This is a genomic window from Amycolatopsis sp. DSM 110486 (assembly GCF_019468465.1).
Lineage (GTDB): Bacteria > Actinomycetota > Actinomycetes > Mycobacteriales > Pseudonocardiaceae > Amycolatopsis.
Window position 1 is genome coordinate 9,963,585 of record NZ_CP080519.1, and the last position, 57,671, is coordinate 10,021,255.

At 68.1% G+C, this 57,671-nt stretch carries 50 protein-coding genes (2 of these 50 cut by a window edge); 20 read left to right on the forward strand and 30 right to left on the reverse strand.

From position 1 onward, the window contains the following. The 4 genes in view from K1T34_RS48065 to K1T34_RS48080 are tightly spaced (at most 60 nt apart) and all read right to left on the reverse strand, a layout consistent with a single transcriptional unit that may run on beyond the window. Window positions 1-901 carry the 5' portion of a VOC family protein gene (locus K1T34_RS48065; RefSeq protein WP_220241453.1) on the reverse strand. 32 nt of this gene lie to the left of the window's left edge, so only the first 901 of its 933 coding nucleotides appear in the window; the start codon lies at window positions 899-901; the stop codon falls past the left edge of the window. Window positions 902-961: 60 nt separating this feature from the next. Continuing rightward, a complete protein-coding gene (locus K1T34_RS48070; protein WP_220241454.1) occupies window positions 962-2,575 on the reverse strand; it encodes an FAD-dependent monooxygenase in 1,614 nt (537 codons plus the stop codon). Window positions 2,576-2,601: 26 nt separating this feature from the next. Next, a complete protein-coding gene (locus K1T34_RS48075) occupies window positions 2,602-3,570 on the reverse strand; it encodes a PDR/VanB family oxidoreductase (protein ID WP_220241455.1) in 969 nt (322 codons plus the stop codon). Beyond that, window positions 3,570-4,634, reverse strand: a complete 1,065-nt coding sequence (locus tag K1T34_RS48080) for an aromatic ring-hydroxylating dioxygenase subunit alpha (RefSeq protein WP_220241456.1) — start codon at window positions 4,632-4,634, stop codon at window positions 3,570-3,572. The genes K1T34_RS48075 and K1T34_RS48080 overlap by 1 nt, the downstream gene beginning before the upstream one ends. A 277-nt stretch (window positions 4,635-4,911) precedes the next feature. On the opposite strand from K1T34_RS48080, the gene K1T34_RS48085 reads away from it, so the two are divergent. Next, window positions 4,912-5,823, forward strand: a complete 912-nt coding sequence (locus tag K1T34_RS48085) for an IclR family transcriptional regulator (protein ID WP_255638093.1) — start codon at window positions 4,912-4,914, stop codon at window positions 5,821-5,823. Between the two features lie 43 nt (window positions 5,824-5,866). On the opposite strand, the gene K1T34_RS48090 is transcribed toward K1T34_RS48085, so the two are convergent. The 3 genes from K1T34_RS48090 to K1T34_RS48100 form a co-directional block, all read right to left on the reverse strand. Beyond that, window positions 5,867-6,715 (reverse strand): IclR family transcriptional regulator, encoded by an 849-nt coding sequence (locus K1T34_RS48090; RefSeq protein WP_255638094.1) that lies wholly within the window; start codon window positions 6,713-6,715, stop codon window positions 5,867-5,869. A 74-nt stretch (window positions 6,716-6,789) separates the two neighbouring features. Then, on the reverse strand, window positions 6,790-7,716 hold the full coding sequence (locus K1T34_RS48095) for a helix-turn-helix transcriptional regulator (protein ID WP_220241457.1): 927 nt from the start codon (window positions 7,714-7,716) through the stop codon (window positions 6,790-6,792). Window positions 7,717-7,744: 28 nt separating this feature from the next. Next, on the reverse strand, window positions 7,745-9,574 hold the full coding sequence (locus tag K1T34_RS48100) for an FUSC family protein (RefSeq protein WP_220241458.1): 1,830 nt from the start codon (window positions 9,572-9,574) through the stop codon (window positions 7,745-7,747). A gap of 197 nt (window positions 9,575-9,771) precedes the next feature. Here K1T34_RS48100 and K1T34_RS48105 point away from each other — a divergent pair, with 197 nt between their 5' ends. Beyond that, on the forward strand, window positions 9,772-10,242 hold the full coding sequence (locus K1T34_RS48105; RefSeq protein ID WP_220241459.1) for a VOC family protein: 471 nt from the start codon (window positions 9,772-9,774) through the stop codon (window positions 10,240-10,242). A gap of 432 nt (window positions 10,243-10,674) precedes the next feature. Here K1T34_RS48105 and K1T34_RS48110 read toward each other — a convergent pair whose 3' ends face one another. The 3 genes from K1T34_RS48110 to K1T34_RS48120 all read right to left on the reverse strand — a co-directional run bounded on the left by K1T34_RS48110 (window position 10,675) and on the right by K1T34_RS48120 (window position 14,616). After that, window positions 10,675-12,159 (reverse strand): aldehyde dehydrogenase family protein, encoded by a 1,485-nt coding sequence (locus K1T34_RS48110; RefSeq protein ID WP_220241460.1) that lies wholly within the window; start codon window positions 12,157-12,159, stop codon window positions 10,675-10,677. Window positions 12,160-12,407: 248 nt separating this feature from the next. Continuing rightward, entirely contained in the window at window positions 12,408-13,355 is a 948-nt protein-coding gene (locus K1T34_RS48115; RefSeq protein WP_220241461.1) for an AraC family transcriptional regulator, read from the reverse strand. Window positions 13,356-13,689: 334 nt separating this feature from the next. Next, window positions 13,690-14,616 (reverse strand): LysR family transcriptional regulator, encoded by a 927-nt coding sequence (locus K1T34_RS48120; protein ID WP_220247798.1) that lies wholly within the window; start codon window positions 14,614-14,616, stop codon window positions 13,690-13,692. A 145-nt stretch (window positions 14,617-14,761) separates the two neighbouring features. On the opposite strand from K1T34_RS48120, the gene K1T34_RS48125 reads away from it, so the two are divergent. Then, window positions 14,762-15,769, forward strand: a complete 1,008-nt coding sequence (locus K1T34_RS48125; protein ID WP_220241462.1) for an amidohydrolase family protein — start codon at window positions 14,762-14,764, stop codon at window positions 15,767-15,769. A gap of 278 nt (window positions 15,770-16,047) precedes the next feature. Here K1T34_RS48125 and K1T34_RS48130 read toward each other — a convergent pair whose 3' ends face one another. From K1T34_RS48130 to K1T34_RS48155, 6 genes are all read right to left on the reverse strand, one after another. Further along, window positions 16,048-16,971, reverse strand: coding sequence for a VOC family protein (locus K1T34_RS48130; protein WP_220241463.1), 924 nt, complete (start codon window positions 16,969-16,971; stop codon window positions 16,048-16,050). Window positions 16,972-16,997: 26 nt separating this feature from the next. Then, on the reverse strand, window positions 16,998-17,843 hold the full coding sequence (locus tag K1T34_RS48135; RefSeq protein ID WP_220241464.1) for a fumarylacetoacetate hydrolase family protein: 846 nt from the start codon (window positions 17,841-17,843) through the stop codon (window positions 16,998-17,000). Then, on the reverse strand, window positions 17,840-18,463 hold the full coding sequence (locus K1T34_RS48140; protein WP_255638856.1) for a 3,4-dihydroxy-2-butanone-4-phosphate synthase: 624 nt from the start codon (window positions 18,461-18,463) through the stop codon (window positions 17,840-17,842). The genes K1T34_RS48135 and K1T34_RS48140 overlap by 4 nt, the downstream gene beginning before the upstream one ends. A 104-nt stretch (window positions 18,464-18,567) precedes the next feature. After that, window positions 18,568-18,966, reverse strand: a complete 399-nt coding sequence (locus K1T34_RS48145; RefSeq protein WP_220241466.1) for a YciI family protein — start codon at window positions 18,964-18,966, stop codon at window positions 18,568-18,570. Between the two features lie 47 nt (window positions 18,967-19,013). Next, entirely contained in the window at window positions 19,014-20,228 is a 1,215-nt protein-coding gene (locus tag K1T34_RS48150) for an acyl-CoA dehydrogenase family protein (protein ID WP_220241467.1), read from the reverse strand. 47 nt (window positions 20,229-20,275) lie between these two features. Then, window positions 20,276-20,773 carry a flavin reductase family protein gene (locus tag K1T34_RS48155; RefSeq protein WP_220241468.1) on the reverse strand — a complete coding sequence of 166 codons (498 nt, stop codon included), beginning with the start codon at window positions 20,771-20,773 and terminating at the stop codon, window positions 20,276-20,278. Window positions 20,774-20,902: 129 nt separating this feature from the next. Between K1T34_RS48155 and K1T34_RS48160 the strand changes: the two genes are divergently transcribed. Next, window positions 20,903-21,598, forward strand: a complete 696-nt coding sequence (locus K1T34_RS48160) for a GntR family transcriptional regulator (protein ID WP_220241469.1) — start codon at window positions 20,903-20,905, stop codon at window positions 21,596-21,598. 167 nt (window positions 21,599-21,765) lie between these two features. Here K1T34_RS48160 and K1T34_RS48165 read toward each other — a convergent pair whose 3' ends face one another. From K1T34_RS48165 to K1T34_RS48205, 9 genes are all read right to left on the reverse strand, one after another. Beyond that, entirely contained in the window at window positions 21,766-22,644 is an 879-nt protein-coding gene (locus tag K1T34_RS48165; protein WP_220241470.1) for an SDR family oxidoreductase, read from the reverse strand. A 235-nt stretch (window positions 22,645-22,879) separates the two neighbouring features. Next, a complete protein-coding gene (locus K1T34_RS48170; RefSeq protein WP_255638095.1) occupies window positions 22,880-23,722 on the reverse strand; it encodes a helix-turn-helix transcriptional regulator in 843 nt (280 codons plus the stop codon). A gap of 4 nt (window positions 23,723-23,726) precedes the next feature. Further along, window positions 23,727-24,722: an aldo/keto reductase gene (locus K1T34_RS48175; protein WP_220247800.1), complete on the reverse strand. Its 996-nt coding sequence runs from the start codon at window positions 24,720-24,722 to the stop codon at window positions 23,727-23,729. Window positions 24,723-24,977: 255 nt separating this feature from the next. Next, a complete protein-coding gene (locus K1T34_RS48180; RefSeq protein ID WP_220241471.1) occupies window positions 24,978-27,881 on the reverse strand; it encodes an FAD-binding and (Fe-S)-binding domain-containing protein in 2,904 nt (967 codons plus the stop codon). Then, complete coding sequence (locus K1T34_RS48185; protein ID WP_220241472.1) at window positions 27,878-29,170, reverse strand: MFS transporter; 1,293 nt, start codon at window positions 29,168-29,170, stop codon at window positions 27,878-27,880. Before K1T34_RS48185 ends, K1T34_RS48180 begins: the two co-directional genes overlap by 4 nt. Before the next feature lie 47 nt (window positions 29,171-29,217). Continuing rightward, the gene (locus K1T34_RS48190; RefSeq protein ID WP_220241473.1) at window positions 29,218-29,880 is read right to left on the reverse strand and encodes a flavin reductase family protein; all 663 of its coding nucleotides are present in this window, start codon (window positions 29,878-29,880) and stop codon (window positions 29,218-29,220) included. Between the two features lie 39 nt (window positions 29,881-29,919). Further along, the gene (locus K1T34_RS48195) at window positions 29,920-31,275 is read right to left on the reverse strand and encodes a RidA family protein (protein WP_220241474.1); all 1,356 of its coding nucleotides are present in this window, start codon (window positions 31,273-31,275) and stop codon (window positions 29,920-29,922) included. Between the two features lie 11 nt (window positions 31,276-31,286). Next, on the reverse strand, window positions 31,287-32,627 hold the full coding sequence (locus K1T34_RS48200; protein WP_255638096.1) for an MFS transporter: 1,341 nt from the start codon (window positions 32,625-32,627) through the stop codon (window positions 31,287-31,289). A gap of 197 nt (window positions 32,628-32,824) precedes the next feature. Continuing rightward, window positions 32,825-33,652: an IclR family transcriptional regulator gene (locus K1T34_RS48205; protein WP_220241476.1), complete on the reverse strand. Its 828-nt coding sequence runs from the start codon at window positions 33,650-33,652 to the stop codon at window positions 32,825-32,827. Between the two features lie 123 nt (window positions 33,653-33,775). Between K1T34_RS48205 and K1T34_RS48210 the strand changes: the two genes are divergently transcribed. The 9 genes from K1T34_RS48210 to K1T34_RS48250 all read left to right on the forward strand — a co-directional run bounded on the left by K1T34_RS48210 (window position 33,776) and on the right by K1T34_RS48250 (window position 43,841). Beyond that, window positions 33,776-35,413: an AMP-binding protein gene (locus K1T34_RS48210; RefSeq protein ID WP_220241477.1), complete on the forward strand. Its 1,638-nt coding sequence runs from the start codon at window positions 33,776-33,778 to the stop codon at window positions 35,411-35,413. Next, the gene (locus K1T34_RS48215) at window positions 35,410-36,411 is read left to right on the forward strand and encodes a cyclase family protein (protein WP_220241478.1); all 1,002 of its coding nucleotides are present in this window, start codon (window positions 35,410-35,412) and stop codon (window positions 36,409-36,411) included. The genes K1T34_RS48210 and K1T34_RS48215 overlap by 4 nt, the downstream gene beginning before the upstream one ends. Window positions 36,412-36,413: 2 nt before the next feature. Then, the gene (locus K1T34_RS48220; protein ID WP_220241479.1) at window positions 36,414-36,836 is read left to right on the forward strand and encodes a Zn-ribbon domain-containing OB-fold protein; all 423 of its coding nucleotides are present in this window, start codon (window positions 36,414-36,416) and stop codon (window positions 36,834-36,836) included. Then, window positions 36,833-37,972 (forward strand): acetyl-CoA acetyltransferase, encoded by a 1,140-nt coding sequence (locus tag K1T34_RS48225; RefSeq protein WP_255638097.1) that lies wholly within the window; start codon window positions 36,833-36,835, stop codon window positions 37,970-37,972. The genes K1T34_RS48220 and K1T34_RS48225 overlap by 4 nt, the downstream gene beginning before the upstream one ends. 124 nt (window positions 37,973-38,096) lie before the next feature. Beyond that, window positions 38,097-39,053, forward strand: coding sequence for an AraC family transcriptional regulator (locus tag K1T34_RS48230; RefSeq protein WP_220241480.1), 957 nt, complete (start codon window positions 38,097-38,099; stop codon window positions 39,051-39,053). Then, window positions 39,035-39,517: a (2Fe-2S)-binding protein gene (locus K1T34_RS48235; RefSeq protein ID WP_220241481.1), complete on the forward strand. Its 483-nt coding sequence runs from the start codon at window positions 39,035-39,037 to the stop codon at window positions 39,515-39,517. Before K1T34_RS48230 ends, K1T34_RS48235 begins: the two co-directional genes overlap by 19 nt. A 4-nt stretch (window positions 39,518-39,521) precedes the next feature. Continuing rightward, on the forward strand, window positions 39,522-40,523 hold the full coding sequence (locus tag K1T34_RS48240; RefSeq protein WP_220241482.1) for a xanthine dehydrogenase family protein subunit M: 1,002 nt from the start codon (window positions 39,522-39,524) through the stop codon (window positions 40,521-40,523). A 35-nt stretch (window positions 40,524-40,558) separates the two neighbouring features. Further along, window positions 40,559-42,730, forward strand: coding sequence for a xanthine dehydrogenase family protein molybdopterin-binding subunit (locus K1T34_RS48245; protein ID WP_255638098.1), 2,172 nt, complete (start codon window positions 40,559-40,561; stop codon window positions 42,728-42,730). Window positions 42,731-42,866: 136 nt separating this feature from the next. Beyond that, complete coding sequence (locus K1T34_RS48250; protein WP_255638099.1) at window positions 42,867-43,841, forward strand: hypothetical protein; 975 nt, start codon at window positions 42,867-42,869, stop codon at window positions 43,839-43,841. Window positions 43,842-43,903: 62 nt separating this feature from the next. On the opposite strand, the gene K1T34_RS48255 is transcribed toward K1T34_RS48250, so the two are convergent. Further along, window positions 43,904-45,181, reverse strand: a complete 1,278-nt coding sequence (locus tag K1T34_RS48255) for an MFS transporter (protein WP_220241485.1) — start codon at window positions 45,179-45,181, stop codon at window positions 43,904-43,906. A 164-nt stretch (window positions 45,182-45,345) separates the two neighbouring features. On the opposite strand from K1T34_RS48255, the gene K1T34_RS48260 reads away from it, so the two are divergent. From K1T34_RS48260 to K1T34_RS48270, 3 genes are all read left to right on the forward strand, one after another. Next, window positions 45,346-46,281: a helix-turn-helix domain-containing protein gene (locus K1T34_RS48260; protein WP_220241486.1), complete on the forward strand. Its 936-nt coding sequence runs from the start codon at window positions 45,346-45,348 to the stop codon at window positions 46,279-46,281. 344 nt (window positions 46,282-46,625) lie between these two features. After that, the gene (locus K1T34_RS48265; protein ID WP_220241487.1) at window positions 46,626-48,002 is read left to right on the forward strand and encodes an NAD-dependent succinate-semialdehyde dehydrogenase; all 1,377 of its coding nucleotides are present in this window, start codon (window positions 46,626-46,628) and stop codon (window positions 48,000-48,002) included. Between the two features lie 26 nt (window positions 48,003-48,028). Next, entirely contained in the window at window positions 48,029-48,517 is a 489-nt protein-coding gene (locus K1T34_RS48270; protein WP_220241488.1) for a GFA family protein, read from the forward strand. Between the two features lie 546 nt (window positions 48,518-49,063). Here the strand turns inward: K1T34_RS48270 and K1T34_RS48275 are convergent. Beyond that, window positions 49,064-49,768 (reverse strand): metalloregulator ArsR/SmtB family transcription factor, encoded by a 705-nt coding sequence (locus K1T34_RS48275; RefSeq protein WP_220241489.1) that lies wholly within the window; start codon window positions 49,766-49,768, stop codon window positions 49,064-49,066. Between the two features lie 108 nt (window positions 49,769-49,876). Here K1T34_RS48275 and K1T34_RS48280 point away from each other — a divergent pair, with 108 nt between their 5' ends. From K1T34_RS48280 to K1T34_RS48295, 4 genes are all read left to right on the forward strand, one after another. Beyond that, entirely contained in the window at window positions 49,877-51,250 is a 1,374-nt protein-coding gene (locus K1T34_RS48280; protein WP_220241490.1) for a rhodanese-like domain-containing protein, read from the forward strand. A gap of 8 nt (window positions 51,251-51,258) precedes the next feature. Then, window positions 51,259-52,563: an MFS transporter gene (locus K1T34_RS48285; RefSeq protein ID WP_370643560.1), complete on the forward strand. Its 1,305-nt coding sequence runs from the start codon at window positions 51,259-51,261 to the stop codon at window positions 52,561-52,563. A gap of 369 nt (window positions 52,564-52,932) precedes the next feature. Then, on the forward strand, window positions 52,933-53,283 hold the full coding sequence (locus tag K1T34_RS48290; protein ID WP_220241492.1) for a hypothetical protein: 351 nt from the start codon (window positions 52,933-52,935) through the stop codon (window positions 53,281-53,283). After that, on the forward strand, window positions 53,262-53,636 hold the full coding sequence (locus tag K1T34_RS48295) for a hypothetical protein (protein WP_220241493.1): 375 nt from the start codon (window positions 53,262-53,264) through the stop codon (window positions 53,634-53,636). Before K1T34_RS48290 ends, K1T34_RS48295 begins: the two co-directional genes overlap by 22 nt. A 334-nt stretch (window positions 53,637-53,970) precedes the next feature. On the opposite strand, the gene K1T34_RS48300 is transcribed toward K1T34_RS48295, so the two are convergent. From K1T34_RS48300 to K1T34_RS48310, 3 genes are all read right to left on the reverse strand, one after another. Further along, entirely contained in the window at window positions 53,971-54,876 is a 906-nt protein-coding gene (locus K1T34_RS48300) for a universal stress protein (protein WP_220241494.1), read from the reverse strand. A 1,095-nt stretch (window positions 54,877-55,971) separates the two neighbouring features. Continuing rightward, window positions 55,972-57,279 carry a multicopper oxidase family protein gene (locus K1T34_RS48305; RefSeq protein ID WP_255638100.1) on the reverse strand — a complete coding sequence of 436 codons (1,308 nt, stop codon included), beginning with the start codon at window positions 57,277-57,279 and terminating at the stop codon, window positions 55,972-55,974. A 158-nt stretch (window positions 57,280-57,437) separates the two neighbouring features. Continuing rightward, window positions 57,438-57,671, reverse strand: partial view of an SHOCT domain-containing protein gene (locus tag K1T34_RS48310; protein ID WP_255638101.1) — the 3' portion only. The gene runs 60 nt beyond the window's last position; the window shows 234 of its 294 coding nt (coding positions 61-294); the start codon falls outside the window, past its right edge — the gene reads right to left on this strand; the stop codon is at window positions 57,438-57,440.

Consider the following 57,671-nt stretch of genomic DNA (forward strand, 5'->3'; position numbering starts at 1 on the left):
TGGCGAGCTGCCCGCCCCACAGGTTCACGCTCACCGGGATCGGCTCCCAGCGGCGCGGGACATACTCGACACGGTCGTCGTGGAACTTCTCCATCTCGGCGGAGAGCTCCACGTGGTTGCCGGCCGGGTCGTCGAAGAAGATGAAGAGGTTGTTGCCCGGTCCGTGGCGACCTGGCCCCCAGGTGACGGCCACGTCCTCCTCGGTCAACCGATCGCACCAGGACTTGAAGTCCTCCCACTCGGCCAGGTCGAAAGAGTAGTGGTCGATCCCGCCTGCGCGGCCGGTGGCGACCACAGCCAGGGTGTGATGGTCGCGGTCGCTGCGCAGCCACGCGAAACTGCCGTCGGCCAACTGGTCCGAGAGCCGGAACCCGGCCACCCCGGTGTAGAACGCGACCATCGCCGGCACGTCTTTCGTGGACAGCGTGACGTGCTGGTATTTGACCGGGCGTCGTCCGGTGTCCGCGCCATGCTCGCCATCGCGGCGCACGGGGCCGTGGAAATGCACGGTATTGCCGTCCGGATCCGTCGCCACGAGGCCGTTGACCTCGGGTCCGGCGCCGTCGAGGTACGACCGGTCAAGCTCGGCAACGGCGTGACCGCCACCGCGAAGCCGCTTTTCCAGGTCCGCTACACCGCCCTCGTCCCGGATCTCGAACCCGATGTGGTCCAGACCTTCCTCGCCCGGCACGAGGTCGAGGACGTGGTGACCCGAGCCCCAGCCGAGCCGTTGCCCACCACCGTCCAGTCCGGAGTGGACTCTCAGACCAAGGATCTTGCCGTAGAACTCGACGGCGGCGGCCACGTCCGGTACCCGGAGACCGATGTGGGAGGTCGCGGTCCGGCGCAACGCCCCGGCGGCGCCGGGTTCAGGCAAGGTGACGCGATGGCGAGGTGGCATCTGCTGGTTCTCCTTTCAAAGCCGGCGGTTGAGCGCCGGCAGCACGGTGTGGTCGCTAGGTCACCCGGCGACGAGCGCGGGGCGCCGATCGTCGAACGCGGTGACGTGGAGGGCGTCGAGAGCGGGAGGCTGCCGTCGTGTCCACACCGCAGCGACGAAGTGGTCCGGGCGGACGAGGACGAACTGTCCTCGGTACGGCGCGAACTCGGCGTCGAGCCCCCCGTCCACGTCGACGAGGCACTCGGTGCCACCGGAGGGCAGCCGGTCGTCGATGGAGACGAGGACGGCGGTCGGCTCCACCGCATCGACAAGGTGAGCGGCCTCGGCGAGGTCCTCCGGGCTGACACCGATACCCAGAAGCGCCCAGCCGGTCCCCACGACCTCGTCGAGGAGCATCGTCCGTCCGCGCGAGGTGTCGAACGTCCTCGGTTGCCCGAGCATCACGCCAGTTGGCCCTACGGTGTCGTCGCACCGGGGTGCGATGAGGCCGGACTCGTAGACGTGCGGCGGCCGGTAACGCATCTCCTCGTAAAACGAGCGCGCATCGGCGTCGCGTAGAGCAGCGGCCAGGTACGCGTCGCGGCGCAGCGCGAACCGCCTGTTGGTCGACATCACCACCCGGCCGAGCCGCTCCGAGAGCCGTACAGTCGCCTCAGCGTGACCGCGCCTTTCCCTCTCGTACGTGTCGAGCGCGACGGGATCGAGCCGGCCGCCCAGGACGTCCGCCAGCTTCCAGCAGAGGTTCGCGGCATCCCTGATGCCCGAGTTGAGACCCTGCCCGGCGAAGGGCGGCATCATGTGCGCCGCGTCGCCCAACAGAAACGCCCTGTCCTGGTGCCACTGGTCGGCGACGAGCGCGTTGAAACGGTAGATGATCGCCCGCTCGATCTGCTCCGGAGTGATGGTGCGGAACGGCTCCAGGAGTCGGCGCACGAGCTCGAAGTCGGGTCCAGACTCGGGCGTGCCCTCCCCCGGGTGCAACAGGAACTCGTACCGGCACCGGCCACCGCGACCGGGGATGATCACATGCGGACGCGCCGGGTCCGCGTGGTGCATGCCGTATCGCTCGTTGTGGTGGTCGTCGAGGACGTCGACCACCAACCACGGCTCCGGGTGGCTCCGTCCCGTCATGCCGACTCCCAGCGTGCGGCGCACGATAGACTTACCGCCGTCGCATCCCAGGACGTACGGCGTATGAACCGCCCGCACGCCGTCGTCGGGCTCAGCGGCGGACGCGTAGCTCACCACCACGCCGTCCGGCACCAGGCCGATATCACGCACTTCGGTCGCCATGCGCATGGTCACCAGGGGGTGCGCCGCCAGGTGGGCGAAGAGTTCGCGCTCCAGGTCCTGTTGCGCGAACGGGTTCTTGAAGGGATACCCGAGCCGAAAAGGGCGTGGGGATCTTGCCTGGAAAACCGGAGCACCGGACGCGTCGTAGTACCGCGTCCCCGTGCCCGGCACGATCACTCGCAGGATCCGATCCGCGAGGCCCGCGGACTGGTACACCCTCAGCGACTCGTCGTCGAGCGAGATGGCTTTCGGTTCATCGCTGGTGGTGGTGTTGCGCTCGAACACCGTCACCGGCACGCCGCGTGCGGCCAGCAGCGCCGCGGCCGTCATCCCGACCGGCCCGGCCCCCACCACGACGACCTGGCTCTCAGTCCGATCCATGCGATTCCTTTCCCCGTAACGACCGGTCACGGGAGATCGAGGACAAGCGAGCCGCCGCTCAGCCGGGACACGCACAGGCACATCTGGTCCCCCTGTGCCTTCTGGCGTCCGCTGAGAAACACGTCGCGGTGGTCAAGCACCCCGTCCGCGACGCGGACCGGCAGGACGCAGAGCCCGCACTCCCCGCGCAGGCAGTCACTCATGACCTCGCAGCCGGCCTCACCCAGAGCATCCAGCGCGGACTTGTCCGGAGGCACAGTGACCGTGAGGCCGAGCTTGGGGACGACGACCTCGAAGGTTTCGTTGGGCAGGCGCCCGCTGCTCCCGAACGTCTCGAACCGGAGCAGGTGGGACGGGTGTCCCGTGGCCTCCCATGCCTTCTGGGCGGCTTCGAGCATGCCGACCGGACCGCACACGTAGAGTTCGGTCTCCGGCGTCAACCCGCCGAAGACTTCCAAGAGATCGAATCGGCCGTCCTCGTCCTCGTAGCGGACCCTCACCCGCTCCCCGTGGTCTTCGCGAAGCTCCTCGACGAACGCCATGTCCACGCGATTGCGTCCGGCGTAGAAGATTTCGTAGTCCGTCTTGTCGGCCTTGAGTTTCCGCGCCATGCCGATCATCGGAGTGATCCCGATCCCGCCTGCGAGGAGCACGTACCTCGACTGCCGCGGGGTGAGACCGAACGTCTGGATGGGCGCGGTGATCGTGACCTCGTCACCCGGGCACAGCCGGTGCATGAAGGCGGATCCGCCCCTGCTGTGCGGGTCGAGCCGGACACCGAGGCTCAGCGCCGCGAACCGTCCGTCGTCGACGACGGAGTACGAACGGACCAGATGCCCGCCGCCGGCGGCGGGCACCAGCACGTCGACGTGGCTGCCCGGTTGCGGCGCCGGCCCGGCGGGCGGGTCCAGCACGATCCGCCGGATCTGATCTGCGACCGCGAAACTTTCCCGCACCTTGACGCGATGCCAGCTGGCCGTCTGACGTGGCGGCATCAGCCACGCTCCGCGAGCGCGCGCTCGCCGACGAGATCGGCCTCCGCGGCGACCAGGCGGTCGATGAGCCGCCGAACCCACATGCCGCCGGCATCGATGTTCAGGTTGTAGAAGTCGTAGCCGGGGTGGGCCTCGATGGCCTTCTGCTGCGCGTTCAGCATTTCGGCGTCCTCGTTGAAGATCCCGTGGACCGCCCGGACCATGGCGGCCGTGTAGTCCTCGTCGTCGAGGTTGTAGTCGCGCATGCGCAACCAGAAGTAGTGACAAGACCGGTCCGTCTCGGGTGTGATCATGTCGAGCACCTGCCCCGTGACACCTTGACTTCGATCCCCTTGCGGCGCACCGGTTCCGGCCTTCGCGACCCCCACGTCGATGGTGATCGTCGACGGCGCCTGCCAGGTGATGATCTGCCAGCGGTCCACCGGGCCGTCGTAATCCGGGAAACGCCACTTGAGCTCGGCGTCCCACGCGGGCGGCGGCTCGATGCCGAGCATCCACCGGGTCAGCACCACCTTGTCGTCGGTGTGGCTGACCGAAAACGGGGTCTCCGCCACGGCGTCGTTGCCGATGCTGTTGGAATGGAGGTACGTCTCGTGGGTCAGGTCCATCAGGTTGTCGAGCACGAGGCGGTAGTCGCAGTCGACGTGGAGGGTCTCACCGCCTCCGGCCCACGCCGGGTCCGACGCCCAATGGAGGTCGGGCAGCTTGGCCGGATCCGCCAGGTTCGGATCGCCGAGCCAGACCCACACCAGCCGGTACCTGCTCACCGTCGGGAACGACTGCACCGAGGCGCTCGGGTTGATGGTCTCTTGGGACGGCATGAACGCGCACCGGCCTCGCGGGTCGTAAGCGATCCCGTGGTAGCCGCATACCACGTTGTCGCCGTCGAGACGGCCCATCGAAAGCGGAACCAAGCGGTGCCAGCACGCATCCGCGAGTGCGGCGACCTCGCCGCCTTCCGTGCGATAGAGCACCACCTGCCGGCCGCAGATCGTCCTCGCGGTCAGCGTGCGCCCGACCTCCTGCTCCCAGGCCGCGGCATACCAAGCGTTCAGAGGAAACACGGCGACTCCCTTGTCGTGCAGACTCCCAGCGCAACCACATCGATCACGGGCCCACCCGGAGCATGTCCTATTAAACGAGACGTTCCATCCGTCATACAGGACACTACCTACCCGGGTCTGCCGCGGTCAACACACGCACGAGCCCGGCAAGGAGTCGCCGCACCTCCATCTACGCACTGAACAGCGAAGATCCGCCCGGACACATTTCCGACAGACCGTGGCCCGAGACCCCGGGGTCCGCCGCTTGCCCGCGTTTCGTTGGCAACAATCACGATTGGTGATCGCCCCGCGCGGATCGACAGGCCGCAGCGGTGGGCCGACAGTCCACGGCTGCTCGAGCTCGGCCTCCGAGTGCCGCGACCGGTTCGATTCGCTCGTGATCACCGCCGGTAGGGTGCCCTGCATGCCAGGACAGGAATCCAGCAGCTATCGCGAGCGCAACTCGACGGCCGATCGAACCCTCGACGTCCTGTCGCTGTTCAACGACGACCACCCGGTCGTCGGCGGGGTCGAAGTGGCCAAGCAGTTGCAGGTAGCGCGCTCGACCGCTTACCGCTACTTGCAAAGCCTCGTGAGTGCGCGCTTCCTGGAAGAGGAACCGACGGGCGGGTATCGGCTGGGCATGCGGTTCGTCGAACTGGGCCGGCTGGCGAGGCGAGCGCACGACCTCTCGGACATCGCTGCGCCTGTCATCGTCGACCTGGCGGCACGAGCGGGCGAGACCGCCCTCATCACCCGGCGAGCGGGCAACCTTGTCGTCTGCCTCGACCGCGCGGAGTCAGAGACCCACCGGCTGCGGATCTCCTACGAGCGGGGGGCGGTGCTACCGATCAACGCCGGCGCCTCCGCCCTCGTCCTGCTGGCGTGGGACGAACCCGATTCGATCCGGCAGACCTTCGCCCAATCCCACCTGCAGCAGTTCACTCCGGCGACACTGATCGACGTGGACCAGCTGATGGACCGGCTGGAGCGGATCAAGCGCGACGGCTACGCCGTCACCCGCGCCGAGGTCGACGACGACGTCGTCGGCATCGCCGCACCGATCTTCACGGGCGAGAAAGTCACAGCGGCAGTCACGGTGGCAGCTCTGGCCTCGCGTGTTCCCAAGGCCCTGGAACGCCGGATCCTCACACAGGTACGAGAGGCGGCCGAAACGATCAGCCGACAGCTCACGATTGTGGCCGGCTGACCAGCGCGGACTGGTTTCCCGCGTCGGCCGGGCCGGGGGAGACCTACCGCCCGGCCCGGGCCACGGCCAGTTGCTCGCTGATCCGCGCGGCCGCCGAGCGCACCTTCGCGACGATCATCCGCTCTGCTTTCCGCGGAATGCGGGACACGACACCTGCGACGCTCACGGCAGCGACCACCTCGCCCTCCTGTGGCCCCCAGATCGGCGCAGCGATCCCGATTACCTCGACGTCCAGCTCGGACCGGGCAATGGCGTATCCGTCGGACCGGATGTTGTCCAGCCGGGCGACGAGCGCGTCCACATCGGTCAGCGTCGCGTCGGTGAACCGCTGCAGCGTCGCGCGGTTCAGAAGCTCCCGGACCTCCTCCTGGTCACTCCACGCGAGGAGGACCGTCGCGGACGCCCCGGCGTTGATCGGCAGCACCGCCCCGCGCTCGTAGGAAATCCGCACTCGACGCTCGCGGGACTCTGCGCGATCCAGGCAGACGACGAGGTCACCTGTCCGCCGGGTGAGAAGGACGACCTCCCCCACTTCCTCCGCCAGCTCCTCCATCACGGGTGTCGCCACTTCGGACAGCCCGACCGTCCGCCGGGCGAGCTGGGCGAGCTCGAGCACGCGCATCCCGAGCCTGAAGCCACCGTTGGGCGCCTCTTCGAGAAACCGTGCCGTCACGAGGGACTGCACGTAACGGTAAGCCGTGGATCGGGAAGCACCGAGCCGTTCCGCGACCATCGGACCCGTCACCGTCGCCTGGTCATCCGCGAACATCGTCAAGATGTCGAGAGCACGATCCGACGTCGCGTTACGCCCGCGATAGCCGGTTTCAGCGCGTTGTCCTGGCACGCACGACAGTCTAGGGCAGGCCGGCCGCCTGACGGCGAGCCAGCCCACATCCCTGGTCCGTAGTCGTCGCGGGTGCGGCGGGCCGGCGTCGACGACTTGGCGGGCGTCGCTGAGTTCCGGGTTCAGTCCCGCACGCCAGCCGTCAGTTCGCGGGACAGCGTCAGCGAACGCAACGCTTCCTCCGACGACGTCCCGGCCTCGGCGTGGTAGATCGCCAGCGACTGGTCCTCGTCGCCGGGAAGCGTGAAAGTCTCGTAGCAGACGGTCAGTTCGCCGACGGCTGGGTGGTTGATCCGCATGCGGCCGTGCGTCTTTCGCTTGACCTGGTGGGCGTCCCACATGCGCCGGAAGTCCGCGCTGACCGACAGGTCCGCGAGAAGTTCTCCCAGCTGCGGGTCGTTCGGATGGCGGCCGGCGTACCAGCGCAGGTGACCGACGACGTCGGCCGCCTTGGCCTCCCAGTCAGCGAAACGCTGCCGGGCCCGGGGTTCGAGGAAGGCGACCCGCCCCCAGTTGCGGTCGCGCGGGGCTCGCGCGTTCCAGTCGCCGAAGAGGACGCACGCCAGGCGGTTCCACGCAAGCACGTCGCTGCGGCGTCCCCACACGTAGGCGGGAACGCTGTCCAACGCCGACAGCATCTCGAGCAGCTCGGGCCGTACTTGCTGGCGCCGCAGCTCGACACCCTGCTTGCGCCGCGGCGGCCTGGCGAGGTGCACCAAGTGCGCGTGCTCGGCCTCGGAAAGGCCGAGCGCCGAGGAGATCGCGTCGAGGACCTCGTTCGAGACGTTCTGGCCGTTGCCCTGCTCGAGGCGCGTGTAGTACGCAGCCGACACTCCCGCGACCTGGGCCAGCTCTTCGCGGCGCAGACCGGGCACGCGTCGGCGGCGGTTGTACTCCCGCAGCCCGACGTCGGCCGGTTTGAGCCGGGCCCGCCGGCTGCGCAGGAATTCGCCGAGTTCTGTGCGCTGGTCGAAGTGCAGCTCCGGGCACACGGGGGCGGGGCTCGCTGCGGTCGTCGTGCCGGTGCGGATGCCGGGGTCGGTCGCCATGCCGTTCAGTATTGCGCCGAATGCCCGATCAGACCCCCCGGGAATCACCCGACGCCTGAGCCCCCGGCGCTGCCCCGAGGATGTTGCTGAGCAGGTGGTTTGCCGCACTGATACGCGGATAGCCGCGGATCGGGGTGGGTTCGGCGTCATGCGTGAGAGTCCCCCGTTCGAGTGCGTCGGCGAACCTGTCGAGCCCGCGGAGAAACGCCTCCGCGGCCTCCGCAGGCGGGGTGGGGCGGTCGTACGGGATCGCGAACGCGAGCAGCGCCAGCTCGTCAACGGCGTAGGTGACCTGGTCCGCGCGTTCGGCCCGCCGGTCCGGCAGGCGGTCCGCACGCGCGTCTTCGGCGACGCTGCGCAGGTCCAGAACTGTTTCGCGCAGCCGCCGCCGTGGCTCCTCGGTGTCGCCGAAGTCGAGCCAGCGTCGGCGGAACACGTCAGCGGCCGCGCGGATGGAGCGGGCCTGCACCTGCGGCAACCGGGCGGTGGTGGCGCGCGGCCACAACACGACGCGCAGCACCACGGCGAGGACGGCGCCGATCACGGTATCCAGCAACCGGGCACCGAGCGCGCTGCCGAACTCGATGCCCGGCACGGCGAGCGCGTACTGGAACAGCGGGACGAGGGTCACAAACGCGACTCCGACGCCGTAGACCACCGGCAGGAACACCTCGGCCACGAACTGCGCCACCATCGCGACCACTGCGATCACCAGCGACGACGGTCCGCCCGCGAACACCGCGGCCGCGAGCGCGACCCCGGCTGCGGTGCCCACGGTGCGGTGCGCGGATCGGCGCAGCAGCAGCGTCACGTTCGACGCTTGTAGCACTGCCGCAACGGTGAGCCCCACCCAGTAGGCGTGAGCCAAGCCCAGCAGCCGGCCGACGAGCACCCCGGCAGCGACCGCGACACCGATGCGCGCAGCCGCGGGCAGCACGACCGCGCGCGGGGTCAGGGCTTGCCGAAGCTTCTCACCGACACGCGGTTCGGTCGCCTCCGTGTCGCCGACGCCGTGGCCGGCGAGCACCAGGTTCGCGTCGCGGAACGCCCGCCTGAGGCCGCAGTGGGCGGGCGGGGCTGCCGGGTGCCCACTGCGAAGGTCGTCGAGCTCCGGCTGCCACGCCTCCGCGGCGAGCGGCTCGGTGGCGTCGAACGAAACTGACAACGCGGAAGCGAGCACGAGGTCAGCCACCGCAAGCGACCGCAGTGCCGCGGCCGACCGGCCGACCCGGGTCTGCCTTGATGTTTCAAGCCCGCGGCTCAGCGCGCCGACCGCTTTCCGTCTCGTGTCGGCTGCGGCGGAGGTCCCAGCTGTCCGAAGCACGTCCCCGACCGCGTCCCACACCTGGCCTGTCACGCGGTCCAATCCGTCGCCCGGCCCGATCACGCTGGACACCACGAACCCGGTCAGCGCCCCGGCTGCGACGAAGGCACCGTGCACAAGCGCGTCGGCCGGCCCCACCGGCTCCCCGGACGCGACCAGCACGGCCAGCACGATCAAGTACTCCCTCGGTGGCGGCACCCGCGTCGCGAGGCACGCGAAACTCGTGCCCGCCGCGGCCAGGCCGACGAAGACGATCGACAGCCACGGCGCCCACGCCGCGAGCCCGCTCAGTGGCACCAGCACCGTCAACGCGAGCCCCACCGCAGCGACCACTCGCAGCCGATGCCGCCGCGGCGCGTCTCCCGCGTAAACACCCGCCAGCCCGCCCAGAGACGCGATTGCCCCCAGGTCCGCCCGCCCGGCGAGCACCCCGACCAGCAAAGGCACCCCGACACTCGCCGCCCCGCGCGCCCCGAGCGGCCACCGCGCCACGAACGCCGCCGACAACGCGTGCAACGGCGGCAGCGCAGGCATGGCCGGTCCTCTCGTCGGGACAACCGTAATCGGGTGCCTCACCGCATATCCCACCTCGCGGCGGGTCAGCCAGTCCCTGGCAGTCATAGTCCCGGGAAACGTAGGCGACGCAAGGTCTGGGTGGCTTCACGCGTTCGGCGTAGTTGTGGACCTCAGAGCCTCCGGTGTGGAGGCCCGTATTCCCGAGGAGTACTTACATGCCGCCGACGGCCACCCTGCCGCAGAATCCCGCGTCGCCGTTCGCGTCGATGCGCGGACACCACATCGCGATTCGCTACCCGGACTTCGAAGAGGCGCGCGCGTTCTGGGTCGACACCCTGGGCTGGCGCCTGGCGCAGACCTGGCCCTATGGCGACCTGACTCTCGGTTTCCTCCTGCCACCCACTCAGGACGACTTCCACCTGGAGATCCTCGGAGGACCGGGCGCCGTGGCCCAGCCCCGATTCGCGAACATCGACGACAGCATGTCCGTCAACGGCTACAACCACGTGTGCCTGTCCGTGGACAGCGTCGACACGGTCCTCGCCGAGCTCCGCAGCCGCGGGGTGGAGATCGTCAACGAGCCCTTCGAAATCCTCGAAATCAGCGCACGGCTCGCGTTCTTCCGCGATCCGTGGGGCAACATCTTCGAGATCTCCGAAAGCACCGGCGGCGATCACACGCACTGACCCCGCCTGCCGGGCGGGCGCGACGGATACGCCGCCGCGCCTGCCAGCGGGGTGGCCGGCTCGCGGCGAACGTCGTCGTCAGCAACCACCGGGTCGTCGCTCTTCGCGACGGTCAACCTGCCGTGGCGCGTTTCATCTCCGGATGCTCGCGTAGGCGGCAGTCACCGCGGATCCGGGACCGCCACCGGGGTACAGAGCGCGCGAGGTGTTATCGAGTGGACGCCGCCCAGGCCACCGAGCTGATTGGGGTCCGCGAACAGCTGTGACCACGTCGCGCGGTGCGCCAGACTTGCCGACACGGCGGGCGCGGCGGCTGCCGTTGCGTTCTGCGTGGCGGGACAGGCAATTGCCGCCACCGAGGCGGTATCGGTAAAAGGGCCTTGCGGGGCACCCGGCCGGTTGACGACGTCGGCCCGATGCCCCCGCAAGACCTCAGAGTGGGAGCTCTCGCGTACCCATGTCGACAGTGACCCAACGGATCTCGGTGAAGTCGTCGAGCGCATCAACGCCGGACCTACCCCAGCCACTGTCCTTCATCCCGCCATTGGGCGCGTGGGCCTCATCGTTGATCGTCGGCGTGTTGACGTGAACGGCGCCGCAGTCGATGCGCTGCGCGACAGCGATTCCACGGCCAGTGTCGCCGGTCAACACCGAGAAGGACAGACCGTAGCGGCTGGCGTTGACCAATCCCACGGCCTCTTCTTCGTCTTGGACCGGGCGGACGACTACCACCGGTCCGAAGGTCTCCTCGCAGGAGATGTCATGATCGTCTGGCACGTTCGTCAGCACGGTCGGGCGGTACAACCGACCGTCAGACGTCCCACCGGTGACCACATTCGCGCCGGCGGCCACGACCGAGGCCACCCGAGTGGTCACCTGGTCCAGCGCCCGCTCGGTGATCAAGGGGCCGACGATCGTGGCAGGATCACTCGGATCCCCCACAGCCAACGACTCGGCTACCGCGGCGAGTCGCGCCACAAACGCGTCATGCACGGAACTCTGCACGAGCACCCGCCTGGCGTTCATACAGATCTGGCCCTGGTGGAAGAACGCGCTGAAGGCAACGATACGCGCGGCCCGGTCCAGGTCGGCGTCGTCGAGAACCACGATGTTGTTGTATCCGCCGAGTTCCAGCACGCTTCGTTTGAGTGCTCCACCGGCCCGGCTCCCGATGGTACGGGCGGTGCCGGCAGAGCCGGTGAAGTACAGGCAACGCACGGCCGGGTTGACGTAAAATTCCTCGGCGACCTCGGCCGCAGCCGGTCCGGCGTGAGTTACGACGTTGACCGTCCCCGCAGGGAACCCAGCGTCCCGCATGATCTCCGCGACAAGCAGTCCCGCTGTAACGGGCGCTTCTTCGGACGGCTTGAGAACCACCGTGTTACCGGCGGCCAGTGGAGCGATGACGGCGCGCCAGGCCAGCACATGCGCGCCGTTCCAGGGGGTGAAGCTGGCGACCACTCCGAGCGGTCGACGTTCGGCCGTGGACATGGTGTGGGGGTGTTCGGTTCGCAACATCTCGCCTGAAGGCCGGTACACCCAACCCGAAGCGTGCCGCAGCTGCGAGACCGACCAGCCAATCTGATACAGCGCGAATGCCCGTCCCGCCCCGGTTTCCAGAGCCAGCGCCTCGGCGACGTCATCGGCACGCTCCTCCAGCAGGTCAGCTGCACGAAGAAACAACCGCTGCTTGACCCCTGGCGCCGTCGCCGCCCACTCCGGCTGGGCCGCGGCCGCGGCAGCAATAGCAGCGGCCGCGTCCGGCCGCCCGCCCGCCGGCACTTCTGCGAAGACACTCCCGTCAAAAGGATTACGACTCTCGATAGTCTCACCACCGACGGCGTCGACCCAGGCGTCGCCGACAAGCATTCGGTGGCGCCGCACGGCACCAGGAGCATTCGCGGTCGTCATGGTCATGCAGCACTCCACGTCGTCATCTTGAAGCCAATTCACAGACACCGCGATTGTGACCAAACTCAACGAACCTGACAATCCGCTTCACGTCGAACTATCCGCATCACGAGCACGGCGCAGTCGGCGGGTACGGCGGGGCTGACACCATCCTCGTCGAGCCGGCAAACGTGGCGGCGTTTGTTGCCAAGCGCAGCGGCGCCTGGCGCGACGAAGCAAGAAGCGACCACTGCCGACCAAACCGACAATCCTCTTTACACGCGAGTATCCGCATCACGCGCACGGCGAGCAGTCGCCAACGTCATTGACGGGAGAACACCGAATCGACGACGGTAGGCAATGCCAAACCTGCCGAGGTGAGTGAACCCAGCCCGATAGGCGACCTCGGCCACCGTGTCGCCCGCATCCCGCGACAAGTCGCCGTGAACCCGATCCAACCGCAGGTCCCGGAGGTAGACAGAAGGTGGCACACCGAGGACACGGCGGAATCCATCTTGCAGCGCACGTGTGCTCAATCCGTGCCGATGAGCAAGCTCCGGAATGCTCGGCCGGGCCGGGAGCGCGTGCAACTCCTCGGCTACACGAAGGATCAGGGCTCGGTCGTCGTCGGGCCCACGATACAGCTCAGCAGCGAGGTCGTGGGGCTGCGACAACAGGAGCGTCGAGACCAGCGCGTCCTCGATCAGTCGTCCAGTTTCGGCAGGAACAGTGCCGCGAGCGCATCGATCCACTGTGGCCGAAGCAAACGCCAGGGCGCGCATCCACTCGGCAGGGCCGGGTGTCGTGAGCGCGAACCGCACCCGCAGGTTGGCACCGCGCCCGCGACCAAGCCCACGCATGTGCCGTTGCATCGCTCCCAAGGGGATCTTCGCAACGAGTTCCGCGCTATCCCCAGCGAAGCGCATGTTCAGCCCGTCTCCGGGTCCGACAACCGCCCCCGAACCAGGCGGGACGCCGACAGCAGCACCGTCTTTGGCGATGTCGAGGCGTCCCCGCAACGGCATCAGCAGCATGTAGTAGTCCAGCGGTGCAGTGGACTCGATCACGACTTCTCCGGCGTACTCCTTGTAACCAACGGTCACCGCGCCGACGTCGACAGCATGCAGCCGGGTCGCGAACGGGATCGCGCCAACCGGCCGAAGCCGGTGCGGCGACAGAGCTCGTGTCCCATCGCGTGCGGCGCTGCAAGGGTCGCTGGTCACGAAGACCGGGTACCTGCACAACGGCGCCAGCTGACTTCGGCGACTTGCTGCAGCGCAACCGCCGCCGCTGCCGTTCATAATTCCTCCGATTCCGCCAACCGGGCCTGCCTGTCAGGACCAAGGTCAGCACCACGGGCTACCGGGCCAGCCGGTTCCTTCGAGCTACGAGACACCTGTGGCCGGATCGAGGCGTGCTGCGAACCGAGCCGCGAAGTCGGTTCGGTGTTCCGTTCGAGTCTACCGATCATCGGCACGCAGAGTGCTCCCACAACTACCGGTAACGGCAAAGGGCACCGCCGGTCTCTGTTCACGAGCGCGCTCCTGAATTCGGACGTCAACGAGGTGCGAAGGGGATTTCCGGATGCCGCTGGACCGTCGCTTTCGGACCTCGGGCGGTCTCGAGGAAGGCGACGACGGCCGGGTTCGTCTCGTCGGTGCGGTGGACGAGCGAGAATTCGGCCTTCGCCCCGAATCCGGACAGCGCGCGGTAGACGACGCTCGGTACCGCGATCCGGTCGACCCCGTCCGGAACCAGCGCGATGCCGACCCCCGCAGCGACGAGCTCGAGCACGCTGAGCGTGCTGCCGGCGCGGTGGCGCGTCGGTTCGACATCGAGGCCGAGACGCGCCCTCAGAGCGTCGGGGATCGGATCTTCGTGCGTGCCGGTCGCGTACCCGATCAACTCGGGACCGCGCAACGCCTCAGCAGGAACGACATCGTGCACGGCGAGGGGATGGTGGCTGGGCAAGGCGAGGAGGAAATCTGCCGAATACACCGGTTCGGCCCTCAGCCCCGTCCCGCCGCCGTGCTCTGGTGACGCGCTGTACCCAACGTCCAGCTCGTTGGCGCGGATCGAGTCATGCTGCTGCGTCGGGCTCGCCTCCTGTAGCTCGATCCGGACCCGCGGGTAGGTCTCGTGGTAACTGCGCAGGCAGTCGGTCAACACACCGCCAAACACCGTGGCACCCGAAAAGCCGATCCGCACGCTTCCGGTCTCGCCGCCCAGGACGAGCCGCGCGGTGGCCTTCGCACGCTCGCTCAGAGCGAGGACGCGACGCGCCTCGGAGAGAAAAGCCACGCCCGCCGCAGTGAGCTGAACGCTTCGGGGACCCCGGTCGAACAACGGACCGCCCAGTTCGTCTTCCAGCGCCTTGATCTGCATGCTGAGCGTCGGCTGGACCACGTGCAACCGCCGGGCGGCGCTGCTGAAGCCACCTTCCTCGGCGACGGCCACGAAGTACCGGAGATGCCGAAGTTCCATTCCGCCTCCACACCAGCAGCCGCCATCAGCGGCACCGATCGAGTGATCAGATCCAACTGTTTGACCTTGTGCCCCGCCACGTCGAGTCTGGAGTGGAGGATCCGGCAAAGTTCACCGTCCACGTCGCGCGAGTCAGAGGTTTCCCATGCGCATCATCACACTCGAAGAGCATTTCGCCGACCCCGCGATCGCCTCGGCGTCGGCGAAGACAACCCTCGAGCTGAGCCCCGGCTTCGCAGCCGCATACGCAGCCGACAGCGGCCTACCCTACTCACCCTCCCCCGAAATCCTCATGGACATCGGCGCGGCACGGGTGGCAGATATGGACCGCGCCGGCATCACGATGCAGGTGCTGTCGTGCCTGGCCCAGTTCCTGCCGGCTGACGTCGCCGAGGGGCTGACCCGCGCTGCCAACGACCGCGCCGCCGCGGCGATGCGGAATTTCCCTGGCCGGTTCTCCGCGTTCGCGGCATTGCCCACGGCTGTGCCCGAGATCGCCGGCGACGAGCTGCGGCGATGTGTGTCCGAGCTGGGTTTCGTCGGCACAATGATCATGGGGCGCACCGACGGCGAGTTCCTCGACCAGCCACGGTTCGATCCCATCTTGCGCGCCGCATCGGATCTCGGTGTCCCGATCTACCTGCACCCGACCCCGCCGCCGCGCGCGACGAGCGCGGAAAACTACGACGGCCTCGCGCTCCCGGTCACGACTCGGCTGCAGACCGCGGCCTGGGGCTGGCACCAGGAAACCGCCGTCCACTTCCTGCACCTGGCCTTCGCTGGCGTCCTCGACCGCTTCCCCGACCTGCAGTTCATCCTCGGGCACTGGGGTGAGATGATCCCCTTCTACCTCGACCGGATCGACGAAGCCCTCCCCCAGTCGGCAACGGGGCTCAACCGGACCTTCCGCGACTACTTTCTCGGCAACGTCTTCATCACCCCGAGCGGCATGTTCAGCCAAGCCCAGCTGCGGTACTGCATCGACACCGTCGGAGTCGACCGGATCCTCTACGCCGTCGACTATCCGTTCATCGGCAACGAGGGCGCAGTTGCATTCCTCCAGGACGCGCCGATCTCAGATGAGGACAAGGAGAAGATCGCGCACCGCAACACCGAGCGCCTGCTCGGGCTCGACTGCGCTACTGCGAGCTGACACCAGGATCTTGCGCGAAGCCTGCATTGCGGCCGGCGAATGAAAGTTCCGGACCGACCGGCGATAGACCACGCTGCCGTGCCGTTCGCCAATCCCCGTGCGGACAAGGCGAGCAACCGCATTGTTGTCCCCGATGGGCGGCGCGATGCGCTCCGGTAGCCGCCTGGGCAAGCTGCACATCGCCGGCCCCGCGGCTACCGGAGCGCATCGATTCTCCGCTCGCTGACGACGGTCGGCGATCATCGCGCCGGCCCGTCGTCACTACGCTGCGCGAGGTGTCAGCCGGGTGCGTGTGCTCCGGTCATCAGCGCAGCAAGGTCGTCCGGGTGCAGGAACGACGGGGGTGGCGGTGGGCCCCAGTTGAACAAGCCTTTCGCACCTTCGAAGGCCTCTGGCTTCCACAGCTGGTCTTCGAGGATGCAGTCGAGGTCGCTGTAGTACTCCGAGAAATTGCCCGCGGGGTCCTTGAGGTACCAGAAGAAGTTGGACCCGGCGTGGTGGCGGCCCAGGCCCCAGATGTGCCGTTCGGGATGGTCCTCCAGCATGCGGGTGGCGCCACGGCCGACCTCGTCGACGTCGTCGACTTGCCAGGAGGTGTGGTGCAGAAAGCTCACGGGCGCCTTGAGCAGCAGCAGGTTGTGGTGGTCGGTCGAGCAGCGCAGAAACGCCCCGGTGTCCTTGATCAGGTCGCTTACTTTGAAGCCGACGCCCTCGACGAAGAACCGGTGCGACATCACGAAGTCAGTCGTGCCGATCACGACGTGGCCGAGCTTGCGCGGTTTGATCGGGTTCGTGCGCAGCACCCCGTTGGCCCGGGCGCCGGCCCTCTCGATGCGGCCCGGGCCGTTGTACACCGTGGCCGGAGTCTCGGGCTGGCGCAGGCGGGGCAGGACTTCGAGCGTGACCTCGACTCCGCCGACCGGGTCGATCGCCGTCAGCCGCCCGGCGCCACGCGTGACAACAGCCTCCACCGCGCGCAGCGTGGCTTCGGCGCGGTCGAGGTCATCGGGGTCGTCGACGCCCACGGTGAACGACACCAGCCGCCGCATCGGCGAGTCGACCAGCCGCAGCTGGTTCCCGCCGTCCACAGTGGAGAACCAGCCGTTGCCGCCGGGTGTGAGCCCGAATTCCGTGTAGTAGGCCGCGGTCTCGGCGACGTTCGGGACGCCGATCACGACCGCCGCCATCTTGTGCAATGCCACAGTTTCTGCTCCTTCGCCGTCCGGTGTCAGGCGTCCGCGCCGACGAGCACGTGCCGCATTTCGCCGATCCCGCGCACGTAGCTGGTCAGCACGTCGCCGGGCTTGAGGAACCACTTCGGGGTGCGGGCCATCCCCACCCCAGCCGGCGTACCGGTGAAGATCACGTCGCCCGGATACAGTGTCACGACCTCGGACAGCCGCGCGATGAGCTCGGGGATCGGGAACACCAGGTCCCGGGTCCGGCCCTTTTGCACCTGCTCGCCGTTGACCGAGCAGCCCAGCTCGAGGTCGTCAGGGTCGGCCAGTTCGTCCGGGGTGACCAGCCACGGACCGATGGGCGAGAACCCGGGGAACGACTTCCCGAGTCCGAACTGCGGCGCCGGGCCGCTCATCTGCACGGTCCGGTCCGACAAGTCCTGGCCGACCGAGAGGCCGGCCACGTGCGACCAGGCATCGGCCACCGGGATCCGGTGCCCGCCCATGCCGATCACCGCGACGAGTTCAACCTCCCAGTCGACCGTGTCGCTGTTGAGCGTCACTTCGCCGTGGGCTCCGGTGAAGCTCGAGACGTATTTGGGGAACACCGTCGGCGAGTCCGGTACCGCGAACGAGGCTTCGGACGCGTGGTCGCGGTAGTTGAGCCCGATGGCGAACACCTGCCGCGGGGCCGGGCACGGTGGGCCCAGCCGGGCTTCGTCCACAGTGAACACGGCGTCGGCGGCATGGTGCTGCGCGAGCGCACGCAGTTCGTCCCAGACACCGAACAGCTCGGCCCCGGCCGAGGGCAGTTTCCCGCCGCTCGCACGGTGCACGTCGAGCACTCCCCCGGGTACCGCCAGCACCGCGCGGCCGTCGAGATAGCCGATTTTCATGAAGGTCCTCTCATCCGGGCCGTCGGCACGGGTTCGTCCAGCGCGGCCAGTTCGTACTCCACGACGTCGGTCAGCGAAACGCACACCAATCCGTGTGCCGCCGCGAACGCCGCCGTTTCGGTGCCTTCGCACAGCCGCGTCGGGTCCGCCGGGCTGACCACCTCGGCGAGCACGGCCGCGGGCGCCAGGCCTGCCAGCTCGGTGAGCCGCACTGCGGCCTCGGCTCGGCCCACCCGCTCCAGCACCCGACCGTCGGCCGCCCGCAACGGGATGAGGTGCCCCGGCCGCACACGGTCTTCGGGCGTGGTCGTGGGATCGGCGAGCAGCCGGGCACCACGCGCCCGATCGCGCGCGGAAATTCCCGTCGTCGTGCCCTCGGCCGCGTCGAACGTCACGCAGTAGTCCGGCGCCGAACGGTCCTCGGGCGGGCACATCGGTGGAAGCCGCAGCTGTGCGCAGCGCGCCGTCGGGAGCGCCACACACACCAGCCCAGAGGAATGTTCGACGACGAACGTCATCGCTCCCGTAACCGTCTTCTCGGCCGCGAACACCAGCACGCCGAGCCCGCCGGCGAGGTCGTCGGCCAGCACGATCGCGTGCCCGCGTGCCAGTTCGTCCAGAGCGCGCGAGACTCGCGCGGATCGGGTCGGCGTCGATGCCGACTTCCGTCGCCACCACTGTCACATGGTCACCTCCTGCTCGTCCGGCGGGCTCGAGCGGGCCGTCAGCTGATCTTCGGCCGGCCGCCCGAGTAGAACAGCTGCACCGAAAAGGTGCCCTCGTTCAGCAGCCACAACCGGACGCGAAAGCTGCGAGCACCGGACTGGTGCATGGGATCGGCCTCCGCGAACTTCGTCGCCTCTTCCAGCGAGCTCGCGCGGTAGACGAACATGCCTTCGCCGTGCCACTCCTGCAGGTCGTCGCTGGCGAAGGGACCGGCGGCGAACATGACGCCGTCAAGCTCCATTTTGGTCTGGTACTCGACGTGCGGGTCGAGGTTCTCCAGCACCGGGCCGAGCCCGTTCGTCGGCGTCGAGAACACCACGTAGAGCTGCTTGGCCAGCAGCTCGTGCGTCTCGGAGTACTCGACGAGGTCCTGCCACGGCATGCGCGGTTCGGTCATGACACTCCACTCCAGGGTGAGTTCGTTACTGTGGCGGGGAAATCCGGTCACACGAGCGGGCTGACGCCCTCGTGGATACCCAGCAACGCCCGCCCGTAGACCTCGGCGCTGATCTCGGGGTTGCCGACGGCGTGGCGGCTGGCGACCTCGCTGTCGCGCCAGATGCGCTGCATCGGGCTCGACTCCGCGAAGCTCGACGCGCCGTGCGCGGTCACCAGCTCCCGGATGGCCTCGCGCGCCGTGACGATGGCCTGGCCGACGTCCATCCGCGCCTTCGCCCGCGCGGTGTAGTCGGGGAACACGCTGTTGTGGGCGTTCTCGTCGATCTCTGCCGCGGCGCGGTAGGCCAGCAGGTGCGCGGTGTCGATGAGCGACGCGGCCTTGGCCACTGCCAGCTGCACGACGGGCGCCTTTGTCTGGTTGTCATAGAACGTGTAGGAGATCCCGCGCTTGGGCGCCTTCTCCAGCACGAGGTCGAGCGCCGCCTGGGCCAGGCCGAGCTGCGGCCCCACGAGAATGATCGCGGCACCCGGCACGAACGCCGACCGATAGAGAGCCTCGTCCTTGAACGGGGTGGCGACCTCGCCGAGAGTCATCTTCGGCACCGAGATGAACCGGTGCTCCGGGACGAAGACCTCGTCGGCCACCAGCGTGTTGGAACCGGTGCCGCGCATGCCGACGACGAACCAGGTGTCTTCGATGGTGAGCTCCGACATCGGGATCAGGACCATGCCCTGGTCGTAGGACTTGCCCTCACCCTCGACCGCCGGCGTGCCGACGAGCGCCCACTGCGAGTGCAGGCACCCCGAGGCCCAGCCCCACTTGCCCGTCACGACCAAGCCGCCCTCGACCACCCTCGCGGTGGCGCTGGGCGCGAACACGCCCGCGACCCGGTTGCGCGGGTTCTCACCCCACACGTCCTCCTGCGCTTGCGCGCCCCAGAGCCCGGTGAACCACGCGCAGACGTTCATCAGGCTCGTCGCCCACGCCGTCGACCCGCAACCGCGCGCGAGCTCCCGTGTGACCTCCAGCTTCGTGCGGAAGTCGACCTCGAGGCCACCGAAGCGGCGCGGCTGCATGATGGTGAACAACCCCGCCTCCTCGATCAACCGGATGTTCTCCTCCGGCACCCGCCGCTCGTCCTCGGCGCGCTTCGCGTTCGCCGCCAGCAACGGCACGAGCTTTGCCGCGCGTTCGACAAGATCAGTGCGCAGCCGGCGGTCCTCGGCGGTCGCGCTCGGCCGGTCGAGAATGATGGACATCACGGGCTCCTTTGCTCGTTGGGAAAATCGGTCGCGAAACGCAGCGGTCAGGACAGTGGTTCGGCGCGCTCGCCGAGCCGGGAGTGGGTGCCGAAGGTGCGGCGCGCGTAGACCAACGGCGGGGCGTCGGCGACCTCGGACGCCATGACTTCCGCCAGCACGAGCACGTGATCGCCGCCGGAGACGAGCTGCGTCACCGTCCCGACCAGCCAACCGCCGGCACCGGTAAGGCGCGGCAAGCCGTCGTCGTCGCGCCACGAGAAGCCGGCGAACTTCGCCTCGCCCCGGCCCGCGAAAGCCGTGGCGACAGATTCCTGGCCGTGCGCCAGCACGTTCACGCCCACGCGCCGCGACTCGCGCACGTGGCTCAGCAGAGCCGATCCCGTGTCGAGCGCGAAGCTCACCATCGGGGGCCGCAAGGAGAGTGAGGCGAACGAGCTGACCGTCGTGCCGTGGGGCCGGCCTTCGCCCGTCGTGGTCGTGACCACCGTAACCGGCGCGCAGACGGCACCCATCAGCTCACGAAAAGCTGCTTCGTCCACCACGTCGCGGCCTCCTTGCCGGTCGTCCGGGCAGCTCGCCGTGCTGCGGGCATCAGCCTGACTCAGAGTTATCAATATGTCAATTAATTTTCGACATTGTTCGAAGAACTCGAACGTGGTTGACTGGTCGACATGCCTTCGACCAAGTCCTCGACTCGCGCCGAGCGGGTGTACCTAGCACTGCGCAAGGACATCTTGGCCGGACGTCAGATTCCGGGCAGCCGACTGCCCTTCGCCGAGCTGTGCAGCAAGTACGACGCCAGCATGGGCGTGGTCCGCGAGGCCCTGTCCCGACTTACCGCCGAAGGCTTGGTCCAAGCCGAACCCCAGCTCGGCTTCCGCACCACGCCGATCTCCGTCGAAGACCTCGAGCACCTGACCGAGGCTCGGGTCGCGATCGAGTCACTCGTCTTGCGCGAGGCGCTCGCACAAGACGACGTGCGATGGGAGAGCGAGGTCCTTGCCGCACACCACCGGCTCCAGCAGACCCCGCAGATGGACGCTGACGATCCCGACCGCATCTCCGAAGAATGGTCCGAGGCGCACGCCACTTACCATCTGGCCCTGCTGTCGGGCTGCCCGAACCCTCGACTTCTGGCGATCGCCCGCTCGCTGCGCGACTCCGCGGAACTCTACCGACGCTGGTCCGTTCCCCTCGGACACGAGAACCGCGATATCACCGGCGAGCACAAGTCCATCCTGGACGCGATCCTCGCCAAGGACGCCGACCTCGCAGTCGCCACCCTCATCGAGCACATCCAACACACGACACAGGTTCTGCTGCACAGTTTCGACCAGCCAAACACCAACAGCTCCACGAGAGCTTAGAACCTCAGCTCGCTGGTTCCCGAATGCCCGACTGAAATCGGCTGCGATCAGCCAAGCCGCACAGTCTCGGTATCGAGGCGCCCGGCCGGCCGATTTGCGTCGCCCGCAAGATCCGGCTCCGGTGACGCAAATCGACCGGCTGCGCGGATATTCCGGTGCGCGCCCGGCTACCGCTTGACCCGGAGGAGTTCGGCGTAGCCTTGCCGGGTCACGAAGGCTTCCTGCGCGCGGTGGAGCACCTCGACGACCTCCTCGACGCCAGCTTGGCTGAAGTCGACGACGGTCCGGAAAGGACGGGTACCCGTGGCAAGTGCTAGCACTCGTGCGATCTCGTCGGCAACGGCGCGGGGGTGTGCGTCCACGCCGGGCGGGAAGAGTGCGTCGGTGGCTTCCTCCGTGCGCGCGACGAGTGGGTCCAGGTCCGAGTAGCCCTTACTGCGATCGGTGTCCGAGGCGTGAGTGGCGTGCGGGAAGTGCTCAGTGCCCTGGGTGAAGGGACCGGGCATCACGATGGTGGTCTCGATACCGTACTGGCCGACCTCATAAGCCGTGACCTGCGCGAGTGCGTCGGCCGCGGTCTTCGAGGCCACATACGGCCCCATGAACGGCGGCACCACGATCGAGGTTGTGCTGCCCACGTACACGAGCGTGCCCGATCGCCGTTCACGCATGTGCGGCAGGACCGCGCGGTTCACCCGCTGGATGCCGATCGTGTTGATATCGAAGAGGCGCTGCACGTCTTCGGGGGTGAAGGCCTCGACGTAGCCGATGTACAGGTGCCCGGCGTTGTGCACGACGGTGTCCAGCCGGCCGGCCTCGGCGAGGATGGCCGACACAGCCGTCTCGGCGGAAGCCTCGGATTGGACGTCAAGCTCGACGACCCGCAGGTCGTGTCCCTCGTGGCGGCCGAGCTCCCTGAGCTCGTCGGCACGGGCGGCGTTGCGGCCCGCGACGTCGCGCATGCTGGCGTAGACGATGTGCCCCTGCGCGGCGAGCGCGCGAGAGGTCAGGTTGCCGATCCCGGTTGAAGCGCCGGTCACGAGCACGACAGAAGACATGGCGGAGTGGCTCCTTTCAGGAGTTGAATATTGGATTCACTCGACAAGACCTTGTCTGAAGCCATGCGCCTCACAGAGCAGCCATCACAAATCAGAGTCCGGCTGTAAAGGGAATCATCGCGCCCGACGGACTGCCGGACCAATCGCAACGTCTGCACTGCGTTGCACAGGTTCAACTTCTCATGCCAGAACAGATGTCAATCACGTGCGAGGAACAGAGGTCTCACGCGCGAAAAGTCTGCTCGCCGAGGACGTTCAGGAACTCGAAGGCCGCGGCGGTGGTGGTGCCCGGCTGGGGCCGGAAGATCACCATCCGGTGGCCGGTGGCCGCGGAAAGGACGAAGTCGCACTGCACGTCCAGCGGTCCCGCGTGGGGGTGAACGAGCTTCTTGCGAGTGGAGCGGAGGGGCTCCACGAGCATCTCGGTCCAGTACCGGCCGAACTCGTCGCTCGCTTGGAGAAGATCGACGACGAGTTGATCGCACACGACGTCGGTTCCGCGACGTGCCGAGGCCGCCCGCAGGTCGGCCACGTAGGCGCGTCCGATCGCCTCGTGTTCCTCAGAAACGTTGAGCGCACGCGACTCGGGATCGGTGAACCAGCGCCAAGTCACGTTGCCATCGCGATGGTTTCCGAGGTCCCACGAGCCGACGAGGGCCTGACTGAGCCGGTTCTGCGCGAGCACCGTGTTGATGTCGTCGACGACCTGCGCGGGCACCGAGTTCAGCGCATCGAGGAGGTACATCATCGCGGGATCGACATAGCCGTCCGTGGTGGCCGTCAGAGGCGGCGAGTAGCCGGCGAGCCGGTACAGATGGTCGCGCTCGTCGACGGACAATCGGAGCGTTCGCGCCAGACTCGCCAGCATTCCCTGTGACGGATGTGCGTTGCGCGACTGCTCCAGCCGTTCGTAGTAGTCGACGGAGATGTTCGACAGCATGGCCACTTCCGCGCGCCTCAGGCCGGGCGTGCGGCGCCGCCCGCCGGCGACGAGACCGACGTCCGCTGGCCGCAACATTTCGCGCCGAGCCCGGAGAAAGCGGCCCAGGTCGTTGTGCTCAGTCACGTGATCACCCTTGGATTGCCTTCATCGCAGCGGCAACGTACCGTTCACCCTCGACCTGGTCGACCGGAATCGCTTCGTCGAGCGCGGTCAGCGTTGCTTCGTCCAAGGTGAGTTCCACGGCGCCGACATTCTCCTCCAGATAGGGGCGGCGTTTGGTACCGGGGATGGCCGTGATCCCCTGCGCGAGCACCCACGCCAGTGCGAGCTGCCCCGGCGTCGCGCCGTACTCGTCCGCGATTACCCGCACACGATCGGCAAGAGCGAGGTTGACCGCGAAGTTGTCTCCACTGAACCGCGGCGCGCTGCGGCGCCAATCGTTCTCCGGCAGCTCGTCGAGTGTGCGCAGCTCACCGGTCAGAAACCCCCGTCCGAGGGGGGAGTACGCCACGAACCCGATGCCCAGTTCGCGCACCGTGTCGAGCACACCGTTGGTCTCCACGGTCCGCGTGAACAACGAGTACTCGGTCTGCACAGCCGACAGTGGTGCCGTAGCGTGGGCTGCGCGGATGTTCTCCGCGGACGCCTCACTGATGCCGAGGTAGCGAACCTTGCCCTCAGTCACCAGTTCGCCCAGCGCGCCGAAGGTCTCGGTCACCGGAACCCCCGGGTCGACGCGGTGCTGGTAGTACAGGTCGATGTGATCCGTGCCCAGGCGGCGAAGCGAGCCTTCCACCGCCTGTCGTACGTAGTCGGGCCGGCCGTTCGGACCGCCGACGATCTTTCCGGTCTCGTCGAGGGTCACTCCGCCGAATTTGGTGGCGACGACGACCCGGTCGCGATAGGGAGCCAGTGCCCGCCCGACGAGCTCCTCGCCGGTGAAGGGTCCGTACATGTCTGCCGTGTCGAAGAGCGTGACCCCGAGGTCGACCGCCCGGCGGATAGTGGCTTCCGACTCGATGTCGTTCGGCGTTCCGTACATCGCGGTCATGCCCATCGTGCCCAAGCCTTCGACCGACGTCGTCAAGCCCTGGCGGCCTACGCGATGCGTCCTGACAGTCATGATTTCCTCCTGAGTGAGCCGCGGCTGTTCGGCGGCTTCTCTGAAATCATGCGCCGAGTTCGGGTTGCTTCGAGCGTCCAATCTAGACCCGTCTCCTGAGGACGACGTTAGGTCACACGCGCCCGGAACTATGGACCCTACTGACAACACTGTCGAAATGAACTGATGTATGGAAGGCGCTGCCGGTGCTGCGCCGGAGGCACTCTTCGGCCTCGGTGGGTGTGCCAGTAGGGGACGAATGCTGAAGACAGGTGATTACATTACGGTGTCGGCCGGGTCGATCAGTTCCGCGAGGTGCAGGCTCGCCCGGTCGGGCGCAACGTGCGCGACCTGCACGGAACAGCTGAATCCGTCTGCCAGGACCGGATTCCCGACCGGTGTCCGCGCCAAGGCCGGAATCAGGGCTTGTTCGGCAACGCGCAGGGATACCTCGTAGTGCCCGGCCTCGAAGCCGAAGTTTCCGGCGACACCGCAGCATCCGCCGACTTCGAGAACCTCGGCTACTCCGAGGCCGGCCAGCGCCCGACGCTGGGTGGTTGCCCCGAAGGCCGAGTACTCGTGGCAGTGTGTTTGAACCGTGACGCTCGTCGGTACCGCCGGCGGGCGCCAGCCTTCCTCAGCCCATTCCGTCACAGCTTCGGCAAAGCTCCGGATTCGACCCGAGACCCGTTCGGCCGAGGCCGAGCCGAGCAGTTCCGGCAAGTCCTTCTTCAGAGCGGCCGCGCAGCTCGGTTCCAGGACGACGATAGGCGTCTCAGACCCGTCATCCAACTTCCGCACCGCACGCGCCATCACCTTCTTCGCGGTCTTGAGCTGGCCGGTGGAGATCCAGGTCAAACCGCAGCAGACGTCGGTTTCGCAGAACGTTTGCCGACCGGTGTCCGCGGCCACGCGAGCCGCAGCTCCGGCGACCTGAGGCCGAAAGCCCCTGGTGAAGGAGTCGACGAACAGGATGACGTCCGCCTTTTTCCGCCCGATGTCGAGGGAGCCGAGCTCTCGCCGAAGCTCCTTGCCCGAAGCGAATCTGGGGAGCCGTCGTTCCGTCGTCACACCACCAGTTTTCGCGATGAGCTTGCCGACGGGGGTCGCCAGCACGGCGTTGACCGCGCCGCTGAAGTGCGCAGTGATCTTGAGCCACCTCGGCAGCCACCCCAACGAGTAATGCGACAAGGGCCGCCTGCGGCCCCGGTAGTAGTGCGAGAAGAACTCTGACTTGTAGGTGGCCATGTCCACTCCCGCAGGGCAGTCGTGTGAGCACGCCTTGCAAGCCAGGCACAGATCGAGGGCTTCCCGGACGTCTTCGGACGCCCACCCCTCCTGGACGGTCGAGGCACCGCGGACCATGTCCTGCAGCACTCGAGCCCTCCCCCGGGTCGAATCCTTTTCATCTTTGGTGGCACGGAAGCTCGGGCACATGACACCACCGGCGTCCGCGCGGCACCGCCCGACGCCTATACAGCCCTGGACCGCGTGGGTCCAGGGGGCGACGCCGGCCTCGGCGGCCTCGACCGGGCTGAGGGTGAAGTGAGTTCGCCAGTCGTGGCTGGGGACGCCCGCCAGTGCAAGGTTCTCGTCGATCGGGTCCGGTGCGGTGACGGAACCCGGGTTGAGGAAGTCGGATTCGTCCCAGATCCGGCGGAAGTCCGCGAAGGCAGCGAGCATTTCCGGCGTGTACATGGTGCCGAGGAGCTCGGACCGGGCCCGCCCGTCGCCATGCTCACCGGAGAGCGATCCTCCGTGCCTGACCACGAGGCGTGCCGCGGCCTCGGTGAACACGCGGTAGATCTTCCGACCCTGCTCCGTGCGCAGGTCGTAGGTGATGCGGATGTGCATGCAGCCGGCGCCGAAATGGCCATACACAATGCCCGTCAGATCGTGCGCACGGAGGAGTTCGCGGAAGTCGGCGAGGTAATCCGCCAGGTCGCCAGGAGCGACCGCCGAGTCCTCCCACCCTGGCCACGACTCTCCCCCGCTCGCCGGCCGGTACGAGAGCCCTGCGCCGTCCTCCCGAACCCGCCACAGTGCGGCGCGTTCGCCCGCGTCGGGCACGGCGCGTCCCGCCAGGAGACGGCCGTTGAGCCGGAGCCGGGTCAAGAGCCGGCCTGCCGCGTCGGCGACCTCTCCTGGGTTATCTCCGTCGAGGTCGACGTAGAGGAAGGCGCTGCCATCGGGCAGGCCGCCGACCGCATCGGGGCCTCGGCGCAGACGCATGGTGTCCACGATGGACTGATCCATCCCCTCGACCGCGGCAGGCGAGAACTCGAGGATCGTGGGGACGTCCCGGGCGGCGGCGACTACGTCGGCGTACCCGAGGCACACGAGCAGCGCCGAAGGAGCCTTTGCCACGAGCTTCATGCGAGCACGCAGCACGATCACGCAGGTGCCCTCCGAACCGACCAGCGCCCGGGCCACATCGAAGCCGTTCTCCGGGAGCAGGTGGCCGAGGTGGTAGCCCGACACCTGACGGGGAATGCGGCCGAGCTCGGTGCGGATGGAGGCCAGGTTCGCCCGCGCCAGGGTCTTGAGCTGCCGTTCGATTTCGAACGCCCGGCCGACGGAGAAAATGTCGTCGGGGTCTGTCGCGCGCAGTCCACTGTGGTGGGCGGTCAGCCGCGCGCCGTCCGCGGTGACGACGTCCAGCTCGAGGACGTGGTCCGCCGTCCGTCCATACCGGACCGAATGGTTGCCGCACGCGTCGTTGCCGATCGCACCTCCGACAGTCGCCCGCGTCTTCGACGACGGGTCGGGTGCGAAGGTCAGCCGGCCCGAGGTGGCCTGCTCGGCCGCCAGGCTGAGCTCTGCCAGCACGACACCGGCGTCTATGTCGGCCACCCCACGAGCCTCGTCGATCGAGTGCACCCGGTTCAGGTGCCGAGAGAAGTCCAGCACAACGCCGGGGCCGACGGCGTTGCCCGCCATCGAGGTCCCGCCGCCCCGGCTGATCAGCGGCGTGCCGGTCGCCCGGCACACTCGGACGGCGGTGGCGACCTCGTCGGCGCCGCGCGGGAACACGACACCGATCGGCGGGACCCGGTAGTTGGACGCGTCGTAGGCGTAGGCGGCGATGCGGTGACCGTTGGTGTCCACCGTCAACCCGGCGCGGATAAGCTGGCTGACGACATCCGCGGAGCGCGACCGCGACACTGCACTGCGGCTCATCGATCAACCCCCTCCCCGGCGTCGAGTCGCTTGCGGTACGTCTCCTTCAGCCCGAACATGCAGGCCAGCGACACAACGAACGCACCGAACATGACGCCCACGAGTACGCCGATTCCACCGGTCGCCGCGACCAGGGCCGCCGCGACGAGCGGGGCCGGCCCGGCCCAGACTGCGCCGGCGACCTGGTAGCTCAGCGAGATCGCGCTGTAGCGGACCCGGACGTCGAACGACTCGGAGAGGAACGACGCCAGCGTCGAGTACATCGGCGCCTGCCCGAGCGCGAGCATCAAGACCAGCGCCAGGGTCATCAACCCGAAGCTGCTGGTGTCGACGAGCCAGAACATCGGGAAGGCCAGCAAAGCGGCGAACGCGGCGCCGATCAGGAAGACGGTTCGCCGCCCGATCCGGTCCGACACCGCCGCCCACACCGGGATGGCGGCCAGGTCGACCACCGCTGCGATCAACAGCGCGAACAGGCTCTCCGTGCGGGAGATACCCGCGCTGTCCCTCGCGTACGTCAGTACGTACACGCTGGTGACGTAGAACGCGATGTTCAGCAGGGCTTGGCCGCCGATGGTGAGCACCAGAGCGCGCTTTTCGTGCTTGAACACTTCGAAGAGCGGCACCCGCGCCTGCTCCGACCGTTCCTTCACTCGGGCGAACGACGGCGACTCGTCGATGCCGAGCCGGATGAGCAGGCCGACGACTACGACCACGATGCTCGAGAGGAAGGTGAGGCGCCATCCCCAGGCGAGGAACGCCTCGTCGGACATGGCTCCGGACAGCAAGGCGAAGATACCGGCCGAAGTGATCAGGCCGAGCGGGACACCCATCTGCGGGACGCTCCCGTAGAACCCACGGCGTCCGGCCGGCGCGTGCTCGACGGCCATGAGCACGGCACCACCCCATTCGCCACCGACGGCGATGCCCTGCACCAGGCGAAGCAGCACCAGGAGGATCGGTGCCCACACGCCGATCGCGGCCGCGCCGGGCAGCGCGCCGACCAGCGTGGTCGCGACGCCCATCAGGAGCAGGGTGCTGATCAGGACACGTTTGCGCCCCAGCCGGTCACCGAAGTGGCCGAACACCATTCCGCCGACCGGCCGCGCGACGAAGCCGACGCCGAGCGTCGCGAGGGACACCAGCGTGGCGGCCGGCGCGGCGAGACCCGGGAAGTACAGCTTGTCGAAGACCAGCGCGGCGGCCTGGCCGTAGATGAAGAAGTCGTACCACTCGATCGTGGTGCCCACCAGGCTGCCGAGGGCAGCGCGCCTGGCCTGCTTCGCCACGGTCGTGGAGCTCCCCCCACGACGCGTGGCGAACCCGTGTGGCCGCGTCACCGCTGCCACACGACACTCGACTGGAGCCCCGCGGCCGGATCCGCCAGGCTGGCCGACCGCGGGACGACGTTCATCTCCGTGCTGAAGGTCGGCCCCGGCATGCGGCCGAGCGGGCGCAGCTTGTCCGGGTCCGGCTTGCAGTCACCGGCCACCAGTCCCTCGCGGAAGTGGGCGTAGACGACTGTACCCATCACCCACGTGCTCGCCCCGAGGTCGATCGCCGAGTGCAGCAGGCACTCGAAGCTCACCGGCGCCTCGGCGATGCGGGGCACCGCGATGCGCTCGCCGGGGAGCGCGGTGAGCCCGGCGGCGTCGAACTCGTCGACGTCCGGCGCGTACTCGATCGAGGTGATGACGAGCTCGTCGAGCAGCTCCGCCGTGGGGATGTTGACGACGAACTCGCGGTTCGCCCGCACGAACGTCAGCGTGTCCTTGTCACCCTTGCCGGGGACCAGTGACTTCGACACCGAGAACCCGAGCATCGGCGGGTTCGACGACACGATGTTGAAGAAACTGAACGGCGCGATGTTGGGCACGCCGTGCGGCGACAGGCAGGACACCCACGCGATCGGCCGAGGTACCACGGCGCCGCACAGCAGCTTGTAGTTCTGCAGCGGGGTCAGCGTGGCCGGGTCGTATCCGACCGTCCGTCGCTCCACCGGTGCCTCCACCTCACTGGACAAATCCGTCCACCTCCGTCAGCGGTGCCGGGCAACGACTTCGATCTCGATGGACGCCGCCGCGAACGGCGACGTGTCGACGATCGGCACGAACGTGGTGGGCGGCAGCGTCGGTCCGAAGACCATCGTGCCGACGCGTTCGACGACCGCCCGCTCGGTGGCGTCCTTCAGGTACACCGTCTGATGGACGACGTCACCGAGATCGAGACCGTAGGCCTCGAGGTATTCGGTGTGCAGCTGGTAGACGTACCAGGCCTTCGCCCGGATACCCGTGTCCGCCTCGAGATGTCCGAAGGACAGGCTGCGGCCTTCACCGGACAGCTCGGCGTTGCGGTCGACGAGCCGGCGGTTCGGGCCGTCGATCGGCACCTCGCCGCACGTGAACACGAGGCCGCCGCCCCGGACCGCGCCAACGTAGTAGCGGGCGATGTCGGCCTGCGGCAGCCGGACTTCCTTGGCGTCCCCACCGCTGCGGGGCAGGTACGCGACGGCTTCGAACGCGATGCGCGCCGCCGGGTCGGGCAACCCGCCGATGCTCAGGCCGGTGCTGGCCACCAGCCGCTTCTCGTTGTGGTCGGACAGCGCCTGCCGCGCGAGCACGACCGGCCCGTAGTAGCGCATCGATTCGGGCAGCCAGCCGTTGACCTTCAGCACGTCCTCGATGCCGCCGCCGGCGGACTCGAGCGCCGCGTCCATCTTCTGGAAGAGCGTCCACGACTGCTCGAGCGCTTCGGTGGCCTTGGGCGTGCTGAACTCCATGGCGGCGAGCTCGTCCGGCAGCGTGCCGAGCCGCGAGGGTGCCGGGGCCGGCTCCGTGCCCGTCGTGCTGGGGACGAACACGTAGTCCCCGGCGCGCACCACCGCGCTCCCGTCGGCGGCGTCGACGACCTGGACGCCACCCTCGCCGGTGTAGGCGACGGCGTCGAGGTAGACCTCGACCTCCTTGTCCAGGCCGTGGGACGACACGAGCACCACGCTGATCGCCGGCCGGTGCCCGCCGAGGCGGTCGCGGACGACGCGGTTGACGACGGCCAGGTTCTCGCGGTCCGAGACGAAAACCCGCAGCCGGGCGACCGCGCGGAGATCGAGGCTGTAGCTCGCGAGCACCTCGCCGAGCTGGTCGAAAGCGAAGTACGCCTGCGCCGCGGCCGGCTCCTCGGGTACGTCGATCAGCATCTGGTTCCGCCGGACCCGCGCGCCGTCCGCGTCGACCTGCCGGAACGATCGGACGAGCTCCCCCGAAGGGAGGTGCGGGGTGACGGAGCCGACGAACACCAGGTCGGCCGCGCTGTCCGCGATCTTGCTGTAAGGGCCGATCAGCCGGGCCCGGCCGTCGGGCGACGTCGTGACCGTGGCGGTTTCTTCCTGTCCCATGGGGTCTCCTTCTAGTGGGGACGAACGCTGGACGGCTCGACGCCGTCAACGGAACTGGTTTCGACGGTTGCGGCGGTACCCGTGGCGAACAGGTCACGCCGGAAGACTTCGGTGATCGTGCAGACGGCGGCGAACGTGATGACCGCCAGCACCGAGAGGTAGAGGGACACCGACCAGCTGCTGCCGGTGACCGCCACGAGGGTGGCCATGATGGTGGGCGCGAACCCGCCGGCCACCACCGACGCGATCTGGTAACCGAGGCTCGCGCCGGAGAAGCGGACCTCCGCGGGGAACATCTCGACGAACATCGCGGCGAGCGGCCCGTACATCGACGAGTGGATCACGTACGCGATCACCAAACCAAGGCCGAGCAGCCACCGGTTCCCCGTGTCGGCGAGCAGGAACAGCGGCCACGCCCAGACCGCCATGGCGGCGGTCCCGATCAGGAACAGCTTCTTGCGCCCGACGCGGTCGCTGAGCCGGCCGAAGAACGGGAGCGCGACGACCTGCACCAGCCCCGCGCACATCACCAGGGCGAGCACGGTGCTGCGGGGCAGCCCGAGCACGCGGCTGCCGTAGTCGACCATCCCCGTGCTGAGGACGTAGAACGCCGCGTTGCCCACGAGGAAGGCTCCGGCCGCCTGGACTACGGCTTTGCGGTGGGTCCGGAACACCTCGACGAGCGGCTTCCTGACCGGCGACGCCTTCGCCGCGTTCGCCTCACGCAGGTGGAGAAACACGGGTGTCTCCTCGATGCGCCGCTGCACGTACATGCCGAAGAGGACGACGACGAATCCACCGAGGAACGGCAACCGCCAGCCCCACGACCGGAAGCTGTCCTCGGACAGCAGCAGGGTCAGCACCAGGAAGATCCCGTTGGCCAGCGCCGCACCGAGACACGCGCCCAGCTGGCCGAGGCTTCCGTAGAAACCCCGCAGCCGCACGGGTGCGTGCTCGGTGAGCAGCAACGCGCCGCCGGCCCACTGCGCACCGACGCCCAGCCCCTGGACGAGCCGGAGCAGCACCAGCAGTACCGGGGCGAGCACGCCCACCGAGGCGTGGGTGGGCAGCAGGCCGATCAGCGTGGTCGCGGTGCCCATGACCACCATGGCGAGCACCAGCGTCGGGCGCCGGCCCCAGCGGTCGCCCAGGTGGCCGGCGATGATGCCGCCAACCGGGCGCGCCAGGAACCCCACCGCGAGAGTGCCGAAGGCGGCGATGGTGCCGATCGCCGCGTTCTGGTCCGGGAAGAAGAGCGGGCCGAGCACCAAGGCCGCGGCCGTTGTGTAGACGTAGAAGTCCAGCCATTCGGCCGTCGTCGCCGCGACGCCCGCGACGGCGATTCGCCGCATCGCACGCTGGTCTCCCTGTTGCGAAGGCGTCGGCGTTGACGCGGTCATACGCACCTCCTGGCGTGCAGGGGAAAGGGAACCGCCCGACTGCCCTCCACGGCGAGTCCCTCGCGATCGTGCGGGCTACCTGCCGAGCGTGTTCGTAGTCTGTGGAACGTGACGCCTGAAGTCAAGACACTGTCTCATGATTTTCTTGCTCATTCGCCCCACGTGCCGAGATAACCGAGACGGCGCGACAGCTGGCGGGCTCCCTCAAGGACAGCCTGACCGACCTTGTCGACGGGCAGCAGCTCAAGCCGGTCCCCGGGCATGCTCAGCGTGACCGCACCCGCGCACGAGCCGCTCGCGTCGAAAAACGGCGAGGCGACACCGGCTCCGTTGCGGACCCAGCGACCGCGGCTCACCGAGTAGCCCAGCTTTCGATCTCGCTCGAGCGTTTCGCGGTACTCGTGGATGTCGGTGATGCTGTTCGGCGTGTGCCGTTCCAAGCCCTCGGCGAAGACGAGCTCGACCTCACTCGCCGGCATGCCGCACAGGATCGCGGTTCCGGCGGCGCCGGTGGTCAGCCGGACCGGCTTCCCGAGTTCGAGCACGTACCTGATGGGCTGGTCGCAATCGATCTTGTCCCGGAAGACCAGCCGGTGGTGCTCCCGTACGGCCAGGTAGCAGGTCTCGTTGTACACATCGACAAGCTCCTGGAAGATCGGCTTCGCCGCGTTCCAGAGGCTGTCCCGGTCACGCAGCACCGCCACGAGGGAGAACAGGCGCGAGCCCGCCGAGTACACCCCCCGCTCGCCGGTCTGTTCGACCCACCCGAGCTCCTCCAGCTGCGCGAAGATCCGACTGACAGCGCTGCGATCGACGCCAGTCTGCCGCGCTGCTTCCCGGACGCCGATCCCCGCTTCGTGCGCCGCGACCACTTCGAGCAGCACGACCGCCCGATCCAGGACACCGGGCCGCCCGGCCCCCGCCCGGTTGTTGTCCACCCCGTCGCCTACCGCGGCGCCGGCACTCTCTTGAGTCACCACACGATCTCCCTTTCATCCCGAAGCCTGTGCACGACAGTGTCTCACTAAAGGCCTTGACATCGCGACCACTCCATGCAATTTTCGAGACAGAGTCTTGCTTAACGAGACATTGGAGACGTGGTGGATCTGGACAAACTCAACGTCCGCGACTTCCTCGACGCGGCGGCGGCCCGCAACCCCGATCGGCCGTTCCTGATCTGGCACGACGAGGAACAGACCTACACCGAGTTCGCTGCCGAGGTCGACCGCGCCGCGGTCGTCTGGCACGAGATGGGTGTGCGCAAGGGAGACCGGGTCGCCTTCATGGCCGGCAACTCGCCCGGTTTCCTGCACGCCTGGCTCGGTCTCGCGAAGCTCGGCGCGATCCTGGTGGCGATCAACACCGGATTCAAGCTGGACGAGGCGCGCTACCTGGTCGAGCACTCCGAGGCGGTCGCCGTGCTGGTCGACCCGGAACATGCCGGCTTCTTCCGCACGATCCGGCGCTCCGCACCGTCGTTGCGAACCCTGTGCAGCTTCGGAGACTCGGACGCCGGGTTCACCGACTTCACCCGGGCCATGGCCCAAGCTGACCCGGCGTCGGTTCCCGCGGTCGACCTCGAAGGCGACGACGTCATCTCGCTCATCTACACGTCAGGCACCACTGGCCGGCCCAAGGGCGTCATGCAGACACACCGCAACTACGTGCTGACGGGCCAGGCCTACCCGCACTGGATGGGCATGAACAAGGGCGACCGGGTCTACGCGTGCCTGCCGTTGTTCCACATCAACTCGCAGGCGTACTCCACTATGGGCGCGATCGGCGCGGAGGGCGCGCTCGTCCTTGCGCCACGGTTCAGCGCCAGCCGGTTCTGGCCCGAGGTGCGCCGGCACCGGGTGAACGTCTTCAACTACATCGGCGCCATGGCGGTCATCCTCAGCAAGAGCGAGCCGTCATCGCACGACAGGGACCATGATGTGCGCACGGCGTACGGCGTGCCGGCCCTGCCGTACGAGGTCCGGGAACAGGTCGAGGAACGCTTCGGGCTGTCCGCGATCTCCGGGTTCGGCATGAGCGAGACGACCTACGGCCTGCTCGAGCCCGGCGACGCACCCCGCCGCCCCGGCACGATGGGCATCCCCCGGCACCACCCCGACCCGTCGGTGCCGCGGACCGAGGCGCGCATCGTCGACAAGAACGGCAACGAAGTCGGCCCAGGGCAAGTCGGCGAGCTCGTGCTCAAGAACGCCGCCATGATGCTCGGCTACTTCAGGGACCCAGAGCGCACAGCGGAAGCCCTGCGCGACGGCTGGCTGCACACCGGCGACAGCGCCTGGCGCGACGAGGACGGCTGGTTCTACTTCGTCGACCGGGTGAAGGACATCATCCGCCGACGCGGGGAGAACGTCTCATCCCTGGAGGTCGAGCAGACGCTCAACGCCCACCCGGGTGTGCGGGCCTCGGCCGTGATCGGCGTGCCGTCCGACCTGCTCGACGAAGACATCTGCGCGATCGTCATACCCCAGCCCGGCCACGCGCCGACTGCGGAAGAGCTCATCGCGTGGTGCACCGAGCGCCTGGCGCGCTTCAAAGTCCCGCGCTACATCGAGTTCGTCACTGAGATCCCGATGACTTCGACAGCCAAGATCGAAAAACACCGGCTCCGCAGCGGCGACTACGCCCGCGGCGAGCGCATCGACATCGGCGAGGCGGCTACGCGCCTGTCCGCCCCTGTGACCGCCACTAGCGGTTCGTCCCGAAGCACGGAGGAAGCATGACCACCGAAACCACGAACCCGGCTACCGGCGCCGGACAGACCACGCCGAGCGTCGAAACCGTGCGCGCGCTCATCGCCGAGCACAACAACTGGGGGCGGTGGGGCGCCGACGACCAGGTGGGCACACTCAACCACGTCACCGCTGAACACGTCGTCCAGGCCGCGGCCACGATCCGGACGGGCAAGCGGTTCTCGCTCGCGCTGCCCTTCGACGCCGACGGCCCGCAACGCGGCGGTTTCGGTCGTTTCAACCCGCTCCACCTGATGTTCCGCGACGGCGGCGACATCGCCACCGGCACGATCATCGACGACTTCTACGGCGGCAAGGACCGCTACTGCCGCGGCACCGACGACCTCATCATCATGCCGCTGCAGTCGGGCACCCAGTGGGACGCATTGGCGCACATTCTCTTCGACGGCACCATGTACAACGGCTACGAGCCGACTGCTGTCACGAGCAAGGGCGCCACGCGCAACGACATTGCGCAGGCCGCCGACCGCATCGCCGGCCGGGGCGTTCTCCTCGACCTTCCCCGGTTCAAAGGAGTCGACGCCCTCGGGGACGGCTACGCGATCACGTCCGCCGACCTCGACGGCTGCGCCGCGAGCCAGGGCGTCGAGGTGCGCCAGGGCGACTTCGTGCTGATCCGCACAGGGCAGTTGCAGGCCCGGCGCGGCAACTGGGGCGACTACGCCGGCGGCAGCGCCCCCGGCATGGGTCTCGACAGCGTGCCATGGGTGGCCGGGAAGCAGATCGCCGGCCTCGCCACGGACACCTGGGGCATGGAGGTGCTGCCGAACGAGACGCCCGACGTCTTCCAGCCGCTGCACTGTGTGTTCCTCGTGGGGATGGGCCTGTACGTGGGGGAAATCTTCGATTTCGAGACCCTGGCCGACGACTGCGCCCAAGACGGCCGCTACGAGTTCTTCTTCTGCGCGCCGCCGTTGCCGTTCAGCCGCGCAGTCGGCTCACCCGTGAACCCGATGGCGATCAAGTAGCCATGACCACGCCACTGCCCCCGAAACCGACTCCCCGCGGCGAAGAGCGCGTCTACTTCGACGCCGCAGCGGAGAATCGGCTTACATACCAGACCTGCGACACCTGCGGGTCGACCGTGTTCTACCTCCGTGACGTGTGCCCTCATTGCGGCGGTGAGAGCCTGCGGCTGCGCGACTCCGCCGGAGTCGGGAAGGTCTACAGCTACACGGTGCAGAATCGGGCGAGCCACCCGTATTTCGCCGACCGCACACCGATGACGCTCGCCCTCGTGGACCTTGAAGAAGGCTTCCGGCTGCTGGCCGACCTCACGGGAGCCGACGACGTGGAGGTGGGGATGCCCGTGGAAGTCGTGTTCCGCGAACTGGACGAGGACGTCACCCTGCCGCACTTCCGGCCCCGTGGCCGTGAGGAGGAACCGAAGTGACCATCCGCGGCAAGACCGCCATCGTCGGGATCGCCGAGGTCGACACGTTCGAGACCCGGGGACGCTCCCCGGCCGGCCTCGCGGCGGCCGCTTCGAAACGCGCCCTCGCCGACGCCGGGCTCGAGCTGTCCGATGTAGACGGTCTGTTCACCACGTCGTCGTACTACTCGATGCCCACGCTCACCATGAGCGAGTACCTCGGCATCAAGCCGAGGTACACCGACTCGACCGCGCTCGGCGGCTGCTCCTTCATCGCCCACCTCGGGCACGCGGCCGCCGCGATCGAAGCGGGACTCTGCGACGTCGCGCTCGTCTGTTACGGCAGCACCCAGCGCAGCGACCGCGGCAAGCTCGTTAGCAACGCCGAATGGCTCGCCTACGAGCAACCGTACGGCCTGCTGCACCCGGTGGGGAGCTTCGGTCTCATCGCAAACCGGCACATGGCCCAGTTCGGAACGACCAGCGAACAGCTCGCCCAGGTCGCCGTCGCCGCCAGGGAATGGGCCCTCTTGAACCCCGCCGCGCCGTACCCGAAACCGCTGACCGTCGACGACGTACTCGAGTCCACACCGATTGCCAGCCCGCTGCACAAACTCGACTGCTGCCTGGTCACCGACGGCGGCGCGGCGGCAGTGCTCACGTCAGCCGCGCGAGCGCAGGACCTGGCCAAGCCACCCGTCTACCTGCTCGGGACCGGCGAGGCCTCGAACCACCGCAACGTCTCGCAGATGCCCGACCTCACCGCGACCGAAGCCACCCACAGCGCGGAACGAGCCATGCAGATGGCCGGGGTGACCCACGCGGACATCGATACGGCGCACGTGTACGACGCGTTCACCATCAGCCTCCTGATCCTCCTCGAGGATCTCGGTTTCTGCCCGAAAGGCGAGGGCGGTGCGTTCGTAGCGGACGGCAACATCGCCCCGGGCGGTTCACTCGCGCTCAACACCAACGGCGGCGGTCTCTCCTACACGCATCCGGGCATGCTCGGCATGTTCCTGATCACCGAAGCCGTCCGCCAGTTGCGTGGTGAAGCCGGTGTGCGCCAGAAACCCGGCGCGGCGGTGTCCCTGGTCCACGGCATGGGCCTCACCCTCGCGGCCCACGCGACCGCGGTGCTCGGCATCTCGCCGTGACGGCTCCGTGAGCCTGTCCCCATCGGTGGTAGTCACCCGGGACGTAGGCAAGGCAGGGATCTGGATAACAGCCGGAAGACCGGAGCAGCCTGAGTGCCCGATACCGACGTGATGGGCGGGTGTCTTGTTCGACGCGCTGACCGACGAGCAGAGTGCCGTCGCGCGGCTGCGCCTGTGCAGCCGGCGAGACAACGGCTGGCTGACGCCGCTCGTCCAGCTCGTGGACAACGCCCCGGCCACCGAGCAGTTCGACCTGCCGGCCACCAGCGACATCGCTCTGGTGCTGGTCACGCAAGGCAGGACAACCATGGAGTCGTGGCATGGCGGCCACTGGCGCCGAGTCGAGTGCCAGCCGGGCCGGATCCGGGTGACCGCGCCCGGCCGGCCGGTCCGGCTGCGCTGGCGAGGTGACGACGGGTACCTCACCACAAACGTGTTCCTCTCCCCCAGCCTGCTCGAACGCGCCGCGGTCGATCTGCGCAGACCGGCCGCGGCGCGGATGAGCTGGCCGGACATACTCACGATCGACGACCCGGTCCTGGCGGCGGTGTCCGGCGGCCTCGGTGATGCGGCTCTGGCCGGCGCCGACCCGCTGTACGCGGAGACGGCCGCCGCCTACCTGGCCGCGCACTTGTTGACCCGGCACGGCCGGCTGCCCGCTCCGCGCCCGGCCAGCGGCGAGGACATTCGGGTGCGCAGGGCCGTCTCGTTCATCAACGAGAACCACCACTTGCCGCTCGCCCTCACGGACATCGCGGCGGCGGCCAGCCTGAGCCCGTTCCACTTCCTCCGCGTGTTCAAACGGGCGACCGGCCAGACCCCACACCGCTTCCTGACCACCGTCCGGGTGAACCGGGCGCGCCGCTACCTGGAACGCGGCGATATCTCCGTCACCGAGGTCGCTCAGCTGTGCGGCTTCGCTTCCCCCGCTCAGCTGGCCACGTCATTCCGGCGGGAAACAGGCCTGTCCCCCAGCGCCTACCGGGCGGACCGCAATAAATCGCGCGAGGAACCGCAAGCAGACGAAAGCGCTGACGGACCCAGCCTCCTAACGTCGCCGGCATGTCCACAAACGACGTGACAGTGGAGTTGGCCTGCGCGGTCAACGGCCGGGCCGTCCGGCTCGAGCTGGATCCCCGGGAATCCCTCCTGGACGTGCTGCGCGAGCGGCTTGAGCTGACCGGCACGAAAAAGGGATGCGACCAGGGTCACTGTGGTGCGTGCACGGTGCATGTGGACGGTCGGCGAGTGGTGTCCTGCCTCACGCCCGCAGTCCAGGTCATCGGCCAGGACGTGACCACCATCGAGGGCGTCTCAGGCGAGGACGACAGTCTGCACCCGCTGCAGCAGGCGTTCATCGACAACGACGCGTTGCAGTGCGGCTACTGCACGCCCGGGCAGATCATGTCCGGTCTCGCCTGCATCGCCGAGGGCCACACCGGCACCGACGACGAGATTCGCGAATACCTGAGCGGCAACATCTGCCGCTGCGGCGCCTACGTGGGCATCGTGGCCGCGGTGCGGCAGACCTCGAACGGAGCGTGACGCGATGCGTGCCTTCACCTACCTCGCGCCGGACACCGTGGACGCCACCGTGGACGCGTTGCGCACCGCGCAGCCCGGCACCAAGATTCTGGCCGGTGGCACCACTCTCTACGACCTGATGAAGCTGGACATCGAGAACCCGCCCGCGGTCATCGACGTGCACCGGATCGCCGAGCTGAGCACCATTGAAATCGGCGAGCGCGAACTCGTGTTCGGCTCCGGTGCGCGCATGGCGGACGTGGCCGACCACCCGGCGATCCGCACCGAGTACCCGGGCCTGTCCGAGTCTCTGTGGCGCGCCGCGACACAGCAGCTCCGCAACATGGCGACGCTCGGCGGGAACCTACTGCAGCGCACCCGCTGCGCCTACTTCCGTAACGGTTCGGAATTCCCGTGTAACAAGCGCGAACCGGGCAGCGGTTGTGCCGCCATCGGCGGGCACGACCGCGGCCACGCCCTATTCGGTGGGAGCGACTCGTGCATCGCCACCTACGCCGGCGACTTCGCCGTCGCGCTGATCGCATTCGACGCCTTGGTGGATGTCGCCGGGCCCAGAGGGGAACGCACCGTGCCACTCGCCGGACTCCACGTCGAGCCAGGTGACGACCCGACCCGCGAACACGTCCTCGACCCGGACGAACTCATCCTCCGCATCCGCGTGCCCGCGACCCCGGCCGGGCGCGGATCGACATACCTCAAGATCCGAGACCGCGAGTCCTACGCGTTCGCCTTGGCCTCAGTCGCCGCTGGTCTCACCTTCGACGCGAACGGCCTGATCGACGAATGCCGGATCGGCCTCGGTGGGGTGGCCACCCGGCCATGGCGGGCAACCGAAGCCGAACAGACCCTGCTCGGCCAGCGCCTGACCCCGCAGACCGCCAGACACGCCGGGGAGGTCGCCTTCGCATCAGCCCGTCGCGGTGCCTACAACGGATTCCGCGTCGAGCTGGGCATCCGCACCATTGGCGACGCACTGCGCACCGCCGGAGAGCGAGCCGCCCAATGACTGTCACAGACGCACCCTCCGCCGAAAACCGTCCCTTGGACACCCGTCGCGTCGATGCCCTGGAGAAGGTCACCGGCCGCGCCCGCTACGCAGCCGACCGCGTGCCCGAAGGCGTCGCCTACGGCGCGTGGGCCACCGCAGGGATCGGCAAGGGACGTGTCGTACGCATCGACACATCCGCCGCGGAAGCCGTGCCCGGCATCCTGCTGGTGATCACGAAGTTCGGACCGGACGAACTGCACGACGTCGGTTTCGTCATGGCCGACGGGTTCGCGGTACAGAGCCTGCAGCCATTGCGTGATGACCACATCGCCTACCGCGGACAGCCGATCGCGCTGGTCGTCGCCGACAGCCTCGTCGCGGCGACCGAAGCCTCGCAGGCGATCACGGCCGAGTATGAAACCGAACCGTTCACGGTGAAGATCGACGGCGAGGGCGCCGACCCCGTGTTGCAGGAACAGGCCATACCCGTACCAGAGCTCGCCGACATCAAGGTCGGTGATGCGGATGCGGCGTTCGAGGCCAGCCCGGTTCAGATCGCCGGGACGTACAATCACCCCCCACAGCACCCGGTGCCGATGGAACCCTTCGCGAGCGTCGTGCGCTGGGAGGGCGACAAGCTGCTCGTCCACGACAGCACACAGAACGCGAACGCGGTGCGGTTCGGCCTGGCGACCCAGCTCGGCCTCAACCCTGCGAACGTCGAAGTCACCTCGCCCTACCTCGGCGGCGGCTTCGGCAACAAGAACTCCATGTACGGGCACCTCGGGCCGATCGCGGTCGCGTCTCGCCGGCTCGGCAGGCCAGTCAAGATGGTGCTGCCGAGACCGCAGACCTTCCACGTCGGCTCCTTCCGGCCGAACTCGGTCCACCGGGTGCGCCTGGGCGCGGACGAGAACGGGAAATTGCTCGCCGCGATCCACGAGGTCGACCAGCAGACCTCGCGGCACGACCTGTTCATTTCGCTGACCACCGATGTCTCGTCCCGGCTGTACTCGGCACCGGCGTTCCGCGGCCTCCAACGTCTGGTCCGGACCGACGTGCAGACACCAGGGTTCATGCGCTCGCCGTTCGAGAGCCCGGCCATGTTCGCGTTCGAGTCCGCGATAGATGAGCTGGCGTATGCGACCGGCCGCGACCCGGTCCAGCTGCGGCTGGACAACGACGCCGTGGCCGACCCGGTCACCGGCCTGCCGTTCTCTGGCCGGCACCTGGCCGAGTGTCTGCGCCGCGGCGCGGCCCGGTTCGGCTGGGAGAAGCGTCTTCCGGCGCCGGGATCGATGATCGCCGAGGACGGTTCGCTCATCGGTTGGGGCGTCGCCGCCGGCTGTTACCCGGGCGGCATGGTGCCGAACATCGCGCACGTGTCGGCGAGGGAAGACGGCACTGTCACCGTCGCCGCCGGCGGGCATGAAATGGGCCAGGGCATCCGCTCGGCCATCGCGCTGCTCGTGGCACGGGACCTCGGCGTGTCGGTGGACAAGGTGGTCGTGGAGGTCGGCGACACCCGGGTCGCGCCGCAACACCTCACTGCCGGATCCTGGGGCACGGCGAGCGCGCTGTCGGCTGTGCAGGCCGCCATCGACGAACTGCGCAAGGCCTTGGACGTCACAGAACCCGGCGACGTCGACCTCCCGGCCGCGCTCCGTGCCAGGGGCAAATCAGTGGTGACTGCCGAGTCCGCCGTCGTCGCGCCCGGCCAGAACCGGCAGGCGCTCGACCGGCTCGGCGGCGGTCTGCTCGCTTTCGCCGGGCCGGTCTACCCGGACTTCGTCACGTTCAGCTGGGTTGCGCACTTCGTCGAGGTGCGGGTCGAACCGACCACGCGGCGCATTCGGGTGCCGCGGGTGGTCACAGTCGCGGACTGCGGCCGGGTGGCCAGCCCCGTCACCGCGGCCAGCCAGGTCCGCGGCGGGGTGGTGTGGGGCATCGGAGAGGCGCTGCGTGAAGAGAGCGCTGTGGACGAGCGGTTCGGCGGGTTCCTCAATACTTCGCTGGAGGAGTACCCGGTGCCGGTCAACGCGGACATCCAGCAGATCGAGGTGGACTTCATCGACGAACCCGACCTGCTGTTCAACCCGGTCGGTATGAAAGGCGTGGGTGAGGTGGCCATGGTCGGCTCGGCTGCCGCCGTCGCCAACGCCGTCTACCACGCAACCGGCCGACGCGTGCACCAGCTGCCGATCCGGCTGGAACATGTCCTCTGAACAGGTGGCGGCTCCATCGGCCGCCCCACTCGCCCACAGATTCGGTCCCCGACCCTCGCTCAGCCGGCCGGATGCCCTCACTCCCGCGGCGCTGGGCGACGCCCGCCGGCACCAGCCACTTCGCGGCCTGGCAGGTTTGGGCTTCGTCGTCCCTGTCACTGCGCTGCTGTCCGTATCCGCCGGCGGGGCCTACAACTCGCTGGTCCTGCTCGGGCCGATCATCACGTTCGCGTTGCCGATCATGGCCATGGTCGCGTTCTGGTGGGAAGACTGGCCGGGCACGCTTCTCCCGCGCCCTTGGTCCGGTTTGTACGACACCGCGATCATCGTCGTCGGCGGCATACTGCTCGCCGTGCTCGGCCAGCTCGTGGTCAACGGGCCAGACCTGGTCGGGGTGTTCGCGCCGAGTTCCGACCACCCCGGCCTGTATCCGGCGTCGAACTCCTTGGCCGGCAGCATCTTCACGATCATCCTGCAGCTGACGCTCGTGTGCGAACGCCGGCCGCTGGGCCGCCTCGGCCGCATCCCCTCGGGCCTCGCCGCCGTGGGGCTGTGCTGGGCGCTCGGCTTGGTCGCCTGGCTGGCGATGGTGCGCTCGAACGCGATCGACTCGGAGAACTACGGCGCCTGGTTCACCTCGATCGGCGCGTGGCAGATGTTCTTCTGGGTCGCGTTGCGCGGCTGGCCGTTCGCACGGATCGACCGGACGTGGTTGCGGCTGCTGGTCGGCAACATCGTCGTGATCGCCTGTGGGTGGGGCGGCTATCTGCTCGTCGACGACGGGCTCCGCTGGCCGGGAGTCCGGATCACGGCGACCGCAGGTACCGCCGTCGGCTGCATTCTGCTGGTGACCATGTTGTTCGAGGCGTGGCCGGCGATCCGAGTGGCCCCGGCGCCCGGGCCCGGGCGCACACTCGCCGTGGTCACCGAGGTGCTTCTCACCGCGCTGCTGGTCTGGTGTTTGCCGAAACTCGCCCACGCCCTCGGCGTGCCTTCGGCTCGGGAATGGAGCTGGACCACCCAGGTCGTGCTCAACGCGCTGAGCACCGCGGTGATCTTGCACGTCGCGGTGTGGCGGCGGTGGCCGATGAGCGCCCCGAGTCCCGGATGAGCTTGGAACGGTACGCAGAGGGGCGGCGGGTGAACTCAGCCGCCCCTCTGCTTCTCTCTGTTTCAGGCGCTCTTCGGGAACGCGTGTTTGTTCCCCCCGATGACAGCGACGGCCGCGGCGATCAACAGCACCAGCGACGCCCATGTGAGCGACGCAGTGCCCAGATCCTCCACCAACAGGCCACCCAGGAGACCGCCGAGTGCGATGGACGCAGAGAAGAACGTGATGGTGATCGACTGGGCGACGTCCGAGGCCGGCCCCGTCGCGGTGATGGCGCCGCCGATGAACAGACTGGGCGAACTGCCGAACGCGAAACCCCACGCCGCGGCAGCGATGAAGACCAGCGCCGGCACTCCGGTGAACAGGGCCAGCACGAGCACGCTGACAGCGAACAGCACGGTGCTGCCCACGACGAGCTTGCGCAGGTGACGATCGATGTGCGCGCCGACAACGACAACACTCAGGACGGATGTGACTCCGAACGCGAACAGGACCCACCCGGCTTCACTTTCCATGCGCGCGAACCGCAGGTAGTCGGTGACGTAGGTGTAGAGGATGTTGTGCGCGACCATGTACGCAGTGAGGGCGAACAGGATGGTGCGCAACCCGGGAATCACTAGGACCTGCCTGACCGTGAAGCGTTCCTCCACCGGCTGACCGGACAGGTTCGGCAGCGTAACCAGCACCCAGGCCATGGTCAGCACGATCAAGGCAGCCGAGGCCCAGAACGCGAGCTGCCACCCGCCGAAGCTGCTGAGCCACGTCCCCAGCGGGATACCGAGAGCCAGTCCCAGAGGTGTGCCGGCAAGCGCGATCGCGATGGCGCGGCCCTGCCAGGCCCCGGGCGAGAGCCGAGCGGCGTACCCGGCGAGCAGGGGCCAGATCAACCCGGTCGCCAGGCCGGCGACGAACCGGATCACCATGGTCAGGGTGTAGTCGTCGCACAACGCGGTGAGGGCGTTCGTGAGGGCGACGGTGCCGAGCGCGAGTTGCAGCACGTTCTTTCGTGGCGACAGTGAAGTCAACCGCGACAGCGGGATCGCCGCCAGCGCGGTGGCGAGGGCGTAGATGGTCACGATCTGACCCGTGAGCGCAACACTCCGGTCAAGCGTGCGACTGATTTCCGGGAGCAGGCCGGCAGGCAGGCACTCGGTGAGAATGCCGATGAACCCGCTGAGGAAAAGGCCGAACAAGGCCATGCCCGGAAGACGATCCCGACCCCGAACCGCGGCGGGTGACGAAGTAGTGGTTGTTTCGGTCATTCTCACAGTTCCCTGAGCTGTTTGTGGAGAGTGCTTCACCCCGGCGGGAATAACGGACGGCCCGAGGAGCTCTCGCACCTCGGTCGGGTGGACCCGGATAGTGTTTCCGGGGACGAATTCAGCGTGCGCCGGCGGGGCAGCCCTATCCAGATCCCCGATTTGTCTACGTCCCGGGTGACTGCTACTGGCAGGGACAGGCTCGCCGGCCCCGAACGGGGACATCCGGCGTGATAATGAGGAGCATGACGATCCACTCCGATCCCCACACCGACCCGAAAGCAGTGCCGGGACCCGGCCGGGAGCGGCAGCTCGATCCGCGCACGGAGCTGAGCGAGTTCCTGCGCTCACGCAGAGCCCGGCTGAAGCCTGCCGACGTCGGCATTCCCGACTACGGCCGGCGGCGACGCGTGCCGGGCCTACGACGGGAGGAGCTGGCCCAGCTCGCCGGAGTCTCGGTCGCGTACTACACGCGCCTCGAGCAGGGCAACGGCCACAACGTCTCGGCCGAGGTACTGGACGCGATCTCCGCCGCGCTCAGGCTCTCCGACGCCGAACACGCCCACCTGCTGCACCTCGCGAAGCCGGCACCGCGCAAGCGGCGGCCGGCCCCACAACGCCAGCAAGTGCGGCCCGCCCTGCAGGAGCTGCTTTCCGCGATCGACGGCGTGCCCGCATACGTGTGGGGCCGCCGCACCGACGTACTGGCCTGGAACGGCGCGGCCTCCGCGCTGTTCGGTGACTGGGCCGCCCGCGCCCCGCGCGACCGGAACTGGGCCCGCATCGTCTTCCTCGATCCCGAAGCCCAGCGCCTGTTCGCCGACTGGGAATCCAAAGCGTCCGATGTGGTCGGACAACTGCGACTTGACGCCGGCCGGTATTCGAACGATCCACTGCTTGCCGAACTGGTCGGTGAGCTTTCTGTCAAAAGCGACGACTTCCGCAGCATGTGGGCCACCCACAACGTCAAACGGAAAACCCACGACACCATGCGGATCACGCACCCACTGGTCGGGGAGCTCACGGTCCGCTACGAAACCTTCACCCTCCCCGGCGACCAGGAACAGGCACTCGAGACCTACCACGCCGAGCCCGGTTCGGCGTCGGAGGAAGCCCTGCGCCTCCTCGCGAGCTGGGGCACGGATGCCGCCCAGCCCCGAGCGGCCGCATCACCGGACTGAGCTGCCCACTTGGGCCCGCCCTCCGCCGGTGAGCGGCCATCACCGGCATGCGGAGGTCGGAAGGCGTGCTCACGTAAGACGAACGACCGAGCGCGAAGTTGTTTCACATTGCCGGCAGAGCCCCGAGCAGAATCGCCGACCCTGGGGGCGTCAATGGTGCGCACTCCGCCGAACGTCCTCCTCTCGCCGGCACCGGATAGGCAATCCCTTAGCCGGTGCGCAGGCAAACCAGTCTGTACCTCGCCGAACCTCGCATTCCTACGACCAACAGGGACAGGTTGAAATCTGGCCTCGGCGCGATAATTTCCGGAGAAGTTCCGAAAGACCATCACCAAGGAGCGACAATGAGTTTTACCACGATCAATCCGGCTACCGGAGAATTCGTCAAAGAATTCCCCTTGCAATCAGATGAGCAAGTCTTTTCCGCACTGGAAACCGCAGACAAGCGTTACCGCGAAGATTGGAAGTTCCAACCGGTCGCGGAGCGGGCTCGGATCGTCGGTCGCGCAGCCCAGATTCTGCGCGAGAAACGAGATGAGTATGCGAAGTATCTTACTCTGGAAATGGGTAAGGTCACCCGATTCGCCTACGTAGAAGTCGACCTCGTCGCGGACATCTTGGATTACTACGCCGAAAACGGCGAACAGTTCCTCGCGCCGCAATCGTTGCCGGACGAGCCCGGCGCGACAGTGGTCACCGAGCCCATCGGCGTCATCCTGGCGATCGAGCCCTGGAATTTTCCCTACTATCAGCTTGCCCGCGTCGTCGCACCCCAGCTTGTCGCGGGCAACGTGGTCATGCTGAAGCACGCCGAGAGTACGCCACAGTGCGCGCTCGCCTTCGCCCGACTGTTCGAGGAAGCGGGCACCCCTGAAGGCGTCTACACCAATCTCTTTTGCAGCATCGAGCAAATCGCGAGCCTGATCGACGACTTCCGAGTGCGCGCCGTCACGCTGACCGGAAGTGAACGCGCCGGGACGTCCGTCGGCGCGCGGGCAGGCCACAATCTCAAGAAGGTCGTCCTCGAGTTGGGCGGCAGCGATCCCGCGCTCATTCTCGAAGGCGCCCCCCTGGAGCACGCCGCCGATCAAATCGTGATGGGTCGCACCTTCAACTCAGGACAGGGTTGCGTCAACATCAAGCGCGTTATCGTGGTGGGCCGGGAACGGGGCGAGAGGTTGCTGGCCGCACTGACAGAGCGGTTCGCGGCGATCAACGTGGGCGATCCCACGGATGAAACCACCCTACTCGGCCCCCTGGCCAGCGAACGGGGTCTGGACGGCCTGCTCAAGCAGATCGAAGACGCCAAGGCGGCGGGTGCGCGAATCGTCCATGGCGGCGGACGTGTTGACCGCCCCGGATTCTACCTCGAACCGACGATCATCACAGACATCGCCGAGGACAATCCACTCTACCAGCAAGAGGCATTCGGGCCCGTGCTGTCCTTCTACGTCGTGGACAACGAAGATGAGGCAATCGATCTGGCGAATGCCACACGGTACGGCCTGGGCGGCTACGTGTTCGACGCAGATATCGAGCACGCCAAGCAGATCGCAGCCCGAATCGAGTCCGGCATGGTGTACATCAATTCGTGCTTCGCCGACTCACCGCGACTTCCTTTTGGTGGCGTCAAGAATTCTGGATTCGGTCGCGAACTGTCGGAGCTGGGAATCGGTGAATTCCTTAACCGCAAGCTGGTGCGGGTCTCCGACCCAGCCTGAGAAGCTCTTCGTCAGCTGGGATCGACATGCCGACCGAGGTAAACACGGCCGAACAGGCCAAAGAAGGAGATTCCGAAGTGAATAGTACGGACACAGCAGCCGTCCATGGCGCACGATCCGGGCACTGCCTGTGCGGCTCGATTAGCTATCGTTTCGAGGCGCAACCCGAGACTGTCGTCCTTTGCCACTGCGATGATTGTCAGCGACACAGCGGCGCAGCGTTCTCGGTAAACGTTCTTGTAGCGCGAGACGCAGTGAAGATCGAGGGAACGCCCAGGTCACACCAAACCACTGGCTCGGAAAACGGTGAGCTGAGGGACCGACTGTTCTGCGGCGACTGCGGCACTCCGATCTTCACCATCCTTCACGAGCTTCCCGACATCATGATAGTCAAGGCGGGAACCCTCGATGACCGGACGGGACTCGAACCATCCGCCGACGTGTGGTGGCGTCGAGCGCAGGACTGGATCGAACCGCACCCCACCCGCCCGCGGTTCGACGGCGACGCGAAATAGCATCCTCGTCGAGGAAATCTCAGCATCGACTCGGCACCAGTGCCAATACCGCGCGAGCCAAACAAGCTCGAACGCGGCCCGCCGCCCTCCGCGGCGACATGCCTGGCGCGTTGGACTCAGTGGTCGGCGACTGCGGTGCGGCGCCGCACGTTCCCTCCCCCGTGCGGTGCCGCACCGCCCCGGAGTCCAGTCGGAGTGCAACATGCAGCTACCGAGGCCAGACCGGTCAAGCCCGCGCGGCTGCTCGTGCTTCCTCACTCGCGCGTACTGGATCTTCGAGTGAATGTCATAGTGCGGTTTCGTGCGCTACTACTCAACCATCGCCCCGGCCCTGCTCCCACACCTGCACGGCCGGCGGGTCACGTTCTCTGTTGACCGGACTAAGGCGCAACACGCCGCATTGAAGGTCTCCCTCGATTGATCTCGGCCGGTAGACCTTCCGCGACGACGTAGTCGGGGGAGGGCGTCAGTGCAGGAGAACCAGGGATGTGACCGCGCTGCGGAGGTGATCAGCTTGCCGAGGTGGGGGCGGGTGGTGCCGGACGGTCATGCGAGGTCCCCGGTGTCGACCGGCATCTCGGCCAGCCGCCACTCCAGCATGCCGTCGTCCAGCCGGACCGCGCGGCGCCCGCGGTCGGTCAACAGCCGCACCGCGTCGTAGGCCAGTACGCAGTACTCGCCCCGGCAGTACACGACGATGTCCACACCCTCGGGAAGTTCGTTGATCCGGTCCGCCAACTCCTCCACCGGGACGCTCAGCGCGCCCGGGATGTGACCCGCCCGGTACTCGTGCACCGGCCGGACGTCCAGCAGCACCACTTCCCCCGCTGCCGCGCGCACCTGCAACTGCTCGCGGGTGATCTCCGCTCCGGGCGCGGCTCCGAGGTAGGCCTCACGCGCCGGTGACACGGCCGGTTGGTGGGCCTGGGCAGCGGTGCGCAGCAACGCGAACAGCTGCGCGACGTCGTCGCCGGCAAGGCGATAGTGCACTCGGACCCCGTCGCGGCGGGTCGCGACGAAGCCCGCCTGTTTGAGGGTCTGCAGATGCGCGGACGCGGTCGTCAGGTTCAGCCCCGACGCGGTGGCCAGCGCGTCCACGGTGCGCTCGCCCTGTGCCAGCAGGTCGAGCAGTTCCAGACGCTTGCCGTTGGCGAGCGCCTTCCCGCTGACCGCGAACGCCTCATACAACCGCGCCTTGGCCGCCGCCTTCACCGAACCGCCGACCGGATCGGCTGTGGTGCCCTCCACCATCTTCCCATCCTCCATAAATCTATGGATTAATGTATATCAGGCGACGGACACACCACGCGGCACGCACAGGAACGGCCGAGCGCCGCTCCGGCAAGGTTGGAGAACGTTGTGAGCTTCACCGACGATCACCTGCTCCCGCTGGTCGACGAAGGACTCGGAAACAGCGCCTACCTGGTGGACCTGGGAGACGGCCGCGCGTTGGCCGTCGACGCCTCCCGGGATCTGCGGACCCTGAACACCGCCGCCCGGCGGCGTGGCCTGCGGGTCGGCTTCGCCGCAGACACCCACCTGCACGCCGATTTCCTCTCCGGTGCCGTGCAGCTCGGTCACGACACCGGAGCCACGGTGCTCGCCTCCACATCAGGAGGCCGCCTCTTCGACCACACCCCACTGGCTGATGGGGACGAGGTCGATCTCGGCGGCCTGACACTGCGGGCCCTGGCGACCCCCGGCCACACCGACGAGCACCTGTCGTTCCTGCTGCTCGACGGCAAACGCGAGCTCGGCGTGTTCACGGGCGGCTCTCTCATCGTCAATTCAGCGGCCCGCACGGACCTCCTCGGCCCGGCGCGGACCGAGGAGCTGGCCAGCGCCCAGTACCGCTCGCTGCAGCGGCTGATCACTCTGCCCGACACCGTTTCTGTGTGGCCCACCCACGGCGCGGGATCGTTCTGCTCCGCCCCTCCGGGCAGCGAACGCACATCGACCATCGGCGACCAGAAGCGCGCCAATCCGCTGCTGACGGCACCGGACGAGGACGCGTTCGTCCACGATCTGCTCGCCGGCCTCGGAACGTACCCGGCGTACTTCACCCGCCTCTCGGAAGTCAACCGTCGCGGCCCGGCGATCCTGGCCGGCGCCCCACCGATCCCCGCGCTCAGCCCTGCCACAGTGCGGGCGCTGCTCGCGGACGGGGCCACCCTCGTCGATGTCCGCCCGGCCGCCGACTTCGCCGCCGCGCACATCCCCCGCGCGGTGTCGATCCCGTTGCGCGAGCAGTTCGCGACGTGGCTGGGCTGGCTGCTACCCGACACCACCCCGCTGGTGTTCGTTCTCAACTCCGACCAAGACCCCGCCGACATCGCCTGGCAGTCCGCGAAAATCGGGTACGAACGGCTGGCCGGTCACCTGGCGGGCGGCATCGCCGCCTGGACCGGGGAGGGCGGCCAGGTACGCAGCACTGCCTTCACCACCGCCACCCGCGCCCCAGCAGGGTCCTATGTGGACGTCCGCCAGGCGCCGGAGTACCGCGCCGGCCACGTTCCGGGCGCGATCCACCTCGAACTCGGCGACCTGACCGCACACGCCGCCGACGTCCCCACCGGTGCCATCGTGGCCTGCGGGCACGGCGAACGCGCCATGACCGCCGCCAGCCTCCTCGAGCGCGCCGGCCGCACCGACCTCACCGTGCTCGACGGCGGACCCGGCGGCTACACCCGCGCCCACGACCTGACCCTCACCGGAGGGACCGGGCCGTCATGACCACAGCGGTGCGGCTGGGCCTGCGCGAGAACTGGCTCCAATTCACCCTGCTCGTCATCGTCAACGTCTGCGTCGGCGGCCTCGTCGGGCTGGAACGCACCACCGTGCCCCTGATCGGCACCGAGACCTTCGGCCTGACCAGCGACCTCGCCGTGTTCTCCTTCATCATCGCCTTCGGCATGACCAAGGCATTCACCAACCTCGCCGCCGGGGCCCTGACCGCCCGATTCACCCGCCGGCAGCTCCTGATCGCCGGCTGGCTGATCGGCATCCCCGTACCGTTCGCCCTCGCCTGGGCGCCATCCTGGGGCTGGATCATCGCGGCCAACGTGCTGCTCGGCCTCAACCAGGGACTGACCTGGTCGATGACCGTCAACATGAAGATCGACCTCGTCGGCCCGGCCCGCCGCGGACTGGCCACCGGCCTCAACGAAGCCGCCGGTTACGTCGCGGTCGGCGGCGTTGCCATGCTGACCGGCTACCTCGCCGCCACCCATGGCCTTCGCCCTGTCCCCGAGCTCATCGGGATCGTCTTCGTCGCCGCAGGACTGGGCCTGTCCCTCGTCGTGCGCGACACCGCCGCGCACGTCGCCCTGGAACTGGCGCACCACCCCACCCCCTCCGGGGGTGCGCAATCCGCGGGCCTGGCCGCCACCTTCGCCCGAACCACGTGGCGGAACCGGTCCCTGCGCGGCGCCAGCCAGGCCGGCCTGGTCAACAACCTCAACGACGGGCTCACCTGGGGCGTGTTCCCGCTGCTGTTCACCCAGCACGGACTCGGCCTCGCCGCCGTCGGCCTCATCAAAGGGCTCTATCCGCTGTTGTGGGGGCTTGGCCAGATCCCCAGCGGGCATCTTTCCGACCGCATCGGCCGCAAACCCTTCATCGTCACCGGCATGCTCGTGCAGGCCGCCGGGTTCGTGCTCGCGCTCGCCCTGCTCGCCGATCCCCTGCTCGCAGGGATCGTCTCCGCCATCGCGCTCGGCCTGGGCACCGCGATGGTCTACCCGACACTCATCGCGTCAATCTCGGACCACGCCCATCCCACCTGGCGCGCCAACGCACTTGGCACCTACCGCTTCTGGCGCGACACCGGCTACGCCGCCGGTGCCCTGCTCGCCGGCATCCTCGCCGACACCCTCGGCCTCAACACTACCGTCATCGCCGCAGCCATCCTCACCGCCGCATCCGGCCTGCTCGCCGCCCGCTGGATCACCAACCCACGCCCTCCAATCGAGCGGGGCGTCCCGACGACACCAACCGGAACCGACCAGCAGCCCAAGACGAACCGCCCGGACAACTCGACGTCCTGACCGTCCCCGCCCGGATCGACATCGGCACGATCGGAAAGATGCCTGCTCTCACGACCACTCACGAGCCGTGCATCCGACGTGCGTCGCTTGTTGCCGCCGGCCAGCCGCGAAACAGATCCAGCCCGTCACGAGACGGCGTACACCTTGACGACCTGCAGCGACACTTTAGTACCGAAACGGGTGGTTCGCGCTCGCCGCTTGATCAAGGACGGGTTCTACGCGGGGGCCGTCGTTGCCGTGCGCCGATGGTCGTGTCCGGTTGGTGTGTTCACCGCGTGGTCGCTGAGCTTCCGGAGCCGGCGGCCCCGTTGCCGTTCGTCGCTGACTTGCCTGGTGACTGGGTCGGGTGGCGCGACGTGGGATCGAGAGGTGGCGGCGGTCGACCGGTTCTACGGCTGGCAGGTGCGCGCCGGGCATGTTCGCGTCAATCCGGTTCCGCAGCAGCGACGCCGGGCCCGGCCTGCGCATGCCGGGGGCGGCTGGTCGCCTGCTGCGGAGGTGTCGGAGTCTCCGGCGACCTACATCCACGGCGCCGGCCGGGAGAAGGTCGAGCAGTTGCCGACGGTGTCCTATCGGCAGTGGTGGGATGTCGGGATGCGCGGCTACACCGCAGGTGGGTTGGCGGACCCGGGGTTTCTCGGCCGGCGATCGGGGCGCAACGCCACGTTCTGCGATCTAATGGTCCGCACGGGCTGCGGTTGTCCGAGCAGACGGCGCTGACATTGTTCGAGGTGCCGTTGGAACGCGGGTTTCGCGGCTATCAACGGTTCTGGCTGCCGCCGGCGATCGCGAAGGGTGGTTCGTCCCGGTGGGTTTATGTCCCGGCGTCGATCGTGACCGACTTGGTCGCCTACGTCGAGATTGACCGGGCCGAGGTCGTCGCCGACGCCGTTGCGGCGGGTCGCTACCGGCGCATCCGGCGCCCGCTGGTCGTCGAGAACCCGCGCGTTCCGCTGGCGATCGAGCCTGGTTCCAGCGTCCGCGGGATCAAGCTGGCGCATCTCGGTCCCGCGGAGCGGCAGCGTCTGCTCGTCGACGGCCCGGACGGATTGGTGCCCGCGCGTTCTGGTTGACCGAAGCGGGGATGGCGGTGACGGCGTCGACCTGGAAGGACCTGTTCCGCCAGGCCAACCTTATGATCGACGGGGAGTCGGCGAAGTCGTAGTTGATGAGCTCGCCGAGCGGGGCTTCGGGCCCCGCGGCGCGGCGCCACCGGTGAGGACCGCACGCACGAGAGAATCCCTCGGCCGCGCGCAGCAGCCGAGACCGGAAACCTCCGCCCCTGGCCGGCCGCGACCGGCAGCCGATGTCGGCACCGGCGGGGTCAGCAGTCGACGCAGTCCGACACACCGTGCTGCCGTTCCTCGTAACCCGCAGCGGTTGTCGGGCCCGTCGTGATGGGGGCGGTCATGATCGCGGTGATGGCACGACCGCCACGGGGCAGGCCGCGTGGTAGATCAAGGCCTGGCCAGTCGATCCCAGCAGCAGGCCTCGGAACCCACCGCGGCCGCGGGACCCGACCACGACCAACTGCGCGCTCTTGGCGTGATCAAGCAGGATGTGAGCCGGACGGTCACGCGCCACGACCTGCTCGACCGGCACCTCGGGATACTTCTCCTGGTGCTCGGCCAGCCACTGGCTCAGCAGCCTTGAGTCGTGGTGCTCAACCGTCTGCCGATCCGACGCCGATTTCCAGACGGCCGCGATGGGCACGTCGTTCACAGCGTGCACGGCCACCAGGGGCGCGTTCCGGGTAGCCGCGGCCTGGAAGGCAAAGGGAATCGCCGTCTGACTGCTCGGTGCTCCGTCGACGCCCACCACCACCGGAGAGTCCTGGCGTGGTTCGGTTTGAGCATCAGCTCCTCGTACGACCACAACCGGGCAGTGCCCGTGGGTGGCGACCGCTACGGCGGTCGACCCGACCACCAGACCGGTGAATCCGCCCAGCCCTCGTGAGCCGAGCACCATCAGCTCTGCCGAGGCCGACAGCCCGATCAACTGATCGGCCGCCGAGCCGCCGGTCAGGTCGGTGTGCACAGCCGCGTCGGATGCTGACTCCCGGGCTGCTCCAGCGGCTTCCGCAAGCCACTGGTGCCCCTGCTCCACCAGCGCAACCTGGTATCGGCGCAGTGCCACCGCGTGCGGCACGGCGACAGGCACCAGTGCGCACACGTGCACGATCACCAGCATCAGACGACGGCACGCGGCCTCACGTGCGGCCCAGCGCACCGCGTGTCGGGCCGAGGGCGATCCATCCACACCGACCACAACCGACCGACTGATTTCGTTCACGACCAGCGCCTTCCTGATCATCCTCCCGGTCGTCAAGAACACCACCACGGGAGACGGACGTGCCATCGCGGACTTCTGTGCCTGTCACCAGACTTCCCCCGAGCATGTCTGCCTGGCGTCGGCTCCGAGTAGGGACCGACGCCCATACGCGGCGGGTCTTTCGGCTCCGGGTCCTTGCTGCGCCGATCGGCGTTGGCCGACGTACTCACCAACCCGGCGGTGCTTACACCAGCGGGAGCGGCACGCAGGTCAGCGGGGCGATGGCCCTGACGCACGACACGTATCGGCAATCCAGCGCTCTTCGCGGTGGGCAAGGCGTTCGGTTGGTGTGCGGTCAGCAGAGACACCGACGGCGATACGGCGGCGACTGTCCGGCAAACGCTGCTGCCGCGCCGGCTGCGCCATCCACGCTGACAACGACACGGGGACCGTGCCCGACAACCCTTTCGCTAGGTTCGCTGGCCTCCCGAGTAAATCGGTCCCGGCAGGCGAGCAGGTTCGTGGCGTCTCCAGCCTCCGTACGCCAGGCTTACGACGCCGAAAGGAGCACCCCTCCGGGGCAGCCGTTCGACACCAGTCGTCGTGCAACGGCGACCGAACGACGGACCTGCCCGACGTGACATCCCCGCCCTAATCCGGTCCCACAGAAGCCGAGCAACAAACGGCCAAGCGGTCCGTGACGGGGAGGGTGGCCAGGCGCACCGAACGCGGCAACATCTGACGATCGAAGTGAAACGAGCACGTCGAAGACCGTCCACACGGAAGCCGCCGACATCGCTACCGCTGCGAGCACATCGGGTACGCCTGCAGGCCGAGGCCGACGCCATCAGAACACCGTCGTCGGATGTGACCTGCAGCGCACGGCCATGTCGAGAACCGAGATAAGTGACCGTCCACTTCGGAAGAGACGCAGAGCGGGTTTGTGTGATCGTCGTAACGAACGTGCGCAGCGAGGAGTGTGCTGACAACCGACGCCCCACCACACGCACGACGGCCAAGCGTGTTCACGCCGCCCATGCGTCCAGGTAAAGGCGCTTGCCCATGTCCAGCCAGAACCTCCGCGCGGGTGCGTTGGGCCGGGTCGGGGTAGTCGCGATCACCGGTCACGCCTCGTTGCTAGCTCTGGACGTGGGCGGTGGCCATCATGCCGACATCTTCGTGGTCGAGGATGTGGCAGTGGTAGACGCTGCGGCCGGGGTAGTCGGCGAATGCGATGCGCAGACGCACCCAGCCACGGGCGGGAACGACGACGACATCTTGTTGTCTCCCGATCGGAGCCGTGCCGGTGCTGTCGCCCACGACGTGCATGGGCCAGACGTGCAGGTGAAACGGGTGGACCATGGGGCTGGTGTTGATGACCGTCCAGTCTTCGGTGGTGCCGAGTCGAATCGTTTGATCATCCCGGGTCGGATCGTACCTGCGCCCGTCGATGGTGAAGCTCATCATCTCTCCGCCCGTGCCCATGCCACCCATACCCGCACCCATGCCGAAGGTGAGTTGACGCTGGCGCACGATCGGGCCTGCCGGCATGGGTGGGGCCGGCAGTGTGGCGGGCAGCGTCGGTGACGCCGCCTCGGGCCCGGCGACGTCCAGGGTGCCCAGGACAACCTGGCTGCTGGTGACCGAGCCGCCGCCCATGATGCTGCCCCGGTCATAAGCGTCGCTGACCAGGGAGTACTGGCCGGGTGTGGTGGGCTGGATGAGGAGATCGGCGCGGTTGCCCGGTGCCAGCACCACGAGATCCCGCGCTGTGGGGGCCGGCAAGAATCGGCCATCGAAGGCCGCCTGGGTGAGCTGGTGGCCCTGTAGTCGCAGGGCCAGTACGCGGGAGGTGCAGCCGTTGATGACCCGCCACCGTTGCACGGCCCCGGCCGCGGCCGCGATGACGGGTTGATGCTGGCCGTTGACCAGCACCAACGTGCCCTCGCGGCCCATCATCCTGCCCATGACGCTCACCGCCGCCACCCGGCCCGCGGCGTCCAAAGTGGTGTCGGTGACCAGCAGGACCCGCTCCCGTGTGGCAAGCGCAGGACCGCCGTCGACCAGCAGCGCCCCGGCGAGACCGGCGAAGATCTGATCAGCCACGGTGCCGTGGTGATGCGGGTGGTACCAGAACGTCCCAGGCGGGTGATCGTCCGGAACACGAATCTCGTAGTCGAAACTGGTCCCCGATTCGATCCTCAGGAACGGGTTGTCGCTGTTGCCCTGCGGGGAGACATGCAGGCCGTGGGTGTGCAGGTTGGTCGCTTGACCCACCCGGTTGACCAGCCGGATGCGCAGCAGGTCCCCCGGCCGCACCCGCAGCGTCGGGCCCGGTGACGTGCCATTGAACCCCAACCCCGCGGTGTCACGACCAGCCAGACGCACTCCCGGTGCTGCCGTCAGCTGCACCGGCAAAACACCGGCCCGGCTGCTCAACTCCACGGGTTCAGCCAGAGGCTGCCCGCTCGCCCCGGGTGACAGGCCCCCGTCCCCGCCGACAGCCCCCAGCCCCATCGCCCACCCGGTAGCACCGGCCGCGACACTCGCCGCACCCAGCCCGAGCAAACCGACGGCGCGGCGACGACTGATCGGCTCCCTGCTCACTGCAGCTCGGCCTTCCGGCGTCGGTACTCCTCCTCGTCGATCTCCCCCCGGGCGTAGCGCTCGTCGAGAACACCTCGCGCCGAGTAGCCGGCACCTCCGTCAGCCCCTCCCCGTCGGGACCCGCTGAGCCTGTCCCGCGACAGCAGGACCCCCAGATAAACCAAAACCGACAGGCCGACCACGATCAACACAGGCCAAACCCACCACCAGCCCGTCATCCAGCGATAGTC

What these genes read in the sequence shown, in the direction of transcription:
- K1T34_RS48100 (WP_220241458.1), bottom strand. Translation starts at nt 9,574, where the DNA reads ATGCCTGCGCTGCCGCCGTTGCACGCGTTGTCGGCGGCGTTCGTGGCG.
- K1T34_RS48095 (WP_220241457.1), bottom strand. Translation starts at nt 7,716, where the DNA reads ATGGCGACCGACCCCGGCATCCGCACCGGCACGACGACCGCAGCGAGC.
- K1T34_RS48235 (WP_220241481.1), top strand. Translation starts at nt 39,035, where the DNA reads ATGTCCACAAACGACGTGACAGTGGAGTTGGCCTGCGCGGTCAACGGC.
- K1T34_RS48135 (WP_220241464.1), bottom strand. Translation starts at nt 17,843, where the DNA reads ATGAAAATCGGCTATCTCGACGGCCGCGCGGTGCTGGCGGTACCCGGG.
- K1T34_RS48175 (WP_220247800.1), bottom strand. Translation starts at nt 24,722, where the DNA reads ATGACTGTCAGGACGCATCGCGTAGGCCGCCAGGGCTTGACGACGTCG.
- K1T34_RS48120 (WP_220247798.1), bottom strand. Translation starts at nt 14,616, where the DNA reads ATGGAACTTCGGCATCTCCGGTACTTCGTGGCCGTCGCCGAGGAAGGT.
- K1T34_RS48150 (WP_220241467.1), bottom strand. Translation starts at nt 20,228, where the DNA reads ATGTCCATCATTCTCGACCGGCCGAGCGCGACCGCCGAGGACCGCCGG.
- K1T34_RS48215 (WP_220241478.1), top strand. Translation starts at nt 35,410, where the DNA reads ATGACCACCGAAACCACGAACCCGGCTACCGGCGCCGGACAGACCACG.
- K1T34_RS48180 (WP_220241471.1), bottom strand. Translation starts at nt 27,881, where the DNA reads ATGAGCCGCAGTGCAGTGTCGCGGTCGCGCTCCGCGGATGTCGTCAGC.
- K1T34_RS48275 (WP_220241489.1), bottom strand. Translation starts at nt 49,768, where the DNA reads ATGGTGGAGGGCACCACAGCCGATCCGGTCGGCGGTTCGGTGAAGGCG.
- K1T34_RS48265 (WP_220241487.1), top strand. Translation starts at nt 46,626, where the DNA reads ATGAGTTTTACCACGATCAATCCGGCTACCGGAGAATTCGTCAAAGAA.
- K1T34_RS48220 (WP_220241479.1), top strand. Translation starts at nt 36,414, where the DNA reads ATGACCACGCCACTGCCCCCGAAACCGACTCCCCGCGGCGAAGAGCGC.
- K1T34_RS48200 (WP_255638096.1), bottom strand. Translation starts at nt 32,627, where the DNA reads ATGCGGCGAATCGCCGTCGCGGGCGTCGCGGCGACGACGGCCGAATGG.
- K1T34_RS48075 (WP_220241455.1), bottom strand. Translation starts at nt 3,570, where the DNA reads ATGCCGCCACGTCAGACGGCCAGCTGGCATCGCGTCAAGGTGCGGGAA.
- K1T34_RS48145 (WP_220241466.1), bottom strand. Translation starts at nt 18,966, where the DNA reads ATGACCGAACCGCGCATGCCGTGGCAGGACCTCGTCGAGTACTCCGAG.
- K1T34_RS48110 (WP_220241460.1), bottom strand. Translation starts at nt 12,159, where the DNA reads ATGACCATGACGACCGCGAATGCTCCTGGTGCCGTGCGGCGCCACCGA.
- K1T34_RS48260 (WP_220241486.1), top strand. Translation starts at nt 45,346, where the DNA reads ATGACGATCCACTCCGATCCCCACACCGACCCGAAAGCAGTGCCGGGA.
- K1T34_RS48070 (WP_220241454.1), bottom strand. Translation starts at nt 2,575, where the DNA reads ATGGATCGGACTGAGAGCCAGGTCGTCGTGGTGGGGGCCGGGCCGGTC.
- K1T34_RS48270 (WP_220241488.1), top strand. Translation starts at nt 48,029, where the DNA reads ATGCCGACCGAGGTAAACACGGCCGAACAGGCCAAAGAAGGAGATTCC.
- K1T34_RS48125 (WP_220241462.1), top strand. Translation starts at nt 14,762, where the DNA reads ATGCGCATCATCACACTCGAAGAGCATTTCGCCGACCCCGCGATCGCC.
- K1T34_RS48195 (WP_220241474.1), bottom strand. Translation starts at nt 31,275, where the DNA reads ATGGGACAGGAAGAAACCGCCACGGTCACGACGTCGCCCGACGGCCGG.
- K1T34_RS48300 (WP_220241494.1), bottom strand. Translation starts at nt 54,876, where the DNA reads ATGATCAGGAAGGCGCTGGTCGTGAACGAAATCAGTCGGTCGGTTGTG.
- K1T34_RS48240 (WP_220241482.1), top strand. Translation starts at nt 39,522, where the DNA reads ATGCGTGCCTTCACCTACCTCGCGCCGGACACCGTGGACGCCACCGTG.
- K1T34_RS48160 (WP_220241469.1), top strand. Translation starts at nt 20,903, where the DNA reads ATGCCTTCGACCAAGTCCTCGACTCGCGCCGAGCGGGTGTACCTAGCA.
- K1T34_RS48105 (WP_220241459.1), top strand. Translation starts at nt 9,772, where the DNA reads ATGCCGCCGACGGCCACCCTGCCGCAGAATCCCGCGTCGCCGTTCGCG.